We start from the raw sequence: 57671 nt of genomic DNA on the forward strand, positions 1-57671 counted from the left end.
CGCTTGGGGTGTGCGCCTGGGGGTGCGCGGGCGGCGCGGCGCCGCCCTGGGCGGCGGCGCCCACCCTGTGCGGCGGGGCGCGGCGCGTGCGGGTCCGGCCCCCCCCCCCCGCTCTCGGGGCGACGCTGGGGAAGGGGGAGGGGTGTACGCCGCCACCGAGGGTCCGGGTGGATCAGCGGCAGGCACGTCCGTCATTGATGCAGCCCACCGCGCGCCTCATCAGGCCGTCCGACATCACGTTGATGAAGTCGCCGTGGTCGGTCGCCGGCTTGTGCAACTGCTCGGGGAAGCTGTCCACGGCGATGCGCTGACCGGGCTGCACGCCGTAGACGATGCGCTGCACCAGCTGCGGAATGGCCTTGAAGCCGGGCTTGCAGGAGCCGTCTTTCTTCGCGAAGTCCACGTGGGTGCGGTGGTTGGCGCTGTCGATGTTCTTCCCGTCCCAGCAGCTCTGGAAGGTGAACGTACGGACCACGTCACTGCCCTTGGGGCACACCGGGTACTTGTCCTTCAGCTGGCGGTTCTCGAAGCCGGTGCAGCTCCACGAGGCGTTGGCGTTGCCGTTGCCGTTGGTGAGGGCCTTGGCGTCGCCCGTGATGATCCGCATGAAGCGGGGCATGGCCTCGACCTTGGAGACGGGGCTGCCCTTGAATTCGATCGTGACCTGCTTGGGCTTCAGGATGGTGCCGACGTTCAGGTCCTGGCCGCCGCCGGGCGCCTTGGCGTCGCGTTCGGCCCGGCCGTCCTGCACTCGCAGCACCGGCCAGTAGTAGGAGGACTGGTCGCCGTTGGTGCAGGTGGTCCCGGAGGCCGCGAGACTGTTGTTGGTGGAGAAGGCGTCGGTGGTCAGGTTGCCCACGTAGTCGTGCATGTGGTGGGCGCCGTTGCTGACGCCCGGGGCGACGATGACGTTGTCGGGGTTGAAGTGGCCGTTCTCGTTGCGGCCGCAGTTCACCGAGAAGGACCCCCGGGACGCGGCCGAACGGGCCGCCGGCTTGTTGACGTTCGGCTTGACCGAGCCGATGGAGACGAAGTCGCTGCGGGCCGGGCCGCCCTTGGCCTGCTGGGCACCACCGCCCTGCGCGGCGGCCCCCTGGGCGCCGCCGCCCTGCGCGTCCTTCGGGTCGGCGCCCGCCGTCTTCTGCATCTGGCAGCCGCTGAGGCCCTCCAGCCCCTGCTGACGGGCGCCGGCCTTGCCGAGCGTGTCGCCGATGGCGGAAATGGTCTTGCTGCGCTGCTGCTTCAGCCCGCTGAGCAGGGCATCGCCCTTGGCCTGGCCGGTGGAGAGCTTGGCGTACGCCTCGGCGACCTGGTTGTCGAGCTGCGCGAGGTTCTTGTCGACCTCGCCCCGGGCCTGCTGGGGAACGTTGTTGAGCTTGTCCCCCACGTCGGGGCAGTCGATGGTGGCCGTCGCCGGTGCCGCGCGGCCGTCCTGTCCGGCGAAGGCGCCTTGCGACACGAACAGGACCCCGCCGCCGCCCATGACCAGGGCGGACATCGTGACGAGGACCTTGTGCGACGTCCGCAGACGGCGTTTGTGGCCCTTTTGACTCATGCGATCACTTCACTTCGTCGGTCGGGAAAGGGTGGAGGAGGCGGGGAGGGGTACGGGGACGACGCCCGAGCCCGAGCCCGAGCCCGAGCCCGAGCCCGAACCCGAGCCCGAGCCCGAACCCGAGCCCGAACCCGGGCCCGAGGCGGGGCGGGACCCCGCGGGCGGGGTGTCCGCGAGCCCGTCGAAGTCGACGAGTCCGGTGGCCTCCAGCACGGAGATGTGGTCCAGGACGGTGGTGTTGGCGTCGTTGGCCAGCGCCCTCACCATCGAGTTGCGGGTCTGCGCGCGCACTTGGGCCACCACCGCGAACACCTTCCCGTGCGCCCGGCGCAGCAGCTGCGCGAACAGCTGCTCGTACTGGGTGCCCTGGGCGGCGGCCAGCTGGGCCAGCCACTCCTGCTGCTGGGCGCTGGGCTCGTTGGGGAGTTCCATGCCGAGGGCCTGGCCCACTTCCAGGACGCGGCGGTCCAGTTCGGTGTGTCCCTCGATGAGGTGCTCGCCGGCGGTGCGGACCGTCGGACGCTTGCCGCGCTGGAGTGCCTCCTTTCCTGCGGGCAGTTCCCACAGTCCGGCGAGCCGCACCTTGCGGACGAAGTCCCGGTCCTGGGCGGTCAGCGGCCCGAAGGCCGTGCTCAGGGTGCCGAGGCCGTCGTCGTCGCCTGCGGCGGGTGTGGTCGCCGCAGCGGATCGGCCGCCGAAGCTCTGCACCGGGATCAGCAACGCGATCAGCGTGAAGGCCAGGGCGCCGATGACGGCGGCCGTGCCCAGCACGTGTTTCGAAGCGACCGACAAGCTGCCGACGGCCGACCGGCGGAATGACAGCACAATGCCTCCTTGCTGCGAGGGGCCGGGTGGGGCGGCAGGGGCGGTAGGCCGCGGCAGTCATGCCGTCGTGCACCCGCGCTCCCCGGGTGCCACGGGACGCTAGTGCCAGTTGTGGTGTCCGTTTGGAAGGACCATCACGAATGGACAAACATCCGGGCAACACCCCGAACGGCTGGTACTGTGCCCCGGCGCGGCCTTCCCTGCGCGCCGTCCGCGCACCCGCCGCGCGTGCCGTCTCTAGAGCGGCCGGGCCCGGGCGATGAGCAGGGCGACGTCGTCGCGGTCGTCCGGCCGGCGCAGCCTGCCCAGCAGCAGGTCGCAGGTCTCCTCCAGGGGGCGCTGCGGATCGTCCAGGAGCGCGGTGAGGGCCTGCAGCCGGGTGTCGATGTCCTGGTCCCGGGTCTCGACGAGCCCGTCGGTGTACAGGACCAGTTCGTCACCCACTCCCAGGTCGAGGGCGGTCGCCTCGAAGGGCACGCCGCCGACCCCGAGGGGTGCGCCCGTCGGCAGGTCGAGGAGCTCGGGCGGACGGCCCGGCCCCGTCCGTACGGGCGGCAGGTGGCCGGCGGTGGCGATGCGGCACGTGCCGCGGTGCGGGTCGTACACGGCGATGACGCAGGTGGCCATGGTGTGGCCGACGCCGGTGGCGGTGTGGTCCAGGCGGGTCAGGACGGCGGCCGGGTCGAGGTCGAGCTCGGCCAGCGTGCGGGCGGCGGTCCGCAACTGCCCCATTGCGGCAGCGGCGTTGATGCCGCTGCCCATGACGTCGCCGACGACGAGGGCGGTCTTGTCGTCGGGCAGCGGGACGACGTCGAACCAGTCCCCGCCGACCTCGGCCGAGCTCCCGGCGGGTTGGTAGCGGTAGGCGATCTCCAGACCCGGCGTGGGCGTCGGGTGGTGCGGCAGCAGGTGGCGCTGGAGCGTCAGGGCGGTGTGGCGCTGCTTCTGGTACCAGCGGGCGTTGTCGATGCAGACGGCCGCGCGGGCCGCCAGTTCGCCGGCGAGCAGGATGTCGTCGTCGTCGAACGGCAGCGGATTGGAGGTGCGCTGGAGGCCGAGGGCGCCGATGACCTCGCCGCGGGCGATGAGCGGCACGGCGAGGTAGGAGTGCAGCCCGGCCTCGGCGAGCAGCTCGGCGGCTTCGGCGTCGCGTGCGATGCGGCCGAGGTCCTGCTTCGACGCGTGCGCCACCAGGGCCGGCCGTCCGGTGCGTACGCACTGGGTGACCAGCCGGGTGGCGTCGTAGCGTGCGAGCGAGCCCACCGGGTCCGCGGCCCGGGTGGCGGGGGTGGGCCGGTCCGCCTTGACGGCCAGGGCACGGAACTGCACGGGCCCGCCCGACGCCGCGACGCCGGGCGGGTGGTCGCCGCTGAGGACCTCGTCGATGACGTCGACCGTGGCCACGTCGGCGAGTTGCGGCACGGCGATGTCGCCCAGCTCGCGGGCGGTGACGCCGAGGTCGAGGGTGGTGCCGATGCGCACGGAGGCGTCGGCGATCAGGGCGAGCCGCTGCCGGGCCTGGGCCACGGCCTGGGAGGTCTTGTACTGCTCGGTGACGTCGACGATGGAGGCGGCGATCCCGATGGGCCGGCCGCCCGGGTCGTCGAGCCGGTAGAAGGAGACCGACCAGGCATGGTCCTGGTCGGGGTCGGCGGGGGTGCGTCCGGTGGTGAACTGGTCCAGTACGGGCACGCCGCTGCGCAGCACCTCGGCCATGGCCGCCTCGATGGCCTCGGAGTCGATGTGGGGCAGGGCCTCGTGGATCGTGAGGCCCAGGTGCTGCGCGGCCGGCAGGCCGTTGATCCGTTCGAGTGCCGGGTTGACCAGGACGTAGCGCAGGTCCGCGTCCAGGACGGCAAAACCGATCGGGGACTGGGCGACGAGCCGCATCGACAGGGCGAGGTCCCGCTCCAGGCGGCGCAGGGTGGCCTGGTCGGAGGCGATCCCGAGGGCGTAGAGCCGGCCGTCCTGGTCTTCCAGGCGCATGTTGCGGAACTCGGCCAGGCGGGTGCTGCCGTCCTTGCGCAGGACGGGGAACACCCCGGCCCAGGGCTTCCCGCTCCCCATGACCTTCTCGAAGAGGGCAAGGACCAGGCCCAGGTGCTCCTGGTCGACGAGCAGGCGGGCCGCGGGTCGCCCCAGGGCCTCCTGGGCGGTGTAGCCGAACAGGTCCTCGGCCTGCGGGCTCCACAGGGTGATCCGCCCCTGCTCGTCGAGGACCACCGCCGCGACGCCGAGCACGTCCAGCAGACCCCGCCCGCTGGAGGGGCCGACGGGCTCGGGGGCGGCGCCGGAGTCGGAGCCGCGGTCGGATGCACGGTCGGATACGCGGTCGGATGCGCGGTCGGAGCCGGTTCCCGCCCGGGACCCGGGGTCGGCCGGGGGGTCGTTCGCCGTGTTCATGCCGACCACTCCTTCCCGTCCGCCGCCGAGGGAGCGGTGCGCCGGCCCGCTCGTGGTGCTCCGGGCTCCGACCCCCGGGTGCCTCCATCCTCCCCCCGCCGTCCCCGCCCGGCAGCCGCAGCCGCGCGCGGATTCGGCCGTACGAGACCCCGCGGCGGCCAGGTGCCGGGTGCGGGCGGGGAGCGGGGGGCCGTACGGGTGAGGGGCGCGCCCGCCGGTGCACCGGGGAGCTCCGGCTGTACCGCGGGGACGGACGCGTCCCGCCCGCGCTACTGCGCCCGCCGGCGGCCGCCGCTGCTGCCCTCCTCCCCAAGTCGTACGCCCGCCGACCCACCCCTCGGTTGCCGGTCGGACCCGCGCTGACCGGCCCTGATGCCCCGCGCCTCGCGCGGTTGCGGGCCGGTCGCCGCTGTCCGGGAGCAACACCGGTGGCGTGTCGGCCAGTTGTCCGGATATCCAGTCATTCGCGAGAAGCATACGAGCCGCACCTTCGGACGGATTCCGCCCGGCCGCGGCGTGCAACAGGGTGGTGACGCAAGCGACTTCACGGGAAGGGAACCGCTCTACGTGAACATCACACGCCTCGGGCCGACGCTCGCCGCCGCAGGTCTCCTCGCCACCACCATCCCCCTGCTGTCCGCCACGCAGGCCTCGGCCGCCCCGGCAGCGGAGTTCACCCCGCAGAAGCCGGCGTGGGCACGGTGCAGCGCCGACCTGCCGGCCTCGTACGAGTGCGCCACCCTCAAGGTGCCGCTCGACTACCGGCGGCCCCAGGGGCGCACCATCGACGTCGCCATATCCCGGATCAAGAGCGAGAACCCGGCCAAGCGGCGCGGCGCGCTGCTCTTCAACCCGGGCGGTCCGGGCGGCACCGGGCTCGACATGCCGCTGATGGCCCAGGAGTTGATACCGAAGGAGGTCCGCGACCAGTACGACCTGATCGGCTTCGACCCGCGCGGCACCGGCGCCAGCAGCCCGATCACCTGCGGAATGACGGACGAGGAGCAGAACATCGTCCGGCCGTACCGGGAGGAGACCTTCCCCTCGGACGTGGAGTGGGCGCGCAGGGTCGCCGACAAGTGCCGTGAGAAGTCCGGGGCGGTGCTGCCGTTCATCACCACCCGCAACACCGCCCGCGACATGGACGCGATCCGCGTGGCCCTCGGCGAGAAGAAGATCAGCTACGTGGGTTACTCGTACGGGACCTACCTCGGCGCGGTCTACACGCAGATGTTCCCGAACCGCACCGACCGCTTCGTCCTCGACAGCGGCGTCGACCCGCAGCGGATCTGGCGCGGCATGATCCAGGTGTGGGCGACCGAGGCGGAGCCCGCCTTCAAGCGGTGGACGCAGTGGACGGCCGAGCGCAACGCCGAGTTCGGGCTGGGCGCCACCCCGGACGCGGTGTCGAAGACCTTCTGGGACCTGGTCGCCCGGGCGGACCGGGAGCCGATCGAGATCGAGGGGCAGAAGTACTCGGGCGATGACATCCGCGCCGGGCGGGCCATGTTCTTCTACCCGGCGCAGGCGGCACCGGCCGTCAAGGCCCTGAAGGACGCGGCCGAGGGCAGGCCCGCCCCGCTCCCCGCGGAGCAGCGCAGGCTGTTGAAGCCGGCGGCGGAGCCCTCCTCCGACACGGGCACGGCCGTGTTCTGGTCCGTGGTGTGCGGGGACGTGGAATGGCCGCGCTACCCGGAGCAGTACGCGAAGGAGGCCGCGGCGGACAAGGCGAAGTACCCGCTGTACGGGGACTTCGCGTCCAACATCAAGCCGTGCGCGTACTGGCAGCGGCCCGTCGAGCCGCCGACGAAGATGAACACCAGGGCGAACGTGCTGACGGTGCAGAACGAGTGGGACTCCCAGACCCCGCTCACCAGCGGCGAGGGACTGCACCGGGCGCTGAAGGGCTCGCGGATGCTCCTGGTCCGCGGCGGTGAGGGCCACGGCGTGTACCTCACCGATCCCACGTCGTGCGCGGACGCCGCGGTCAACGCGTACCTCGGCACCGGCAAGCTGCCGGCCGAGAACGTGACCTGCGAGGCCACCCCGGCAGGCAACGAGCGCCGGGCCGAGCTCGTGCCGTCGTCGCCGCAGCGCTTCCCGGGCGCCGCACCCAACAGGTTCTGATCCGGGACGACCGGACCGGTCCTCCGCCCGCTGCCGCCCGGCCCCCGGGCGGAGGACCGGTCCGGTCAGCGGCGCTGGTGCGCGCGGGCCGACGGCTCGGACACGGCCCGGCCGGGCGCGGTCCGGCCGCCGCCCCGCAGCGGGGTCAGCAGCCCCGCGACGACGATGAGCAGGCAGAACGCGCCGGCGGACACGCTGACGGCGGGGACCCCGTGCCGGGCGGCCAGGACGGTCAGCACGGCCGCGCCCACCGGGCCCGAGGCGTTGTGGACGGTCCAGAAGGCCGAGGTGACCCGGCCGAGCAGCCGGTCCGGGGTGACCTCCTGACGGAGCGTCATGGAGACGACCCCGCCGAGGGTCGTCCCGAACATGAACACGGCCGCCAGGACGGCGACCACGGGTACGCTCCGGCTGAGGCCGGCCCCCGCCACGGCCAGCCCGATCAACGCGACCGAGCCGAGCCAGCAGGCGCCGACGCCGAAGACCCGGCGCAGGGTGCCGGCGGCCAGTGCCGCGGCGACCACGCCGATCCCGCTGACGGCGATCACATAGCCGAGGGTGGCCGCGTCCTGGCCGAGGTCGTGCCTGATCCGGTAGATCAGCAGGTCGGTGGCGCCCGTCGTGACGAACGTCAGCAGGGTGAGCAGCACGGTCAGCGGGCGCAGCAGCGGATGCGCCCACAGGAAGCGGAAGCCGACGACGAACATCTCGCGCATCCGCCCGCCGCCGGAACCCGAGCCCGAGCCCGAGCCGGAACGGGAGTCCGCATCCCCATCCGCATCCGAACCGGAGCCCGACGCGCTGGCCATCGCGGCGGGGCCGGCCCCGTCGGCGCCCCCGTACCGGTCGAAGGAGACCCAGCGCAGGCTGAGGGCGGAGACCAGGAAGGTCGCTCCGTCCACCCCGAGGGCCCAGTCGGCGCCCACCGCGGCCGCGATGAACCCGGCCGCCACCGGCCCGCACAGGGTCCCGACGGCGAAGGTGCCCATGAGCCGTGCGTTGGCGGTGGTCAAGTCGCGCGGGGGCACCAGGTTCGGGACGGAGCTCACGTACGCCACGTCGAACAGCGTCTTCAGGGCGGTGACGAGGGCCGTCAGCAGGTACAGCAGCCAGATGCGCGGCCCGGCCAGCCAGACGGCCGGGACCGCGCCCAGCAGGACGGCCCGCGCGAGATCGCACGCGATCATCAGGCGGCGGCGGTCCGTCCGGTCCACCACGTGGCCGGCGAACAGGCCCGTCACGATGCCGGAGACCCCGGAGATCACCGTGATGACGCCCATCTGGACGAGGGACCCGGTCGCGTCGAGGACGAGCAGCGGCAGGGCGAGCAGGGAGATCGAACCGCCGAGGACGGACAGCGCCTGGCCGAGCCAGAAGACGTTGAAGTCCCGGTTCCGCCACAGGGGTAAGGGGTCCGCCACCCCGCTCAGCCCAGCAGGGCGTACACGGTGGAGGCGGTCGCGGCCGGCTCCTGGGCCCCGTCCGGGGTCATGGTGATGTCGGCGAAGGCCATCCGCTTGCCGAGCTTGGTGACCCGTACCTCGATCAGCACGTCCGTGCCGGTCACGGGCCGCTGGAAGCTCGTCGACTGCTGGACGGTGGTCATCGGCCCGTACCCGCCGCGCGCGGCGCTGATCGCGATGACGGTGGCGGTGTCGGCGGCCGCCATCAGGGCCTGCCCGGACAGGCCGCCGCCGTCCCGGGCCAGGGCGCCGGACCAGGGCAGCCGGAGCACGGCGTGCCGGTCCCCGGTCTCCTCGACGGTCAGTCCCAGGTCGAGGACCCAGGGGGCGAAGTTGTCCTTGAGGACCTTGTCTGCGTCTGCCGGTGTCAGGGTCACCCGGAGATTGTGGCGGCCCGGCGGGGCCGCCACAACACCCTTGATCCCTCTGTGACGTGCCGGCGCGCGGGTCAGAGCGCGGCGGCCAGCTCGGTGCCCTGGCGGATCGCCCGCTTGGCGTCCAGCTCGGCGGCGACGTCGGCGCCGCCGATCAGGTGCGCCTCGATACCGGCCGCGCGCAGCGCCTCGTGCAGGTCGCGCCGCGGTTCCTGGCCGGTGCACAGGACGACCGTGTCGGCCGGGACGAGCCGCTGCTCGCCGTCGACGGTGACGTGCAGGCCCTCGTCGTCGATCCGGTCGTACGCGGCGCCCGCGACGGAGACGACGCCGCGGTGCTTGAGCTCGGCGCGGTGGATCCAGCCGGTGGTGGTGCCGAGGCCCGCGCCGACCTTGGTGGTCTTGCGCTGCAGGAGGTGGACCTGGCGGGGGGAGGCCGGCCGCTCGGGGGCGGTGAGACCGCCCGGGCCCTCGTACGCGGTGTCGACGCCCCAGTGGCGGAAGTAGACGGCGGGGTCCTGGGAGGCGCCCTCGCCGCTGTCGGTGAGGTACTCGGCGACGTCGAAGCCGATGCCGCCGGCGCCGACGACGGCGACGCGCTCGCCGACCGGGGCTCCGTCGCGCAGCACGTCGAGGTAGGTGACGACGCTGGCGTGGTCGACGCCCTCGATGTCGGGGGTGCGCGGGGTGACGCCGGTGGCGACGACGACCTCGTCGAAGCCGCGGAGGGTGTCGGTGTCCGCGGCCGTGTCCAGCCGGAGCTCGACGCCGACCTCGGCGAGGCGGTTGCCGAAGTAGCGGATGGTCTCCTCGAACTCCTCCTTGCCCGGGATGCGGCGGGCGATGTCGAGCTGTCCGCCGATGTGGCCGGAGGCCTCGAAGAGGGTGACCCGGTGGCCGCGCTCGGCGGCGGTGACGGCGCAGGCGAGGCCGGCGGGGCCGGCGCCGACGACGGCGACGCTCTTGGCGAGGCGCGTGGGCGACAGGACGAGCTCGGTCTCGTGGCAGGCGCGCGGGTTGACCAGGCAGCTGGTGATCTTGCCGCTGAAGGTGTGGTCGAGGCAGGCCTGGTTGCAGCCGATGCAGGTGTTGATGGACTCGGGGCGGCCGGCGGCGGCCTTGGCGACGAAGTCGGCGTCGGCGAGGAACGGGCGGGCCAGGGAGACCAGGTCGGCGCGGCCCCCGGCAAGGATCTCCTCGGCCTTCTCGGGGGTGTTGATGCGGTTGCTGGTGACGAGGGGGACGGAGACCGCGCCCATCAGCCGCTGGGTGACCCAGGTGTAGGCGCCGCGCGGGACGGAGGTGGCGATGGTGGGGATGCGTGCCTCGTGCCAGCCGATGCCGGTGTTGATGATGGTGGCGCCGGCCGCCTCGATCTCCTTGGCGAGGTGGACGACCTCGTCGAGGGTGGAGCCGCCGGGGACCAGGTCGAGCATGGACAGGCGGTAGATCAGGATGAAGTCGGGGCCCACGGCCTCGCGGGTGCGCCGGACGATCTCCAGGGGGAAGCGGACGCGGTTCTCGTACGGGCCTCCCCAGCGGTCCTCGCGGTGGTTGGTGGCGGCGGCGATGAACTCGTTGATGAGGTAGCCCTCGGAGCCCATGATCTCGACGCCGTCGTAGCCGGCGAGCTTCGCGAGGCGGGCGGCGCGGACGAAGTCCTCGACGGTCTGCTCGACCTCGGCGTCGCTGAGCTCGTTCGGGACGAAGGGACTGATGGGGGCCTGGAGGGCGCTGGGGGCGACGAGGTCCTTGTGGTACGCGTAGCGGCCGAAGTGGAGGATCTGCATGGCGATCTTCCCTCCCTCGGCGTGCACGGCCTCGGTGATCACGCGGTGCTCGGCGGCCTCCTCCTCGGTGGTGAGGCGGGAGCCCCCCTCGAAGGGGCGGCCGGCGTCGTTGGGGGCGATGCCGCCGGTGACGATGAGGCCGGCGCCGCCGCGGGCTCGCTCGGCGTAGAAGGCGGCCAGGCGCTCGAAGCCGCGCTCGTGCTCCTCGAGGCCGGTGTGCATCGAGCCCATGATCACGCGGTTCGGCAGGGTGGTGAAGCCGAGGTCCAGCGGGCTCAGCAGGTGCGGGTACCGGCTCTGGGAACTCATGGGGGGCGCCTTCCTCGCGCGGGTGGGACCACCCTGTTGTAGCGAGGCGCACCACCTTTTGCAACTAGGTGCATAACCGCGAGCCGGTGGCCCGGACCCCGCGGTGCCGGGAGTACGGGCCCGGCCCGGTGGGGCCGGGCCCCGGCTGTGGCACAGTTCACGCGGCGAGGGCCCGGCGGAGGCGGACCGTGACGATCTGGAAGGGGCGCAGCACCAGCGGGACCGAGTTCCCCGCGGCGACGGGCCCGACCGCGGTGCCCCGCAGGGGCCGCTCCAGCAGGTCGGTCTCCACGGCGGCCGCCAGCGGGAAGCCCGCCGTGAGGGTCGCCCTCGCACGGCCGCCCCGGGACTCGTACAGCCGGACGACCACGTCGCCGCTGCGGTCCTCGGCCAGCTTGACCGCCTCGATCACCACCGCATCGCCCCCGTCGGCGGCCACGCCCCCGTCCGCGGCCCCGCACCCGCCACCACCGGCGGCCGGCCCCGCCACCGACACCAGCGGGGCGACCGGGCCCGCGCCGGGCACCACCCGCTCGGGCAGGTTCAGCGCGTGCCCCTCGCGGACCGCGTCGGCGATCCGCGCACCCGGCGCCAGCGCGTACCGCAGGGTGTGCGTGCCCTGGTCGGTCTCCGGGTCGGGGTAGCGGGGGGCCCGCAGCAGGGAGAGGCGGATCGTGGTGGTCTGGCCGCTGTCGGGCCGCACGGCGCGGGTGACGTCGTGCCCGTACGTGGAGTCGTTGAGGACGGCCGCGCCCCAGCCCGGCTCCTCCGCGTGGATCCAGCGGTGGGCGCAGATCTCGAACTTGGCCGCCTCCCAGGAGGTGTTGGTGTGGGTGGCGCGGTGCACGTGCCCGAACTGGGTCTCGGAGGCGGTCCGCTCGGCCTTGATGTCGAGGGGGAAGGCGGCCTTCAGCAGCTTCTCCGTCTCGTGCCAGTCGACCTCGGTGACGATGTCCACCATCGCGGCGTCCGCCCGCAGGGTGATCCACTGGGTGGCCTTCGACCGGCCGAAGGACCGGGTGACCCGGACCGCCGCCGCGTCCGGGCCGGCCTGCGCGGCTTCCAGGGCGTCCGCGTCGACGAGGTCGGTGACGTTGTTCCGGTAGAACGCGTCGATGTCCCACGCGTCCCACATGTTCGGGAAGTCCGGGTGGATCTGGAGCAGGTTGGCGGCCTGCCCCGGCGCCACCGCCTCGCGGCCGGCCTCGATGTCGTACGCAGAGACGATCAGACCGCGTCCGTCGACCTCCACCCGCAGCCGCCCGTTCGCCAGGATCCATCCACCACCGGGCCGCTCCCGGAGGTCCGCCGGCCCCGAGGGCGCCTGCGGTACGCCGGCGCCGCCGGCCGGGACGCCGCGCCGGGCGTGCGGGGCGCAGTTGAAGACCAGCTCGGCGGTGCCCTCCCCGGCGAGCGCGACCTGCGCGGCGAGGGTGATCGCGCGCAGTTCGTCGGCCACCCGGGCGTACGTCGCGCGGGCCTCGCGGTGCACCCAGGCGATGGACGACCCCGGCAGGATGTCGTGGAACTGGTGCAGCAGCACGGTCTTCCAGATCCGCTCCAGCTCCTCGTACGGGTACGCGTAGCCGGGTACCCGTACCGCCGCCGTCGCCGCCCACAGCTCGGCCTCGCGCAGCAGGGACTCGCTGCGCCGGTTGCCCTGCTTGGTCTTGGCCTGGGAGGTGTAGGTGCCGCGGTGCAGCTCCAGGTACAGCTCGCCGGCCCAGACCGGCGCGTCCGGGTACTCGGCGCGGGCCTTGTCGAAGAACGCGTCGGGCGGCTCGACCTCGACCCGCGGGGAGCCTTCGAGGTCCCGCTGCCGCCGGGCCCGGGCGAGGTGCTCGCGGGTGGGGCCGCCTCCGCCGTCCCCCCAGCCGAAGGGCACGAGGGAGCGCGAGCCCCGGCCCTTCTCCCGGTAGTTGCGGGCGGCGTGGGCCAGCTGTGCACCGCCGAGGTCGCCGTTGTAGGTGTCGACGGGCGGGAAGTGGGTGAAGACGCGGGTGCCGTCGATGCCCTCCCACCAGAAGGTGTGGTGGGGGAAGGCGTTCACCTGCGACCAGGAGATCTTCTGCGTCAGGAACCACCGGGAGCCGGAGAGCCGGACGATCTGCGGCATCGCAGCCGTGTAGCCGAAGGAGTCGGGCAGCCAGGCGCCGCGGGTCTCGATGCCGAACTCGTCGAGGAAGAACTTCTTGCCGTACAGGAACTGGCGGACCATGGCCTCGCCGCCGACCATGTTGGTGTCGGACTCCACCCACATGCCGCCGACCGGTACGAACTGGCCCGCCGCGACCTTCTTCTTGATCCGCTCGAACAGCTCGGGCCGGTGGGTCTTGATCCAGTCCAGCTGCTGGGCCTGCGACATGGCGAAGACGAACTCCGGGTGCTCGTCCATCAGGCCGAGCACGTTGGACGTGGTCCGCGCGACCTTGCGGACGGTTTCGCGCAGCGGCCACAGCCAGGCCGAGTCGATGTGGGCGTGGCCGACCGCGCTGATGCGGTGGGCGGAGGCGTGGGCGGGCGCGGCGAGGACCGGCGCGAGGCGGGCGCGGGCGGCGGCCGCGGTACCGGGCACGTCGGCCAGGTCCACCGCGTCCAGGGCGGCGTCGACGGCGCGCAGGATCCCGTACCGGCGGGCGTCGGCCGCGTCGAGTTCCAGCATCAGGTCGTGGAGGACTTCGAGGTCCTGGACGAGCTCCCAGACCTCGGTCTCGAAGACGGCGAGGTCCGTCCGGGCGAGCCGGTAGAGGGGCCCGTCGCCGCTGGTCTGCCGGTCGCCCTCGTACGTGGGGCCGTGCTCGACGAGGACGGGGTTCGAGGCGGCCTCGACGTACCACTCGATCCGCTCGCCGCCCGCCGCCGCGTCGGCGACGCGCACCCAGTCGTTGTACGGGTTGAGCGCCTTGACCTCGCTGCCGTCGGCGCGGTGGACCAGGCCCTCGCACTGGAAGCCGGGCATCATCCGGTCGAAGCCCAGGTCGAGGACGGCCTCGACGGTGCGGCCCGCCCAGTCGGCCGGGACGCTGCCGGTGACCCGGAACCAGGTGGTGCCCCAGGCCGGACCCCACTGCGCGCCGACCGCGCAGGGCTCGTACGGGGCCGCGAGGCCCTCGGCGACGGACACGGGCTCGCCCGGGGCCTGCCACCGCTCGACGGTGAGCGGGACCGGGCGGGAGTGGACGGCCGGCTTGATGCGCTCCTTGAGGACGCGGCGCAGGCGGTGTTCGGTGATGCTGCGGTCGTCGTGCATGACGGCGGCTCCAGGGGTGGAGGGGGCGGTCGTGGCGCGGACGGGGCGGGCGGGGAGGGGGGCCGGGGCGGCGTGCGCCTCAGGTCTTGACGGCTCCCTCGCCCACCCCCTTGAAGAAGTAACGCTGGAGGGCGAGGAAGAGGAGCACCATCGGCAGCAGTGCCGTCATGGCGCCGGCGGCGATGATCCGCTGGTCGTTCGTGGTGGTGGCACCGGCCAGGGTCTTCAGACCGAGCTGGAGGGTGTAGTGCTCGCTGTCGGTGAGGACGAGCAGCGGCCAGAGGAAGTCGTCCCAGGCGCCCATGAAGCTGGTGAGGCAGACGACGGCCAGGGAACCCTTCGCGGCGGGCAGGAAGACCCGGGTGAAGCGGGTCCACTCCCCCGCCCCGTCGAGGACCGCGGCCTCCTCGATCTCCCGGGGCACGGCGAGGAAGGCCGAGCGCATGATCATGATGTTGAGGACGGAGACCGCTCCCGGCAGCCAGACGCCGACGAGGGTGTCGACCAGGCCCATGCCGCGGACCGTGAGGAACATCGAGATCATCACGGACTCGAAGGGGAACATCAGGGTGGCGACGAGCACGGTGAAGACGGTCCTGCGGCCCTTCCAGCCGGCCCGGGACAGGGCGTAGCCGCCCATGGCGGAGAACAGCAGGTTCGACGTGACGGCGAGGACGGCGACGACGAGTGTGTTCCCCACGTACTGGAGCAGCGGAAAGGACTCGGCGACCCGGGCGTAGTTGTCGAGGGTGGGCCGTGCGGGCAGCACCCCGTCGTACACGTTCTCGGTGCGGCCGCGGATCGAGGTGAGGAACTGCCAGGCGATCGGCCCGATCAGCACCACGAGCATCAGGAGCAGTACGGCGTACCGGGCGGCCCGGCCGGCCAGGCGGCAGCCGCGTCCACCGCCGCGCGTCGGGGAGGCGGTCGTGCTCATGTCTCGTCCCCCTGCGCCAGGCGGCGGCCCAGCAGGCTGAAGCCGAGGGTGAGCAGGAACAGCAGGAGGGAGAGGGCGGAGGCGTAGCCGGTCTCGCCGGCGAAGCCGAGGCCGACCTGCCGGATGAGGAAGGGCAGGGTGCGGGCCCCGCCGCCGGGACCGCCGCTCTCGCCGCCGAGGATGTAGATCTCGGTGAAGACGCGCAGTGCGGAGATCGCGGAGAGGGTTCCGACGAGCAGCATCATCGGCTTCACCTGCGGGACGGTGACGCTGACGAAGCGGCGGACGGGGCCGGCGCCGTCGAGGGCGGCCGCTTCGTGGAGGGAGGCGGGGACGTTCCCGAGGGCCGCGAGGTAGAACACCATGTAGTAGCCGAGGCCCTTCCAGACGGTCACGATCATCGCGGAGACGAGCAGCATGGTGCTGTCGGTCAGGAACGGGACCGGCTCGGAGACGATCCGCAGCCGCAGGAAGAGCGTGTTGACGAGCCCGTCGCTGCGCAGCACCCACTGCCACATCAGGCCGACGACCACGGCCGAGGCGATCACCGGTGTGTAGAAGGCGGAGCGGAAGAACCCGATGCCCGGGATCCGCGTCCGCACCAGGACGGCGAGGGCCAGCGGCAGCAGGACCAGGCACGGGACGACGACCAGCAGGTACAGCACGCTGTTGCCGGCGGCGGTCCAGAAGTCCGGATCGGCCAGGGCGCGCCGGTAGTTGGCGAGGCCGGTGAAGCTTCCGCCGCGCAGGATCCGGGCGTCGGTGAGGGACAGGACGACGGTGTTGACGAACGGCCAGAGGCTGAACAGCGCCACCGTCACCAGGCCGGGGGCGAGGAAGAGGTACGGGGTCCACCACCGGCGGTGGCTCAGCCCCGGCTCCGCCTCCACGGCCCGCAGGGCCGCCCTGCCTGCGCGGGTCACTTCCAGGCCGTGTCGGCGAGCAGCTTGTTGGCCTCCTCCTGGGCCTTGCGCACGGCCGTGGGCGCGTCCTGCTCGCCCTTGATGGCCTTCTGCACCTCGCGTACGACCGCGTCGCCGACCTGGTTGGTCCACTGGACCGGGGTGTTGGCGTCGAGTGCGGCGGACTTCAGCTGTTCGGCGCCGACCGCGCGGGCGACGGTGTCGGCGTCCTTGCCGTCGCCCCGGTCGGAGAAGCGGGGGTCGGCGAGGCCCTGGGCGTTGGAGGGGTAGATGGTCGCGTTCTTGGAGAACTCGACCTGGTTGGGGCCGTTGGTGACCCATCGGGCGAACTCGATGGCCGCGTCGGGGTGCCGGGTGTCCTTCCTGATGCCGAGGGACTGGGCGTAGATGCCGATGTGGCCGAGCGTGCCGGTGACGGCCCCGGCGACCCGGGTCTGGGCGTAGACCTGCGGGGCGTTCTGCTTGATGTCCTTGACGAAGCCCGGGGAACCGGGGCCGAAGACGAGTTTGCCGCTGCCGTAGAGCTGGTTGATGTCGTCGGCCTTGAGGAGGGACTCCTTGGGCATGGCGCCCTTGGCGTAGAGGGACTTCATCCGCTCGACCCACGTGACGGCCTGGGGGGTGTCGAAGACGAAGCGGTCCCGCCGGTCGTTGAGGAGGGGGACGCCCATCTTCTGCCAGTCCCCGGGGAGCCTGCCCTTGGGGTCGGCCATGAAGGCGGAGTACTGGCCGCCGGAGCGGGCGGCGATCTGCTCGGCGTAGTCGAAGAACTGCTCGACGCTGGTCGGCGGTGCGGCGGGGTCCAGACCGGCCTTGCGGAAGAGCTCCTCGTTGTAGGTGAGGATCTCCGGGGTGACGTACCAGGGGTACGCGAACACGCCGTCGCCCTTGCCGGGGAGCTTGAACTGCTCCCAGGCGCCGGGGACGTACTCCTTGGCGGAGTCGCCGTCGAGTCTGGCGACGTCGGCGAGGAGTCCGCGGTCGCCGAGGAGCTGGAAGGAGTCGGTGGAGAGGTTGACGACGTCGGGGAGGGTGCCGGCCTGGGCGTCGGCGACGAGCTTCTCGTTGTAGCCGTCGCCGGGGACGTCCTCCCACCTGACCTTCGCCCCCGGGTGTTTCCTTTCGAACGCGTCGATGACGCCCTGGACGTACGCGGTGTACTTGGGCTTGAGCTGGAGGGTGCGGAACGTGATCTCGCCGGTCACCTCACCGGTCCGCTGTGCTTCCTGCGCGTCCGCGGGGCCGCCGCCCAGGCCGCACGCGGAGGCGGAGAGGAGGGTGCCGGCCACGAGCGTGGCGAGGGCTGTACGGGGCAGGTGCAAACGGTTCATCGTCGGCCGCCTCGGGGGTAGTTCCGGCCTCGCTGCCGGATCGCGGTGCCCACGCTGGGCCCGGCGGCGGGGTGCGTCAATGCGGCCCCGGCGGCGCATGGCCGGTATTCCGCTAATGCGCTTTACCTCGCCCTGCCGCAAAACCGCTTTAGCGGCCCGTGTGCGGTGCTCCGGGCAGGAATGTCCGGGCGGTGCAAGGAGGCCGAAAAGCTGTTCCGGGCCGCCGGTCCCACGGGACACACTCGTTCCATGACCGCTCGTGACCACGGGGAGCCCCCGCAGCCCGACGTCCCCCCGCGCGCGCCGGGTTTCGGTCCGGCGCCGGAGCCGTACGCGTCCGCGCCCGCCCCGGCGGGAGCCGGTCGGTTCGGGCGCGAGTCCGCCGTGGTCGCCGGGGCGCTGGCCGCGGTAGTCCTGGCCGTCTCCGGGTTCGCGTACGTCGTGTGGGGCCGCGGTGACGGCGGCGGGAACGGGCCGGCCGCCGGGAGCGGAACGGCCGCCGCCGCGACGCCCTCCGCGTCCGTGGACAAGGGAGACGGCAAGGGCACCGGGAACGGGCCGGACACCGTCGACCCCAACGCCGGGATCAAGCCGGGCGAGGTGCCGATCTGGTTGCGGGAGAACCGGACCGAGGTGGCGGGCTCGGGAGCCCGGCAGTTCGGCCCGTGGCGCGTGGGCGAGGTCGTGGTCCGCGCGATGGACAAGGAGGTCACCGCCTACGCCGTGGCCGACGGCCAGGAGAAGTGGAAGGTGGAGCTTCAGACTCCGCTGTGCGCGGCGCCGCAGTCCCCGGCCGCGGGCGGGCAGCTGGTCGTCGGCGTCCGGGAGAGCGACAGCGCCACGGCCAAGTGCACCGCCCTCCAGCAGGTCGACCTCGCCGCGGGCAAGGCGGGCTGGAAGGTCCCGGTGCCGCAGGAGAACAAGTACGACACCACGAACGAGTTCCAGTTGGCCGTCTCCGGCGACACGGTGGCCGTCGCCCGGTCCGCCGTCATGAGCGCCTTCTCGGCCACCGACGGCCGGAAGCTCTTCGGGACGTCGAAGCCGAACGGCTGCTATCCGGTGGCCGTCGGCGGCGGGCCCCGGCTGATCGCCGTACGCTCCTGCCCCGACCCGAAGGACCCGGCCGGCGGCCTGGCGATGATCGAGGAGCTGGATCCGGCCACGGGCGGGGCCCGGTGGAGCCACCGGTACGAGAAGGGCTGGAACTTCGGCCGGATCCTGTCCTCGGAGCCGCTGGTCGTCGCCGCCTACCACTCCGACCGGAAGGCCTGGAGCCTCACCGCCTTCACCGCGGACGGGAAGGTCCGCTCGCACGGCGAGCCGTCGTTCGGGGTCGACCAGCGGTGCAACGGGTGGGGCGACGGCAGCAGCCGCCTGCACGAGTGCAACGCCGCCGTGGCCGACGCCGACACCCTCTACCTGGCCCGCGGCAAGGTGGGCGAGACCCTCGCCACCGAGCTCACCGACGAGGTCGTCGCGGTGGACCTCGCCACCGGCACGGAGAAGTGGCACGCCAAGGCCCCGAAGAACCGCAGGATCTGGCCGCTGGCCATCGAGGACGGCAAGGTCCTCGCCTATGTGGCGCCGGGCGAGGGCGAAGCCGCAGCGGTGGTCGCGCTCGCCCCGGCCGACGGCGCCCTGACCGTGGTCCTGCAGAGTCCGGCGGCAGCCGCCGGCGCCCAAGGGGTGTTCTCTTCCCACAACGTGCGGGCCGCCTGGGCCGGCGGGCGGTTGTTCCTGCTCAACGGGACGGTGAAGAGCCCCGAGAAGGGGAACGTCACCCATGCGCTGCTCTCGTTCGGCAGGTAGGACCGCAGGCCCGCCCTGGGACTCCTACTTCATGCGGTAGGCGACCTTCTCGGCGAGTTTGCCGTCCTTGAAGCAAAAGCGGTACACGGTCTCCTCGCCCACGGCGCTGTCGCCGGCCGCCATGTACCAGGAGCAGACGCTCTCGGCGGGCTGGGCCGGACCGCCCTCCTTCAGGGCCTCCTTGAGGAACGATTCGCCCGAGGGCAGCTTCGCGCGGACGGCGTCTTCGGGGTCGCCCGCCTTCACGGAGGCGTACACCTCGGGCTCGATCATGGTCTTGCCGGCGGCGTCGACCACCTTCCCGATGCCGAACGCCAGCGCCACGGCTATCGCGATCCCGACGACCAGCGCCACTCCGCAGCCGATCAGACAACCCTTGCGCTGCGCCATGCCCGTTCCTCCGTGCGTGTTCGATCCGTCGAATTCCTTTGTGACACGCAGACCTTCGCAGATGGGCAGGGGGGTGCACTGTCCCCGAAAGTCGCAAGGGGGCGCAACGATCGTCGTCCGTCCGACACGTGACACCCGCGTGCTCCGGTCGAGGGCGGCGCAGCGGGCGCCCGGTGGCCTCGGCCGCCGAATGCCTCCCCGATCGTGTGACACGACCTGCACCCATATTGCTGGTCATCACGGGACAAGGATCGATTTATGTTGACAGCGGGTAGTCGCACCGCTGCACTGGGCGCACCACAGCGCCGTCAAGCCTCCGCCCGCTCCCCCACCGCAAGGAGTCTCCGTGCCGCCTCGCCTGCGTGCGTCGCTCCCCTGCCTGACCGCGGCCGCCCTGCTCGCCCTGTGCCTGGCCCCCGCCCCGGCGGCCGCCGAGCCGACCGCGACCTCGGACACCCCGCTCGCCCTCACCCCGCCCATGGGCTGGAACAACTGGGCGCACTACATGTGCGACATCGACGAGGCCAAGGTGGTCGCCAACGCCGACGCGCTGGTCTCCAGCGGCCTCGCGGCCAAGGGCTACGACACGGTGACCGTCGACGACTGCTGGATGACCAAGAGCCGTGACGCGCAGGGCGCTCTGGTCGTGGACGCGCAGAAGTTCCCGCACGGCATGGCCTGGCTGGGCGAGTACCTGCACGCCAAGGGCCTGAAGTTCGGCATCTACCAGGACGCCGGATCGCTGACCTGCGAGAAGTACCCGGGCAGCGGCTCCCCGGAGGGCGGCGGCCCGGACCACTACGCCCAGGACGCGCGGCAGTTCGCGTCCTGGAAGGTCGACTACGTGAAGATGGACGGCTGCAACCTGTGGGTGCCGCCGGGCAAAACCAAGGAGCAGGCGTACCGCGACGCGTACGCCGCCGTGGCCGACGCGCTGCGGGCCAGCGGCCGCAGCATGGTGCTGTCGGCCTCGGCTCCCGCCTACTTCCAGCAGGGCGAATGGGGCGGCTCCGACTGGCACAGGGTGCTCGGCTGGGTCGGCTCGACCGGCCAACTGTGGCGCGAGGGCAAGGACATCAAGGTCTACAGCCCGGCCGCGCCGGCGACCTCCCGCTGGAGCTCCGTCCTCGGCAACTACGGCTACAACCGCTGGCTCGGCCGGTACGCGGGCCCGGGCAACTGGAACGACCCCGACTTCCTGATCGCGGGCGCCCCGGGCCTCACCGACGCGGAGAGCCGCAGCCAGGTCGGCCTGTGGGCGATGATGGCGGCCCCCTTCATCCTGTCCTCCGACGTCTCCGCGCTCACGCCGGGCGGGCTCGCCGCCCTCGGCAACACCGACCTGATCGCCCTGGACCAGGACCCGATGGGCCGCCAGGGCGCGGTGGTCTCCGCCAACGCCACCTTCGAGGTGCTGGCCCGGCCGCTGGCAAACGGCGACCGCGCCGTCGCCGTCCTCAACCGGTCCGGCAGCACCCGTGACATCTCGGTCCCGCTCGCCGACATCGGCCTGTACGACTGCACGGTCGACGCCAAGGACCTGTGGACCGGCCGGCGCACCCAGGTGTCCGACTCCCTCACCGGGCGGCTCGCCGCGCACGACACGGCGGTGTGGCGGCTCACCCCGCGCGCCGGCTGCGGCTGGGCCGTGCCGACCGGGCAGATCACCGGTGACGGCGTGAAGTGCATGGACGGCGCCAACACCACCGGGGTCGGCGCGGTCGTCCTCTCGGCGTGCACCGCGGCCTCCGACCAGCGGTGGGTCCTCGGCGGCGGGGGGAGCCTGCGGCTGGACGGCACGTGCCTGACGGCGAGCGGGGGCGAGGTGGTGGAGCTGGCCCGCTGCGTGCCCTGGAAGGCGCGGCAGAGCTGGACCCACCAGCGGGGCGGGGCCCTGGTCGAGAAGGTGAGCGGGCTGTGCCTGACGGCGCCCCCCGCGCCCGCGACGGCCGACACCCCGGCCGGCCGGCTGCGGCTGGCCGAGTGTGGGGACCACCGCGTGGACCAGGCCTGGTCCCTGCCGGTCTGACGGGCACCCGGATGACGAACCTCCGCACCGCGGGCCGGCGCTGCCGGCCCGCCCGTTCCCTGCGGCCCGCCGCACTCGCCGCCCTGCTGGCCCTGCTGTGCGCGGGCTCCCCCGCCCTCGCCGGCGTACGGGCCCACCCGCCGACAGCGGCGCCGGGCTCCCCAGGGGCACCGGGCGTGCCGGATGCGCCGGACGCGTCGGACGGGCCGGCGCCGGGCGGGCCCGGCGGGGCCGCGCCGCCCGGGGCGGCCGCCTTCGACGTCGGCCCGGCGCGGGCCGCGCTGAAGCGGCTGCTGCCGCGCCACGCCGGTCAGTTCACGCTCGTACCGGACGCGCCTGCCGGAACCGCCGCGACCGCTGGGGCCGCTGGGGCCGCTGGGGCCGACAGCTTCACCGTGTCCGGGCGGGCGGGTGCGATCACGGTCCGCGGATCGACCGGCGCCACCCTGTTGACCGGCGTCGGCTGGTACCTCCAGCACGTCGCCGGGGTCGACATCGGCTGGCCCGGCGACAGCATCGGGATGCTGCCCGAGCGCCTCCCCGCAGTGCCCGCCCCGGTCACCCGCAGCGCGCTGGTCCCGCACCGGTACGCCCTCAACGACACCGACGACGGCTACTCGGGCCCGTACCGCACCTTCGCGCAGCACCAGCGACAGATCGACCTGCTGGCTCTGCACGGCATCAACGAGGTGTTCGTGCAGGTCGGCGCCGAGTACCCGTACTACCGTGCGCTCCAGGGCTTCGGCTACTCCGCCGCGGAGCTGCGGGAGTGGATCCCCGCGCCCGGCCACCAGAGCTGGTGGCTGCTGCAGAACCTGAGCGGGTTCGGCGGCCCGGTCTCCGAACGCCTGATGCGCGAGCGCGCCGAGCTGGGCGGCCGGATCGCGGAGCAGCTGCGCGGGCTCGGCATGACCCCGGTCCTGCCCGGCTACTTCGGCACCGTTCCGCCCGGCTTCGCCGACCGCAACCCGGGCGCGCTGACGGTGCCGCAGGGGGACTGGGCGGGCTTCGAGCGGCCCGACTGGCTGGACCCGTCGTCGGCCGCGTTCCCGAAGGTGGCGGCCGCGTACTACGCGGAGCAGCGCGCCGTCTTCGGGGACAGCACCATGTACCGGATGAGCCCACTCCACGAGGGCGGGACGGTGGGTACGGTCGACGTCCAGGCGGCCGCCGGAGCCGTCCAGTCGGCCCTGCACACGGCGCACCCGGGGGCGCTGTGGGCGGTGCTGGGTTGGCAGGACAGCCCGCGCAAGGAGCTGCTGGCCGGGGTGGACACCTCGAAGGTGCTGATCCTCGACGGGCTGTCCGACCGGTACAACCGGCTGGACCGGGAGACCCGCTGGGGCGGGGTGCCGTACGCGCTGGGCACGATCTACAACTTCGGCGGGCACACCACCGTCGGGGCCAACACCTCCGTGTGGATCGACCGGTTCGGCGCCTGGCGGGCCAAGGGGAACAGCGCGCTGAGCGGCATCGCCTACCTGCCGGAGGCCACCGGGACCAATCCGGCCGCGTTCGACCTGTTCACCGATCTGGCGTGGGAGCCGGGCCCGATCGACCAGAAGGCGTGGTTCGCGGAGTTCGCGGCGCGCCGGTACGGGCGGCCGGACACGGAGGCGGCGGCCGCCTGGGAGGAGTTGCGCAAGGGACCGTACAGCACCTCGTCCGGGCTGTGGTCGGAGTCGCAGGACAGCCTGTTCACGGCCCGGCCGAGCCTGACCGCGGCGGGGGCCGCGTACTGGAGCCCCCGGTCGATGCGCTACCCGGCGGATTCCGTCCGCCGGGCCCTGGACCACCTCCTCGACGTGGACCCGCGGCTGCGCGGCTCCAGCGCCTACCGCTTCGACCTGGTGGACACCGCGCGGCAGGCGCTGGCCAACCATTCGCGGGTGCTGCTGCCGAGGATCAGGGCCGCCTACGAGGCGAAGGACCTGGCGCGGTTCCGGGAGCTGACCGCCGCCTGGCAGGACGCGGAGCGGCGGCTGGACGCCCTGACCGGCTCCGATCCGAACTTCCGGCTGGGCGACTGGCTGGCCGCGGCCCGCGCCGCGGGCGCCGACCGGGCGGAGCAGGACCGGTACGAGTACGACGCCCGCTCGATCCTCAGCGTGTGGGGCGCGCGCAGCACCAGCGAGGGCGGCTTCCTGCACGACTACGCGAACCGGGAGTGGCACGGCCTGGTCCGGGAACTGTACGCGCCCCGCTGGGCGACGTACTTCGCGGCGCTGGACGAGGCGCTGGTGAAGGGGACCGCGCCGGCGGAGACCGACTGGCACGCCTTCGAGGAGGCGTGGGCCCGTAGGACCACCCGGCACCCGGGCGGTGCGAACGGCCCGAGCGGGGACCCGCACGCGCTGGCCACGGCGGTCGCGGAGCTGCTGGAGGCGACCGGTTAGGCGTGGGTGCACCGGGCGGCCGGGACCGCGGCCGCCGGTCATCCGCCTCCCGCCGTGTACACGACCCGACGGACGGATGATCGGATCGCATGGGGGCGGTCACCCCTTCGGGGGATTCTCGGTACCCCTGTGGGGGAGAACCACGCCCGCGGACCGCTGCTGCGGGCGATCAGTCGTTTCACTGGCCCGGAAGCGATCGGGGGCGACGCCGAATCGATACGGCATCCGCCCCGTCCGACGCCGTGACGGCCCGACGCGAGCAGGAGTGCACCGAGCATGTCCCAGACCGGATACGAGCGGCCCGGCCGGCCCGGGCAGGACGTCCCCGCACCGGACGTCCCCGCCCAGGGGGCGCTGACCGCCGGGAGCCCGGACGCTCCGGCCGCCCGGCCGGCTCCGGAGGTGCCCGCCGCCGGCGCGGGCACCGCGGACCCCGACCGTTTACCGGGCGCGACCGGGTCCGTGCCCTGGCCCACGGATCCTGGTGAGCGCCTCACCGAGGGGGTGGTGGAGCTGCGCAAGCGCGGCGGGCCGGCCGCGCGCCCGCCCGACGGGGAGGCGGCACACCCCCTGGAGGCGGTGGCCCGGCAGGCGGCCGAACGGGTCGCCGCCGAGGGCCGCCCACGCGGCTGACCGGTGCACGACCCTGCCGTGCCACGTCACACTGGACACGGTGGGCGGGACCGGACCGGCAGACGGTGAGGTGGCGCATGGCCCCTGAGCAGGCGGAGCCCGCACGCCCGCGCCGCACCCACACCGCCGGTGCCGCCTGCGGGCTGGTCGCGGCCTGTGCGGGCCTGGCCGTGGCCCAGCTGGCCGCCGCGTGGGTCCGGCCCGACGCCGCGCCCGTCACCGCGGTCGGCGGGGCCGTGGTCGACCGGACGCCCGTCGGGCTCAGGGAATGGGCGGTGGCCCAGTTCGGGACCGCCGACAAACTGGTCCTGACCCTCGGCATCATCGCCGTACTGGGCCTGCTCGCCGCCGCGGCCGGGATCCTCGCCGTACGCCACCTGCCCGCCGGGGAGGCCGTGGTCGGCGCGGTCGGGCTGCTCGGGGCGCTGGCCGCGGTCAGCCGCCCCCAGGCGTCCTGGCAGGACGCCCTGCCGTCGGCGGTGGGCGCCCTCACCACGGCCGGGGTGCTGTACCTGCTGGTCCGCGCGTTGCGTACGCCCCGGCCGGCGGGTGCGCCGCCGGGCGGCGCCTGGGCGGTGGACCGACGCGGCTTCGGCAGGCTCGTCGCGGCCGCGCTCGTCGCGGCGGCCGGGATCGGCTACGCGGGGCGCCGGCTCGGGGCCCACGGCTCGGCCGGGGCGACCGCCTCCCGGGCCCGGTTCGCCCTCCCCCCGCCGGACGTGCCCGCCGCGCCCGTCCCGCCCGGGGCGCACCCGCCGGTGCCCGGCATCTCGCCGTTCCTCACCCCGAACCGGGACTTCTACCGGGTGGACACCGCCCTGGTCGTCCCGCGGGTGGACGCCGGTACCTGGCGGCTGCGCATCCACGGCGAGGGAGTCGCCCGCCCCCTCGAACTGGACCTGCCCGCGTTGCTGTCCCGCCCGTTGGTCGAGCACGACATCACGCTCACCTGCGTGTCGAACCCGGTCGGCGGCCCGTACGCGGGCAACGCCCGCTGGCTCGGCGTGCGCCTGGCGGACCTGCTGCGCGAGGCGGGGGTACGGCCGCCCTCGCAGGGAGGTCCGGCCGACCAGCTCGTGGCCCGCTCCGTCGACGGGATGACCATCGGCACGCCCGTCGAGACCGTCATGGACGGCCGGGAGGCGCTGCTGGCCGTCGGCATGAACGGCGAGCCGCTGCCCTTCGCGCACGGGTTCCCCGTACGGATGGTCGTACCGGGGCTGTACGGGTACGTCTCGGCCTGCAAGTGGCTGCGCGAGCTGCGGCTGACGACGTTCGCGGCGTACGACGCGTACTGGGTGCGCCGGTCCTGGGCCCAGCAGGCACCGGTCAAGACGCAGTCCCGCATCGACACCCCGCGAGCCGGCGCCGCACCCCCGGCCGGCCGGGTGGCGGTGGCCGGCGTGGCCTGGGCGCAGCACCGGGGGATCGCCCGGGTGGAGGTACGCGTCGACGGGGGCCCGTGGCACGAGGTCCGGCTGGCCGACGCGGACGGCGTCGACACCTGGCGGCTGTGGACGTGGCCGTGGGAGGCGACGCCGGGGCGGCACACGCTCCAGGTCCGGGCCACCGACGGGACGGGCGCGGTGCAGACGGAGCGGAGCACGCCGACCGTTCCCGACGGGGCGACCGGACTGCACACCGTGACCGTGCAGGTCCGCTCGGGCCGGACCGCGCGCGAGAGTTGACGGCTGCCCGGTTTCCCGCCGCCGCGGCGGGATAATCCCACCCGTCCCGCGCCTCACCGCCGCACCCCCGCCCGACTGCACATCAGGAGCCGGCCGCCGTGGAGCTCACCAGTACGCCGCTGCTCGTCACGCTGATCTCCGTCACCGTCCTCGCCGTGCTCGCCGCGCTGCTGCTGTGGAACCGGATTCCCGGGCCCGGCTGGGTGCGCTGGCCCTCCCGGGTGGTGATGCTCGCGCTGTGCCAGATCACCGCCATCGCCGCCACCGCCGCCTGGATCAACGGCAGCTACGGGCTCTACACCTCCTGGGACGACCTGCTCGGCACCGGCAGCGCCCGGGACGCCTCGGTGCTGACCGGGCCGGCGCCGGGCCGGGCCACGTTCACCCGGGCCGCCGACGGCACCCGCAGCACCTGGTTCCGCGGTTCCCGTTCGAAGCTCGCCGGGCAGGTGATCGTGTGGACGCCCCCGGAGTACGCGGCCCCGGGCGCGAAGCGGACCCGGTTCCCGGTGGTGGTGCTGCACGGCTCCCCGGGCTCGCCCCGCACCTGGCTCGACCTGGGGGACATGCCGGGGGCGGCCGAGGAGCTGATTCGGCTGGGCGCGGCCCATCCGTTCATCCTCGTCATCCCGGAGATCTCCCCGGGCGGGGTGAACACCGACTGCAGCAACGTCCCCGGGCGCCAGGTGGCCGACTGGCTGGCGGCGGACGTACCGGAGGTCGTCGCCAGGAACTTCCGCACCCTGCGCGGGCCCGGTGGCTGGGGCCTGCTGGGCGTCTCCACCGGGGGCTTCTGCGCGGCCAAACTGCCGCTGCAGTACCCGAAGGCGTTCCGGGCGGGCGCGGCCCTGGACCCGGATCCCCTCTCCGGGGACCCGGAGGTGCTGCCCGACCCGGTGCTGCGGGAGCGGAACAGCCCGCAGTCGCTGGTCCGGCAGGCGAAGGGGGCCGATGTCGGGCTGTTCCTGGCCACCTCCGCGCAGGACCGGTCCAGCCCTCCGGGGCAGTTGGAGGCGTTCCGCCGGGCCGCGGCAGGCAGCGGGGTCCGGGTCAAGACCCTGGTCCGCCCGGCCGGCGGCCACAACTTCCAGGCGTGGAGCGGAATGTACGCGGATGCCCTGGGCTGGCTGAGCACAGAGCTCTCCCCACCCACCGCCGGCCACTGACCACCGGCGGGGTACCCGGGCACGACGCAGTAGCCGACCTCGACCTCTCGCTGAGCTCTGCGAAGCGGACGCGTTTCGGGGCGGAGAGGGTCTCGCTGTCCCCTGCATTACGGCCTCGGCGGCCGGGTACCGGTGTGTTCAGCCGCGTTCCCAGTAGGCGCAGCCGTGCGGGGTGCCCGGGGGTCCTCCCGTCGGACTGGGACAGGGATGAGGCGGATCGCTCGGCGGGGAGACGCGTTCCCACCGGTTCGGAGCCGACGGCGGCCCGCCCACGTCGTCCAGGTACAGCGTGAAGGCTCCGCTCGCCGACACCAGGGCCAGCCACCCCGCCCCCACCCACCGCCAGGCCTGCCGCGACATCGGCCCCCCTCGCTGTCGATCACCGTCCTGCGGTCACGCACGCTACCCGGCGTGTCCGCCGCGCGGGTGCGTCCCGGCCACGGTCCGGTCGCGTCCGGCTGATGCCCCGTCACCCGGTCCGGCGTCCGGTCGGGCGGACTGTCGGACGGACGGGCAGGGCTTCGACGCTGTTGCCGATGAAGCTGCGCTGGCGGGGCAGTTCGGCCTCGGGAACGGCGAGGTCGAGGTCCGGGAAGCGGGTGAACAGCCCCTCCAGGGCGATCACGGCCTCCAGCCGGGCCAGCGGGGCGCCCACGCAGTAGTGCACGCCGTGCCCGAAGGAGAGGTGGCGGGCCGCGCCGGGGCGGGTGAGGTCGAAGCGGGCGGCGTCCGGGCCGTGGAAGGCCTCGTCGCGGCCCGCCGCGGTGTAGCCGGCGAGGACCGGAGTGCCCCGCGGGATGAGGTGTCCCCCGAGGTCGAGGTCGCGGGTCGGGTAGCGGAACGGGAACCAGCTGACCGGGCCGTCCCATCGCAGGGTCTCGTCCACCACGTCCGACCAGCTCGCCTTGCCGTCCCGCACGAGCGCGAGCTGGTCCCGGTGGGTGCACAGCGCACGGACGGCGTTGCTGATCAGGTTGAGGGTGGTCTCGTGGCCGGCGACCAGCATCAGGCGCATGGTGCCGATGAGTTCGGCCTCGCTGAGCCGGTCGCCGTCGTCGTCGCGGGCGGCCATGAGGGCGCTGGTCAGGTCGTCGCCGGGGGCGGCCCGGCGGGCGGCCGCGATGGTGCCCATCAGTTCGATCAGCTCGCGGGCGGCGGCCATTTTCTCGGCGGGACCGGTGCCGGTGTCGATGATCACCGTGGAGGAGAGGTGGTGCAGCCGCTCGCGGTGCTCGGGTTCCACGCCGAGGAGTTCGCAGATCACGTTCATCGGCAGCGGGAGCGCGAGGTGGGTGCGCAGGTCGGCGACGCCGTCCGGGGCGGCGGCGGCCGCCCGGCCGAGGTCGTCCAGCAGTTCGGCGGTCAGCTCCTCGATGCGCGGGCGCAGCCGCTCCACCTGGCGGGCGGTGAAGGCGTTGCCGACGAGGGAGCGCAGCCGGCGGTGGTCGGCCCCGTCGGCGGTGTGCATGCCCTGCGCGTTGGCGAAGACCCGCAGCGGCCAGTCCGGGGGGACGGTGCCGTCGTACAGGGCCGGGCAGTGCCGGGAGTCCTTGGCCACGTCGGGGTGGGCGAGGAACTCCTTGAGCGCGTCGTGGCCGAGGACGACCGCGCCGGGCACCCCGCCGGGCAGGACCACGTCCGCGACGGGTCCCCGGGCGCGCAGGGAGGCGTTGAGGGCGTGCGGGCAGCCGCCGGACGGGTCGATGGCGTACGGGGGCGCGGGCCGCTCGACCCCCGGTGCGGGGGCGGGGGTGCGGGCCGGGGTCTCGGGTGACAAGCGGGCTCTCCTGACCGTATGGACGATTCCCGGCCAACAGTGCGATGCGGAGGGCGGGTTGGGCAAGAGCGGGTCACCGGGCCCTGGTCCCGGTGGTGGCCGGACGGGCCAGGTGCAGCCGGGTGTGGAACCAGCCCGCGGCCTCCTTCCCGGCCGGGTCCTCGCCGAGGGCGGTGACGGCCCGCACCGCCCGCCGCTGCTCCTCGGGGTCGGTGAAGCGCCGCTGCGGGCTGATGCCCTCGGCCCGTTCGACGATGAGCCCGTACGACTCCAGGCAGCCGGCGATCGCCCGGTAGTCGTGGGTGCGCAGGACGAACGCGGCCACCGGTACGGGCTGTCCGACGGCGGTGAGCAGCCGGCCGAAGGTGCGCTCGGTGAGGAAGCTGGTGCCTCCGGTGATGGTGATCAGGCCGACTCCGCGGGCCGAGCTCCGCAGCCGCTCCCCCGGTTCGGCGGTCTCCAGGTCCTCGGCGTGGCCCTCGTCGAGGAGTCCGGCCGCGACCGCGTACTCGACGGCGGGCCCCGAGGCGTCGATGCCGAGGGCGGGGACGGCGTCGGGGCGGCGGCGGGCGGCGTAGAAGTCCCTGTCCCTGGCGATGAGGGCGGCCGTGGTGAGCCGGGCCGCCGCCGGGGCGGTGTAGTGCGCGTACAGCTCGTCGAGCGTGACGTCGTGGTTGACGAGGGCGGCGTTGATCCCGTACGAGCAGCACAGGTCGAGCATCGCGGGCCGGTCGGGCCGGAGTTCGGCGGCGAGGGCCCGGAAGACGGGCTGGGCGTGGGCGGGGGTCTGGTACGCGTACGGTCGGAGGCGGGTGAAGTACCCGCGGGGGTCGGGGAGGGTGTAGACCTCGTCGAAGCTGGTCATGGCCGTAGGGCTCATCGGGCGGTTCTCCTCGGAGGGCGGGAGGGGGCCGTTCGGTGGGGGGCGGGGGCGCGGTCCAGTCGTATCCGGGCACGGGCGCCGCCGGAAGACGGCCGATCCGGCCACCGCGACGGGCCGCCGGACACGCCCGGGGGTACGCCCGGGGATACGGACGGGGACGCAGCCCGGGACACGGTCGCAGCGCCGCTCGCGGTGCGGCCGGGCGGCATAGGGTCGGGGGATGACGCAGACATTGCGGACTCTCGAAGGCAAGGTCGCCCTGGTGGCGGGGGCGACGCGGGGCGCGGGCCGGGGCATCGCGGTCCAACTGGGAGCGCAGGGCGCGACAGTGTACGTGAGCGGGCGCAGCACGCGCGGCCGCCGTTCGGAGTACGACCGGCCGGAGACGATCGAGGAGACGGCGGACCTGGTCACGGCGGCGGGCGGGCGCGGGATCCCCGTGGTCGCGGACCACCTGGTGGCGGAGCAGGTCGAGGCGCTGGTCGGGCGGATCGATGCCGAGCAGGGCCGCCTCGACGTGCTGGTGAACGACATCTGGGGCGGGGAGAAGCTGTTCGAGTGGGACAGCACGGTGTGGGAGCACGACCTCGACAAGGGGCTGCGGCTGCTCCGGCTCGCCGTGGACACCCATGCGATCACCAGCCATTTCGCAGTGCCGCTGCTGCTGCGGGAGCCTGGCGGTCTGGTGGTGGAGATGACGGACGGCACCGCCGACTACAACACCGGCCACTACCGGGTGTCGTTCTTCTACGACCTCGCCAAGGCGGCCGTGCTGCGGATGGCGTTCGCGCTCGGGCACGAGCTGGGGCCGCGCGGGGCGACCGCGGTGGCCCTGACGCCGGGCTGGCTGCGCTCGGAGATGATGCTGGACGCCTTCGGGGTGACGGAGGCGAACTGGCGCGACGCGCTGGGGAAGGTCCCGCACTTCGCGATCTCCGAGACCCCGTCGTACGTCGGCCGGGCGGTGGCGGCGCTGGCCGCGGACCAGGAGGTGGCCCGCTGGAACGGGCAGTCGTTGTCCAGCGGGCAGCTCGCCCGGGAGTACGGCTTCACCGACCTGGACGGCAGCCGGCCGGACGCCTGGCGGTACCTGGTCGAGGTCCAGGACCCGGACCGCCCGGCCGACACCACGGGCTACCGGTGAGCCGACGGTCCGGGCAGTTCCAGTTCGCGGCCGGGGCCGAGCGGGGCGAAGAACCGGGCCACGTCCTCGTCGGTGACGTCGCGCAAGGTGGACGGCGACCAGCGCGGGGTGCGGTCCTTGTCGACGACCTGGGCCCGGATGCCCTCCACCAGGTCGGGTGAGCGCAGCGCGTTGCAGGAGATCCGGTACTCCTGGGCGAGGACCCGCTCCAAGGTGCCGAGGCCCCGGGCCCGGCGGACGGCGGCGTGGGTGACCTTGAGCGCGGTCGGGGACTTGGCCAGGATCGTCCCGGCGGTCTCCTTGGCGGCGGTGTCGCCCTCGGCGAGGAGCCGCTCGACGAGCTCCTCGACGGTGTCGGCGGCGTAGCAGCGGTCGATCCAGTCCCGGCGGGCGGCCAGCTCGCCGGGGGCCGGGGCGGCGGCGTACTGCGGGAGCACCTCGTGGGCGGGGGCGTCGGCGAGGGCGGCGGTCAGCTCGGGGAGCCGGGCGGCGGGGACGAAGTGGTCGGCGAGGCCGCAGAGGATCGCGTCGGCGGCGCCCACGGCCGCACCGGTGAGCGCGAGGTGGGTGCCGAGCAGGCCGGGGGCCCGGCCGAGGAGGTGGGTTCCGCCGATGTCCGGGACGAAGCCGATGCCGGTTTCGGGCATGGCGACGCGGGAGCGCTCGGTGACGACGCGGATGCTGCCGTGGGCGGAGACGCCGACGCCGCCGCCCATGACGATGCCGTCCATGAGGGCGACGTACGGCTTGGGGTAGTGGGCGATCAGGGCGTTGAGCCGGTACTCGTCGCGCCAGAAGGCGGCGGAGGCGGAGGTGCCGGCCTTCGCGTCGTCGTGGATGGCGCGGATGTCCCCGCCGGCGCACAGGCCGCGCTCGCCGGCGCCGCGGATGATCACCTGGGCGACGGCCCGGTCCTGCGCCCAGGCGCGCAGGGCCTCCTCGATCCGCAGCACCATGGGGTGGGTGAGGGCGTTGAGGGCCCGGGGGCGGTTGAGGGTGATCACCCCCGTTCGCCCTTCGGAGTGGAACAGGACGGGGTCGTCTGCGGCGTCTTCGCTCTTCACGGCAGCCAGTATGTGCGACGTCCTCGCTGTCGGTCCGACCGCGTTCGCGGTGCTGACCGCCGCGTGGGTGTCCCGGTCCAGGAAACGACGGCCTCGGGTTGACCCGACACCGGGCCGGTGACCCCTGCACGGGGAGTGGGCCCAGGTAGGGTAGCGGCCGCGCGAAAGACGCCGGGCCCGTGGCGGAGTTCGCGGCCATCTGGCGGGACAAGCCCAAGTACGTGTACGCGCGCACCCTCCGCCAGGAGGACCTCGCCTGGAACTCCACCGTGGTGCGGGACGTCGTCCCGGAGGAGGTGGCCGCGCTCAAGGCGGCCCCGGGCGGGGACCTGGCGCTGGGCGGGGCCGACCTGGCCGCCTCGTTCCTGCGCCAGGACCTGGTGGACGCGTACCGGATCTACGTGCACCCGGTGCGGATCGGCCGCGGCAAGCCGCTGTTCCCGCCCGTGGAGGGGCGGGTGCCGCTGCGGCTGGAGGGCACACGCACCTTCGGCCACGGGGTGGTGCTGCTGTCGTACGCGCCCCCCTAGGGGTGGCGAGCGGCGCTGCGGGGCGTGCGGGAATCAGCTGCGGGGCCGGGCCCGGTGGGCCTGCCAGGCGGCGAGGGCCTCGGCGCGGGTGCCGTCCGGGTGGCGGACGTGCCACTCGCGCAGGAACCGGTTGAACTCGAACTGGGCTCCGACCTCGCGGGGCTCGGCGGCCTCCGCGCGTGTCGCGTGCCAGTGGGCGACGGCATCGGCGAGGGTGCGGCCGGCGCCGCCGGCGATGTAGTCCCGCATGAAGGCGTCGAAGTGGAAGCCGGGCCCGATCTCCCGGACGAAGAACTCCCGGAGCACCTGGCTGCACCGCTGGCCCTCCGGGATCACCGCGTCCCCGTCGACGGGTGCGGCGAGCTGGCGGCCCGCCCGCCGGCGCACCGGGACGGGAGCCGGGGCCGGGCGGCCGTCGAGCGCGGCGGCCAGGCGGGCGGTCAGCGCGGCTTTGCCGCCTCCCGTGGGCAGCCCCGTCGCGCGGGCCAGGGAGGTCAGTTCGGCGAGGGTCCAGTACCAGCGCCGCAGCTCCGCCCCGGACAGTCCCGCATTCAGTGCGGGCCGGGATTCCTCGATATTCGTACTCACGTTCCCATTTTAGGCGCCACGCCCTCCGCCGGCCACCTGCGGGCAGGGCGCCACCGCCGCGAGATCGCCGCCTGCCCGGAAACCCGAACAGGGTAACGATCCGGGCAACTTGCGGCCGGTAATGGGAAATTGGCCAGTACAACGAGCTCTGACGTGCCATCAAATGGCCGGAATTGTAGCCGTTTCAGCTGTGGCTATGCTCATCACTTGAGTGACCGAGGACTTTTATCGATCACTTATGGGCAGAGTGGGGCGGCCGAGAAACACCCCCACAGGACCGCAGGACCGGAGAACCCGATGGACAGCAACCTCGTCATCCAGACCCCCCGGGGTGGCAAGGCGTTCGACGAAAGCCAAGTGCCGCTCTACTACACCCGCAAGACGGCCGACATCCTCCACAAGTACGGCCCCGGCCCCCGAGTGCACTTCCACATGGGCATGTTCGCCCCCGGTGCCACCCCCAACACCACGGTCACCCAGCGCGTGCTCAAGCGCCGCATCGTGGAGTCCCAGGAGGCCATCGTCGAGCACGCCGCCCGGTCGTGGGGCGCGTACGCCAACCCGCCCGGCCGGCTCCTCGACATCGGCTGCGGGGTCGGCGGCGGCTCCCTCTACTGGGCGCAGGAGCACGGTGCGCAGGTCACGGGCCTGACGGTCACGGCCGACCACATACCCGTGGTGCAGGACTTCGCCCGCCAGGCCGGGGTGGCCGACCGGGTCACCCCGCTCCTCGCCGACGTGCACGACTACACCGCCGGCCGCGAGTACGACGCCGCGTACGCCAACGAGAGCTCCGGCTACATGGACCGCGAGCGGCTCTTCCAGGTCGTCGCCGGCTGCCTGAAACCGGGCGGCTGGTTCGGCATCCAGGAGCACTTCGTCTGCCGGCCCGAGTGGACCGACTTCATCGACCGCTACTACAAGACCCGCCTGGGCACGCTCACCGAGTACCTGCGCGCCGCCGAGGCGGCCGGGTTCGAACTGGAGCAGGACGAGGACGTCACCGACCGGGTCGCCGAGTTCTGGGTGCAGTCCATGGCCTGGAACACCGCCGAACTGGACCGCGTGGAGCTCCACGACGCCCGCTCCACCTGGTCCCGCGAGCGGCTCCAGGAGTCCACCATCACGCACGGCAAGCTGTTCCGCATCTGGCGCGACCACGCGCTGGAGACCCGGCTGCTGCTGTTCCGCCTGGCGGGGAGGAACTGACGCCATGCCGCCCTCGTACGCGAAGGACTCCACCCCCTCCCGCATCGGCTGGCAACTGCCAGCCCTCTACTGCCCGTTCGAACGGGACCTGATCCATCCGAAGGCCGCCGAACTGGAAGAGCGCGCCGTGGCGTGGCTCGACGGACACCGTCTGTACGCCGACGCCACCGAACGCGCCTGGGGCCTCGCCACGCGCAGCGCGGAGTTCACCGCCCGGATCATCCCGTACGGCGACGTGGAGACGATGCTGCTGTTCGCGCAGTGGAACTACTGGGCGTTCGCCATCGACGACTGGCAGGACTCCGGCTCCCCTTCCGGGCTGTCCCGCACGGCCGTCGTGGCCGACCACGGCGCGCGGCTCATACGTTCCGTCAAAGCTCCGGGGTCCCGTCTGCTGCCCCCCGGGCCGTTCACGGCGGCCCTGGAGGACCTGGCCGTCCGCACCCACGAAATGCTCACCCCGGCCCAGCTGCACAGGTTCCTCCAGGGGATGCAGGACTGGGTGTTCGGCTCGACCTGGCAGACCGGATACGGGGAGCGGGGTCTCATGCCCGGGCTGAACGAGTTCACCGCCATGCGCATGGCGGTGAACGGCACCCGCTTCACCCTCACATGGTGCGATGCCGCCAACGGGATCGACGTGCCGCCGGAAGTCCTGTACTCGGCACCGGTGCAGGCCTTGACCGACGCAGCCGGCTTCATCGTCGGTTGCGACAACGACTTCTTCTCGTACAACAAGGACGACCACCAGGAACCCCTGGAGGAAAACCTGGTCAATGTCCTCGCCCAGGAGCGCGGCTGTACTCCGGCGCAGGCGCTCGCGGAGGCGGTGGCCCTCAGGGACCGCGTGGTGGGGCTGTTCCTCAGGCTCCGCGACCACGTGGCCCGCGGTGCGGATGCCGAGCTCCTGAGATACCTGCGGTCGCTTGAGCACTGGATCGCCGGCGACGCCGAATACCACAACCGGGCCCCCCGGTACGCGAGCCCCCGCAACCGGAACGTCCTGCCGGTCGAGGGGGCTTCGTACGACGTCGTCTACGGGGACACGCCATCGGACCCGAGCATCGAGCCGCTGCCGGTACCGACTCTCGCCGGGTGGTGGCAGCAGCTCGACAGATAACGGGGGAAGGGCGGCTCAGCCCCGCCGGAACAGCCTGGACCACCAGGAGGCCCGGCGCGGCGGCCGCTCGGCCCGCTCGGGCACGGCGACGCGTACCGGCGCCGGAGCAGGCACGCGCGTGGGGACCGGGGTGGAGCCGGTGACCACGGCCCCGTGCGGGGAAAAGGCGACGGGTAGCTCCACCAGGTGGCGCGACATCAGCGAGGACTTCCACTGCAACTCGCCCTCGAATACGGCCAGCTCCATGTCCGGCAGGCGCGTGAGGAGGGTGTCGATGCCGGTGTCTGCGATGGCGCGGCCGATGTCCTGCCCCGGGCACTCGTGCGGCCCGCTACTGAAGGCCAGGTGCGAGCGGTTGCCGTGAACGGGCTCCGCAAGGTCGGGCCGGATCTCGGGGTCCACATTGCCCGGGGCAAGGCCCAGCAGCAGCATGTCACCTGCCTTGATCGGCGTTCCGCCGAGCTCGGTGTCCCCGGTGGCCCAACGCCCCAGGATCGTCATGAAGGGCGGATCGTCCCACAGGACCTGCTCCAGGGCGTCCGGCAGGGTCATGTGGCCTCCGGACAGGCTCGCCCGAAAACGGCCGTCGGTCAGGACCACGCGCAGCGTGTTCGCGATCAGGTTGGCCGTCGACTCGAAGGCGGCGATCAGCACCAGCCGCAGGTGCTCGACGATCTCCGCGTCGGTGAGCTGCGTGCGGTGCTCCAGCAGCCAGGAGGTGAAGTCCCGGCCCGGGACGACCCGTTTGCGGTCGACCAGTTGCTCAAGGGTCTCGGTGACGTACTTGTTGCTCGCGACAGCGGTCTCGGTGCCCTTGATCATGTCGCGGGCGGCCTCCACGAGGCGCGGACCATAAGAGTCCGGCATCCCGACGAGCTGCGTCATCACCAGCATCGGCAGCGGTTCGGCGAAGTCCGAGACCAGGTCGGCCCGGCCCGTCTGCACGAACGAGTCGATGAGCTGGTTCGCGAAGCGCGTCACGTAGCGGCGGACGCCGCGCCGGTCGAAGCGCTCCAGCGATTCGGTGACCGCGCCGCGCAGCCGCTCGTGCTCGGGCCCCTCGACGAGGTGGCACACCGGCTGCCAAGCGGTCATCGGGGTCAGCGGGTGGTCCGGCGGGACGTTGCCGTCCTGCATGTCCCGCCAGCGGCGCGGGTCGCGGGAGAAGCGGGTGGGGGTGCGGGCCACGTCGAGGTTCTCACGGTGACCGAGGACGAGCCAGGCGGGCAGGTCGCCCTGGACCAGCACGGGGGCCACGGAGCCGTACTCGGCGCGCAGCTTCTCGTACAGGGCCATCGGGTCCGCTTCCGCCTCGGGGCCGTAGAGCCGGTGCGCCGGGCAGCCCGGCGGCGGGACGGCGGGGTCGGACGAGGGGGTTCTCACAAGGCCTCCGGGGTCACGGCGAGGGAGTGCAGGTAGCGCATGAGCGTCATGAGGACGTCACGGCTGGAGTCGCGGCGCCGGGCGTCGCAGACGACCAGCGGTACGGACTCGGGCAGGTCGAGGGCGGCCCGCACGTCCGGGAGGGGGTGCTCGGGCGCGTCGGGGAAGGAGTTGACGGCGACGACGAAGGGCACGCCGCGCTCTTCGAGCCGGCCGATCACGTCGAAGCTGACCTCCAGCCTGCGGGTGTCGACCAGGACCACCGCACCGAGGGCGCCCTCGAACAGGCCCCGCCACAGGAACCAGAAGCGCTCCTGTCCGGGGGTGCCGAAGAGGTAGAGCACCAGCTCCTCGTTGATGCTGATCCGGCCGAAGTCCATGGCCACGGTGGTGGAGGTCTTGCGTTCCACGCCGGCCGTGTCGTCGACGCCGACCCCGGCCTGGGTCATCGTCTCCTCGGTGGTCAGCGGCCGGATCTCGCTCACGGACCCGACCAGGGTCGTCTTGCCGACCCCGAATCCGCCCACGATCACCACCTTGACCGCGGCGGCGGCCGTGGCCGGCAGCGCGTCCTCGCGCCGCGGGCCGGCCCGGAGGTGTCCGTGGTGGGATGCCGCGGACGGCTCAGAGCTTTCGAAGTCCATCGATGACTGCCTCTATCAGTGCCAGGTCGGGGAGTTTGGCGGGGGCGACGGGCGGGCGGGACAGCACGTGCCCGTCGGTGATCAGGTCGCCGAGGAGCACGGTGACCACGCTCACCGGCAGGCCGAGGTAGGCGGACACCTCGGCCACCGAGAGCGGCGACTGGCACAGCCGAATGATCGCCGTGTGCTCCGGCTGCATCCCGGGTTTGGGCCCCGACTTGGCGATGATCAGCGTGACCAGGTCCAGCGGGGCGGTGGAGTCCGCCCCGCTGCGCCCGCCCGTGATCACGTACAGCCGCTCGGGAGTGCCGTCTTCCCAGTCCCGGCCCGGGTTGCTCACGCGGGCTGTCCGTCGCGCCGCGGCGGGCTGCTGAGGTGCTCTCCGATCCGGGCGACGAGGTCGCGCATGCGCTGGCCCATCAGTCCGGCGTCGACGCCCTCGTCCGCGAGGACGGCGAGGTAGGCGCCGGCACCGGCCGCCATGAGGTAGAAGAACCCGCCGTCCATCTCGATGACGACGAGCCGCATCCGGCCGCTGCTGTGCGGCAGTTCGGTGGCGACGGCGCCGGCGAGGCTCTGCAGTCCGGCGCAGGCGGCGGCGAGCCGGTCGGCGGTGTCGGTCTCCGCGCCGTACTGCGCCATGCGCAGGCCGTCGGCGGACAGGACGATGACGTGCCGGGTCTGCGGAACGCTCTCGGCCAGGTCCTTGAGCATCCAGTCCATGTTGCTCTGCTGCTGACTCACGGCTGTTCCCCCTTGCTCGCCGGGCTCGGCGAGGCGTCTGTGTTCTGGCTTGCTGCGCCGCTGCGGCTCGCGACGGTCTTGCTGCTGGTCTCTCCGGTCAGGCCGCCCTGGAAGGCGGCCAGCCACATGCCGGGCTGTACTTCGGGCTCCGGCGCGGGCGCCGGTGCGGCCCCGACCCCGGCGCGGGCGGCGGCGGCCGCCGCCGCGTCGATGACCGGGTCGGTGCCGGTGCCGCTGCCGGAGTGGGTGCCGGGCAGGTCGGTCCCGGTCATCCTGGTCCGGCGGCGGCGCTGCGGGAGACCGGTGGCGGTCCGCTCCGTCACCACGGGTACCTCGTCGATCTCCAGCGGTTGCCGCGGGCCGGTGACCGGCCGGGGGCGTGCGGAGAGTTCGGCGGGCGCGCCCGCCGCGGCCGGTGCGCCGGCCGGCCCGGACCCCTGCGGCAGGGCCGCCCGGGGGCCGGAGGAGGTGCCGATGCCGTGCGCGACGCCGGTCGCGGACGCGGCCGCGGTGATCAGCGCCTGCGGGATGACGAGGACGGCGCGGACGCCGCCGTACGCCGACGCGCGCAGGGAGACCTGGAAGTCGTACGCCTGCGACAGCCGGCCGACGACCGCGAGGCCGAGGCGGGGCGTCTCGCCGAGGTCCGTGAGGTCGATGCCCTGCTGTGCCTGGCGGAGCATGCGCTCGGCCCGCCTGCGGGCCTCCTCGCTCATGCTCACGCCGCCGTCCTCGATCTCGACGGCGATGCCCGAGTTCACGTCCACCGCGGTCAGGTGGACCTTGGTCTGCGGCGGCGAGTAGCGGGTGGCGTTGTCGAGGAGCTCGGCCAGGGCGTGGATGAGCGGTTCGACGGCCGGGCCGACGACGGCGACCTGGGAGACCGAGTGGAGCTCGACGCGCTGGTAGTCGATGATCCGCGACATGGCGCCGCGGAGCACGCTGTACAGCGGGACGGCCTTGGACCACTGGCGGCCGGGGCGGGCGCCGCCGAGGACGGCGATGGAGTCGGCGAGGCGCCCGATGAGGGCGGTGCCGTGGTCCAGGCGCAACAGGTCGCCGAAGACGTCGGGGCTGCGGCCGTGCCGGTCCTCCATCTCGCGGAGCTCCTGGGCCTGCTGGTGCACAATGGCCTGAACTCGTCGGGCGATGTTGACGAAGGCGCGCTGCGCGGAGTCGCGCAGGTCCTCCTCGGCGACCACGGCGTCGAGGACGGAGCGCAGCACGGCCTGGTGAGCGGCCCTGAACTCGGGGGTCAGGCCGGGCCCGTGCGTGCCGGGCTCCTCCAGGGAGGCGAGCACCTCCTCGGGGAACTCGCCCCTGCGCAGCCGCTCGACGACGTCGGGCAGCAGCTCCTGGGCCAGCCGAACGGTCTCCGCCTGCTGCCGGGCGAGCGCCGCCTCCTGAGCGGCGGCCACGGCCCTCAGGGCGGCCACCGCCTTGCCCCGGCGGGCGGCCTCGGCGCAGGCCAGGGCGACCGCGACACAGGCGACGGCACCGATCCAGGCCACGGGCGTGCGGGCGGCTGCCGGCGCCAGAACCAGGGCCACGACCGTGGCTGCGGCGATTGCCAGGGCGGGAAGCGCCCATGCGGCGGGTGAGGTGGGCCCTGGACTTCCGGGCGACGATCCCACGCGAACCATCAGAACCCTCAAACGATCGAAAGCGAATGATCATATGACAACGGCCCGGAATCTTAGCGTCTTTGAACACGGCCCTTGACAGCAGGTCACGTTCTGGACACAGCAAGCACGTTGGAGGATCCGGTTCTGGCCGAAACCCGTTTGTGAGCCGGTCAGAAGGGGTTCGCACGTCCGTCCGGTTCGCAGTCCCACCCAGTGCGGAACAAATCCTTCCCCGCATGGACAATGGCCCTCGACCGGGCAAGATCATCCCCAGCCCGGCAGCCCATTCGGGTTCGAATCACGGAATAACGGAACAGGAGCGCACGCGTTGAACCGTCAGGCGCGCGAACACGCCCAGAACTTCCTGCACCAGGGCGAGCGGCTGATCGCCGCATGCGGCTACGAGCTCGGCCCCGGCGTGCCGACGCCGCCCGAAGACCTGGTTCCCCCGGCGGAGCCCGCGGCGCTCAACCGGCGCATCGAGGAGCGGATACCGGGCCCGCTGCGCCGGCTGATCGCCGCTCAGCTGGACCCCCGGCACTCCCGGCCGGCAGCCGCCGCGAACGCCGTCGACCGGATGCCGAACGCCGTCGACGACCTCGGCTCCCGGATGATGCACGGCACGAGCATGGAGGGCGGCTGGCAGAGCGCGGCCGGACGCTTCCTCATCGGGCGGGCCGGCGCCCGCGGTTCGGTCGAGGGGGTCCTCGCCGTGACCGACCGGCGGTGGATCGCACTGACCGACGTCTCGCCGCTGTGGCGGTCGACGCCCACGATGAAGCAGTACTGGGAGGCGCCGCGGGCGGCGGTGTCCGCGCTGCGCGCCAACCCGAAGGGCATGCTCCAGAAGGGCCGGGTGGACATCGAGTTCACCGACGGCTCGTGGGTCGCGGTCCTGACCTCGCCCGCCGCGCATGCGGCGCCCTTCGCGGCGGCCGCCGCGTACCACCGCTGAGCCGACCGGCCCCTCCCGCACTCAGCGGTCGGCACGCTCGGCGCGGTCCAGTTCCTCGTCAAGGGCGAGTGCCGCGGCGATGAGTGCCAGATGGGTGAACGCCTGCGGGAAGTTGCCCAGTTGCTCCCCGGTCGGGCCGATCTCCTCGGCGAACAGCCCGACGTGGTTGGCGTACGTCAGCATCTTGTCGAAGGCGTAGCGGGCCATGTCGAGCCGCCCGGCCCGGGCGAGGGCACCGACGTACAGGAAGGTGCACAGGGAGAACGTGCCCTCGTCACCGGCGAGTCCGTCCGGGGACAGCGCTGGGTCGTAGCGGTGCACCAGGCTGTCGGAGACCAGGTCCGCCTCGATGGCGTCCAGGGTCGACAGCCATCGGCGGTCCTTCGGGGACAGGAAGCCGACGGTCGGCATCAGCAGCAGCGAGGCGTCCAGCACGTCGCCGTCGAGGTGCTGGACGAACGCCTGCCGGGCGGTGCTGTAGCCGCGGTCGATGATCTGCTGGAACACCGCGTCCCGCGCCGCGGTCCAGCCGGCCACGTCGGCCGGTCGGGCCAGTTCGCCGGCCAGCCGGACGCCCCGGTCGAAGGCCGTCCAGCACATCAGCCGGCTGTAGGTGAAGTCGCGGCGGCCGCCACGGGTCTCCCAGATGCCCTCGTCGGGCCGGTCCCAGTGGCCGGCCAGCCAGTCGAGGAGCCTGCTGAGGTTCAGCCAGCCGTCGTACCCGGCCAGTTGGGCCGGGTCGGTGGCGTGGCTGAGGGCGTAGACGGCCTCGCCGTAGATGTCGAGCTGCAACTGCCCGGCCGCGCCGTTGCCGACCCGCACCGGGAACGACCCCCGGTACCCCTCGAAGTGGTCGAGGACCTCCTCGTCGAGGTGCGGGTCGCCGTCCACGCGGTACATGATCTGCAGCGGCTCGCCGGTCACCGTTCGGCCGTGCTGCACGCGCGCGCCGAGCCAGCGCCGGAACGCCTCCGCCTCCTCCTCCAACCCCAGGTCGACCAGCGCCTTCACGGACAGGGACGCGTCCCGTACCCAGGTGTAGCGGTAGTCCCAGTTCCGCTCCCCGCCGACCCGCTCCGGCAGCCCCGCGGTGACCGCGGCCACGGGCGCGCCCGTCGGCGCGTACGTCATGAGCTTCAGCGTGATCGCGGACCGGTTGACCATCTGCTGCCAGCGGCCCCGGTAGCGGCTGCGCCGCACCCAGCGGTGCCAGTGGTCGTACGTGGCGAGGAACGCCCGGCGCAGCCCCGCGGGGGTCTGCGGTTCCGGTGCTCCGGCCCCCGGGTCGTGGCACACCGTCAGGACGGCCGCGGTGGTGTCGCCCGCCCGGAGGACCGCCTCCCCCCGTACGCCCGCCCCGTCCGCGGTGAGCCGCACCGCGCCTCCGGTCTGGAGGAAGGCGGTGAGGTCCGGGGTGGTGAAGTGGGCGGTGCCCGCGGTCAGGGCGAGGCCGTGCTCCTCGCGCCCGTAGTCGAAGGCGGGCCGGCAGTCGAGCCGGAAGCGGACGGTGCCGCGGGTGACCCGCATGATCCGGATGATCAGGTGCCGGTCGGCGGGGGCCTCGGCCTCGCCCAGCGGCATGAAGTCGATGACCTCGCCGACGCCCTCCTCGGTCATGAACCGGGTGACGAGGATGGCGGTGTCCGCCAGGTAGAGCTGGCGGGTGACGGCCCCCGGGGCGTCGGCGACGACGGCGAAGTGCCCGCCGCGGTCGTGGTCCAGGAGGGACGCGAACATGCTGGGCGAGTCGAAGCGCGGGGCGCAGAACCAGTCGAGGACCCCGTCGGAGGAGACCAGGGCGGCCGTCCGTAGGTCTCCGATCAGCCCGTGGTCCCCGATCGGCGGATAGCGGCGCATACGAGTCCCTTCGCCGTGGCGGCCCGTCCTCCCTCCCCGCGTCAACGCTAAGGCTGCGGGCGGCACCGGGCACGCGGTGCCGGTGCCCCGGCCCGCGTGTCGTGCGGGCAGGGGTCAGGGGGACGGGGGTCCGGGCCCGGCCTCAGGTCCGGACGTGCAGGGTGGGGAGCCGGGGGGCGGTGCCGGGGACGACCGTACGCCGCAGGCTTCCGGGGCCGTCGGCGAGGCGGAGGCCGGGGTGGCGGGTGAGCAGGGTGCGCAGGGCGATCTCGCACTGGAGGCGGGAGAGGGTGGCGCCGACGCAGTAGTGGATGCCGTGGCCGAAGCCGATGTGCCCCTCGGTGCCGTCCTGCGGCTGCCGGGTGACGTCGAAGCGGTCGGGGTCGTCGAACCGGCGCGGGTCGCGGTTGGCGGACACCAGGACGAACTGGACGCAGTCGCCCTTGCGGATGCGGGTGCCGCGGAAGTCGGTGTCCTCGGCGGCGAAGCGCATCCGCACCATGACGTCGGGGCCGCACCAGCGGACGGCCTCGTTGACGGCTCCCGTCAGCAGCTCCGGCCGCTCGCACAGCAGCCGCAGCTGGTCCGGGTGGGTGAGGAGGGCGGCGAGGCTGTTGATGATCAGCTGGGCGGTGTTGTCGTACCCGGCCATGACCACGTTGAGGACCATGGCCACGGCCTCCTCCTCGGACAGCCGGAAGCCGGCGTCCGCACGGGCGGCGGCGAGGGTGCTGAGCAGGTCGTCGCCGGGTGCCCGGCGCCGCTCGTCCAGCAGCCGCAGCACGGTGTCGACCACGGCGGGCGAGGACGTCCGCAGCCGGTCGGCCTCCGCGGTGAGGATGTCGTCGCCCCACCGGCGGAACACCGCACGGTCCGGCCCGGGTACGCCGGTCAGCTCGCACACGACGGCGACGGCGAGCGGGTAGGCGAACCCGTCGGCGAGTTCGAGGACGCCGTCGGGGCTGCCGTCCCGCAACCCGTCGAGGATCTCCGCGGTGAGCTGCTCGACGCGCGGGTGCAGGACCCGCATGCGGCGGGCGGTGAAGGCGCGGGCGACGGCCCCGCGCAGCCGGGTGTGGTCCGGCGGGTCGATGTCCAGCGCGGAGACCAGGAAGTACTTCTGCACCTCCTCCGGCAGGTTCAGCATGTCCACCAGGATCCGCCGGGGGTCCTCGCCGGTGTGGCCCTCGACGGAGGCGGGGCTGCCGACGAAGCGGCCGTCGCGCAGGCCCTCGCGGACGTCGTCGTAGCGGGTGACCAGCCACACCGGCTGGGTGTCGGTCAGCCACGCGCGGACGACGGGCCCCTGCTCCCGGACCCTGCCGTAGCCGCCGGCGGGATCGGCCAGCAGGTCGGGGTCCAGGAGGTGCAGTTCGCCCGCGGGGCGGAGGGTCGGCTCCTCGATCATGTTCAGCATGTGGGGGGGGTCGGCTTCCTCGGGCGTAGGGGGTGCCGGGGGGCGGAGCGGTGTCAGCGGAGGCGGGCGGCGATGTCCGCGACCAGGGGGGCCTCGTGCGGGACGAGGTAGAAGTGGTCGCCCGGGAAGGAGCGCAGGTCGAAGCGGCCGGGGCCGGTCAGTTCCGCCCAGCAGCGGACGGCCTCCTCGGGGCAGGTGGCGTCGTCGCGGCCGGTGTACGCGGTGATGGGGGTGCGTACGGGTACGGGGGCGTCGGGGCGGTAGGACTCGATGAGGCGGTAGTCGGCGCGCAGGGCGGGCAGCAGGAGCTCCCTCAGTTCGGGGATGAGGTAGACCTCGGACTGGTAGTCGCCGAGCCCGCGCACGGTGGCGATCAGCGCTGCGTCGTCCCCGTCGGCCACCCCGGTCGGGCGGGCCCGGTGCGGTGCGACCCGCCCGGACGCCAGGAGCCGCTCGGGGCGCAGGCCGCGGGCCTCCAGGCGGCGGGTGACCTCGTAGGCGACGGCGGAGCCCATGCTGTGGCCGAACAGGGCGATTGGGAGGTCCAGGTGGGGGGCGAGGGCCTCGGTGACGGCGTCGGCCATCGCGTCCATGGTGTCGATGCACGGCTCCGCGAGGCGGTCCTGGCGGCCCGGGTAGCGCACGGCGAGGAGCTCCACGCCGTCGGGCAGGTGGGCGGGCCAGCCGTGGAAGAGCTGGGCGGTACCGCCGGCGTGCGGGAAGCACACCAGGCGCAGGGTGGCCCGGGCCCGGGCGCGGTGCACCCGGAACCATCGGTCCGCGGTGCGGCGCGGGTCCGCGGGAAGGGCGGGCGGCGGGGCCGTCGTCGAACGGTGGAGGGTCATGGTGGGGGTTCTCCTCGGGGGGCCGGCCCGGGCCGGCCTGCCCCGCTAGCGGGTCGTCGCGCTGAACTGCTGCGAGTTCAGCCGGGAGGGGACGTACGGGAGCACGTCCACGGCCCGCTCGGGCACGTGGCGGCGGCGCCGTCGTTCCGCCCGTGTCGGGCGCGGGCGGCGTGGCCGGGGGTGCCGGGCACGCCGCCCGCCGGTGGCGGTGGTCAGGAGACGGCCGGCTCCCCGCCCGTGCCGTCCATGGCCTCGACGAGGCTCCTGGGCCGCATGTCGGTCCAGGTCCGCTCGATGTACTCCAGGCAGGCGGCCCGGCCGTCCTCCGGGTGGGCGACGGTCCAGCCGGCGGGCACGTCGGCGAAGGAGGGCCACAGGGAGTACTGGGCCTCGTCGTTGACGAGCACCAGGTAGGTGGCGTCCTCGTCCTCGAAGGGGTTGTTCATGACGGGTTCTCCTCGTGGTCGGGGCTGGTCGGGTGGTGGTGGCCGGGGGCCGGGAGGCGCCGCTCGGTCTCGGTGATGCGGGCGGCGAGCACGGGGCCGATCTGGGCGAGCGATCCCGGCTGGGTCATGCGGTCGTGGCGGGCGGTGATGTCGTGCGAGTCGATGCCGCCGGTGACGTACGGGCGCCAGGCGTCGGCGCCCGGGGAGTCCTGCTCCCGGTCGATGGTGGAGTTGAACAGGAGCACGTCCCCGTGGAACACGGCCGGCCGGTGGGCGAGGGACAGCCGCGCGTTGTTGATCATGATGGTGACGATGGCCTCGATGTGCCGCTGGTCCAGGCTCGCCAGGGCGCTGCCACGGCGGCGCAGGATCTCGGTCACCTCGCCGGGGGTCAGGGGCGCGTCGCCGATCTCCTCCGGGGCGCAGTCGAGCATGCCGGCCAGGACGTCGCGTTCGGTGGGGACGGGCGCCTCGTCGAAGGTGAGGTCGACGACCGGGTAGGCGTCGAGGATCGCGAGCAGGGCGGTGTGCTGTCCCTGCCGCTGGAGTTCGGTGGCGACGGCGTGCGCGACGAGCCCGCCGGCCGACCAGCCGAGCAGCAGGTACGGGCCTTCGGGGCGGATCCTGCGGATCTGCTCGACGTAGTCGGCGGCCATCTCCTCGTAGGAGGCGGGCAGGGGCTCGTCCCGGCCGAGGCCGCGGGCCTGGATCGCGTACACCGGGTGTTCGGGGCCGAGGTGGCCGAGCAGTCCGCTGTAGCACCAGCTGATGCCGCCGCCGGGGTGGATGCAGAACAGCGGGGTGGCCGGGCCGGTGGGCCGCAGCGGCAGGACGACGCCGAGGGAGTCGTCGGCGTCGCCCGGGGCGAGCCGGTCGGCGAGTCCGGCGACGGTCGGGGTCTGGAAGAGGGTGCGCAGGCCGAGGTCGACGCCGAGGGTCTCGCGGACGCGGGCGACGAGGCGGGCGGCCAGCAGCGAGTGCCCGCCGAGGTCGAAGAAGCCGTCGTCGATGCCGACGCCGGGGTGTCCGAGGACCTCGGCGAACAGGTCGCACAGGACCTGTTCCTGCGGGCTGCGCGGGCCGCGTCCGGTGCTTTCGACGCCGTCGCCGTACTCGGGCGCGGGCAGCGCGGCCCGGTCGATCTTGCCGTTGGCGGTCAGCGGCAGCTCGTCGAGCGGGGTGAAGTGGGCCGGGACCATGAACGCCGGCAGGTCGCGGCGGATCCGCTCCGCGAGGTCCCGCACCTGTACGTCGGCCCCGGCTTCGGGCACGAGGTAGGCGACGAGCCGCTTGTCGCCGGGCCGGTCCTCGCGGGCGACGACGGCGGCCTGGGCCACGCCGGGGCAGCGGACCAGGGCGGCCTCGACCTCGGCGGGCTCGATGCGGAAGCCCCGCAGTTTGATCTGGTCGTCGGCGCGTCCCGCGAACTCGAACGTGCCGTCGGGGAGCCGACGGGCCAGGTCGCCGGTGCGGTACATGCGCTGCCCGGGCGGGCCGTAGGGGTCGGCGGCGAACCGTTCGGCGGTCGCGGCGGGGCGGCCCGCGTAGCCGCGGGCGACTCCGGTGCCGGCGAGGTACAGCTCCCCGGTCACCCCGGCGGGGACGGGGCGCAGGCGCTCGTCGAGCACGTACGCCCGCATGCCGGGCAGGGGGCGGCCGATGGGCACGGTGCGGGTGGTGTCGGGAGCGGTGGTCATGCGGTGGTGCGTGGCGAAGGTGGTGGTCTCGGTCGGGCCGTAGCCGTCGGTGACCCGGATGCCCGGGCAGGCGTCCATCACGCGGGCCACCGCGGCCGCGGACACGACGTCGCCGCCCGTCCACACCTCGTCGACCCCCTTGAGCCCGCCCGGCTCCTCCTCGGCGAGCAGCCGGAACAGGCCCGCGGTCAGCCACAGTCCGGTCACGCCGTGCTCGGCGACGGCGGCGCACAGGTCGCGCACGTCGAGCCGGCCGGGCGGGGCGACGGCGATCCGGCCGCCGCCCAGCAGCGGCACCCACAGTTCGTAGGTGGAGGCGTCGAAGGCCGTCGGCGAGTGCATCAGCACCCGCTCGTGGGCGCCGCCGGACCAGCAGTCGGCGAGGGCCAGTCCGGCCACGTCGGCGTGGGTGACGGCGACTCCCTTGGGGTGCCCCGTCGAGCCGGAGGTGTACATGACGTACGCCAGTTGCCCGGGCCGGCAGACGGTGCCGGGTGCGCCGGTGCGGACCTCGGAGGCCATCAGGGCGGTGAACACGTCCTCGGTGAGGACGAGCGCGGCGCCGGTCTCCCGGACGACGAGGTCGACACGGGCGGGCGGGAAGCCGGGGTCGAGGGGCACGTACGCGCCGCCGGCCTTGACGATGCCGAGCAGCGCGACGACCAGGTCCGCGGAGCGTTCCATGAGCACGGCGACCGGGGTCTCCGGGCCGACGCCCTGCCCGGCGAGGGCGTGGGCGAGGCGGTTTGCGCGGGCGTCGAGGGCGGCGTACGTGAGGGTGCCGGCGGCGTCCGCCACGGCGACCGCGTCGGGGGTGGCCCGGACCCGGTCGGCGAAGAGCTCGGGAAGGGACCGGCCAGCGCCCGGTACGGCGCCGGTCTCCCGGTCGAAGGCGAGGAGGCGGCGGCGTTCCTCGGCCGACAGCAGGTCGATGCGGCTGACCGGCAGGCCGGGGTCGGCCGTGGCGGCTTCCAGCAGCCGGACGAAGCGGGCGACGAGGGCGACCACCGTCGGGGCGTCGAACAGGTCGGTGGCGTACTCCACCGCGCCGGTGAGCCCCTCGGGGGTGCCGTCGTCGGCGTACTGCTCGGCGAGGCTGAAGGTAAGGTCGCAGCGGGCGGTGCCGGTCGGCACGGCCAGCGGGGCCGTGTCGAGGCCGGGCAGGGTGAACGCGCCCGCCGGCGTGTTCTGGAGGGCCAGCATCACCTGGAAGAGGGGGTGGTGGGCCAGGGAGCGGGTCGGGTTGAGGACCTCCACGAGGTGCTCGAAGGGCACGTCCTGGTGGGCGTAGGCGGCCAGGGCCCGTTCCCGTACGCGGCCGAGGAGCTCGGCGAAGCCCGGGTCACCGGAGGTGTCGGTGCGTAGGACGAGCGTGTTGACGAAGAACCCGACGAGCTCGTCCAGGGCCTGGTCGGTGCGGCCGGCGACGGGCGAGCCGACCGGGATGTCGGTGCCCGCGCCGAGCCGGCTCAGCAGGGCCGCGAGCCCGGCCTGCAGGGCCATGAACAGGCTGGTGCCGTGCCCGGCGGCGACGTCGCGCAGCCTGCGGTGCAGTGCGGCGTCGATCCGCAGCGGCAGGATCCCGCCGCGCTGGGAGGCGGTGGCCGGGCGGGGCCGGTCGGCGGGCAGCCGGATCTGCTCGGGCAGCCCTGCCAGGGTCTGCTGCCAGTAGGCCAACTGGGCGGCCAGGCGGCTGCCGCCGTCGGAGGCCTCGCCCAGCAGGTCGTGCTGCCACAGGGTGTAGTCGGCGTACTGCACGGGCAGCGGCGCCCACGCGGGCTCCTCGCCCTGCCGGCGGGCCGCGTACGCGGTGGCCAGGTCCCGGGACAGCGGGCCCATGGACTGGCCGTCGCCGGCGATGTGGTGCAGGACGACGAGCAGGACGTGGTCACCGGGTGCGAGGGCGAACAGCTCGGCCCGCAGTGGCGGTTCGGTGGCCAGGTCGAAACCCCGGCGGGCGGCCGCGGCGAGCAGCCCGGGCAGGGCCGCCGCGTCGGTGCCGGTGACGGGCAGCCCGGGCCGGGCCTCGTCGGCGGCGCGGACGTGCTGGTGGGGCACGCCGCCCGCGGCGGGGAACACGGTGCGCAGGCTCTCGTGCCGGGCGACGACGTCGGCGAGGGCGTCCCGCAGGGCGGCCCGGTCGAGGGCGCCGGTCAGGCGCAGGGCCAGGGGCATGTTGTAGGTGGCGGCGGGGCCCTCCATGCGGTGCAGGAACCACAGGCGGCGCTGGGCGTACGACAGGGGTACGCGCTCGGGGCGGGCGGGCCGGGCCGTGAGCGGGGGTCGGGCCGCGCCGGCCGTGTCGAGCCGGGTGGCGAGCAGGGCGGGCGTGGGTGCCTCGAACAGGGCGCGTACGTCGAGTTCGACGCCGAGGGCGGCACGGACGCGGGAGACGAGGCGGGTGGCGAGGAGCGAGTGGCCGCCGAGGTCGAAGAAGCTGTCGTCGACGCCGGCCCGGCCGACCTGGAGGACCTCCGCGAACAGTCCGGCCAGCAGCTCCTCCTGCGGGGTGCGCGGTGCGCGGCCCGCGGCGGTGCGGGTGAACTCCGGATCCGGCAGGGCGGCCCGGTCGAGCTTGCCGCTGCCGGTGAGGGGCAGGGCGTCCAGGACGACGAAGGCGTCCGGGACGAGGTGGGCGGGGAGCTGTTCGCGGGCGAGGTCGCCGAGGCCGCGGACGAGGGAGCCGGGCGCCCGGCCGCCGCCGGGGACGTTGGTGAGCGTGCCGAGCGGGCGTCCGGCGGGCGGGGTGTGCCGGTACGGCGCGACGCAGTGACCGGCCGGCAGCCGGTCCGGGTCGGTGAACACCACGTCGACGGCGTCCGGGGCGGTCGCGGACCAGGTGACGTGCACGCCGCGGCCGCAGGCGGCGCCGAGGGCGTACCAGTCCTCCGGGTCGGTGCCGGCGTCGTGTGCGGGGCGGAGCCGGGCCCGCAGTTCCTCCGCGGTGGCCTCGCCCTCGCGCAGGGCGCGGTCGAGGGCGACCTCGGCGGTGACGCGGGCGTTCGGCACGCCGGTGATCCGCAGGAGCGGTGCCTCGGTCGCGCCGAGGAGGTTGCGGGCCTCTTCCAGGCTTCCGACGGCCCGTCCCCAGGCGGCTTCGACGGCGCCGTCGGGGGACCCCGCCCCGGCGGGCTGCTTGTGCAGGGTGACGTCGTAGCGGTGGCGGGTGAGTTCGTTGTGGTGGCGGCCGCGCCGGAGTTCGATCCCGATGGGGCCGAGGCCGTCGACGTGGCCGGGCAGGGCGGTGAAGAAGTCGGGGTCGACGAGGAGTTCCTCCTCCCCGCGCACCGCCTGCTCGACGGCCCGCCGCAGCTGCGCCGCGTCCTCTCCGGGGTCGGCGGGCCGGTGCAGCCGGACCGCCGTGGCCAGGGCGCGGTGCAGCCGCAGGTTGCGTACGTCGCCGAGGAACAGGGTGCCGCCGGGGGCGAGCAGGTCCATCAGCTTCCGGATCACGTCGAGCAGGTAGTCGGCGCTCGGGAAGTACTGGACGACCGAGTTGAGCACGACGGTGTCGAAGGTGCCCGCGGGCAGTCCCTGCGTGTCGTGCGCGGGCCGGGTGTGCAGGACGACCCGCCCGGACAGGTGGGGATCGCGCCGCACGTGCTCGGCGAGGGCGTCGACGGCCGTGGCGGAGAAGTCGGTGGCCCGGTACTCCTCGCAGTCGGGGGCGAGGTGGGCGAGCAGGAGTCCGGTGCCGACGCCGACCTCCAGGACGCGGCGGGGCCGCAGCGCCCTGATCCGGGCGACGGTGGCGTCGCGCCACTCCCGCATCTCCTCCTCGGGGAGCGGGCGGGCGTCGTAGCTGCTGTTCCAGCCGGTGAAGTCGTCCCCGAGCCGGGCGGTGGCGGACTTCAGCGGCAGCGCGTCGTAGATCTCCCGCCATCCGTCGATGTGGTCCTGCTCCCGGCCGCGGTCGCGGGCGTCGCCGCGTCCGGGGGCCGGGACGACGTAGCCGACGAGGCGGTCGTCGCGGACGGCGACCGCGGCCCGCGCGACGGCCGGGTGGGACGCGAGCACGGCCTCGACCTCACCGGGCTCGATGCGGAAGCCGCGGACCTTGACCTGCTCGTCCGCCCTCCCCACGAACTCCAGCTCACCGTCGGCCCGCCACCGCACCACGTCCCCGGTCCGGTACATCCGCGACCCCGCCGGACCGAACGGATCCGCCACGAACCGGCCCGCCGTCAGCCCACCGCGTCCCAGATACCCGCGCGCCAGACCCGCACCGGCCACGTACAACTCCCCCGCCACACCCGGCGGAACCAGCCGCAGACCGCAATCCAGCACGTACACCCGCGCGTTCGCGATCGGACGCCCGATCGGCGGCACCCCGCCCGACGGCACCAACGGCGCGCTCATCGTCGCGCACACCGTCGTCTCCGTCGGACCGTACGCATTCACCATCCGCCGACCCGGCGCCCACCGCGCCACCAACTCCGCACCACACGCCTCACCCGCCACCACGAGCGTCGACACACCCAGCGCACCCTCACCCAACGACGCCAACACCGAAGGCGGCAGCGTGACGTGCGTGACGGCGCAGGCGCGGTCGGTGAGGGCCGACAAGGGGGATCCGGGCGGCGGCAGGACGAGGGTGGCGCCGGTCAGCAGCGCGGTGTACATCTCGGAGACGGAGGCGTCGAAGCTGGGCGAGGCGAACTGGAGCACCCGGCTGCTCGCGTCGATCGCGAACCGCTCGACCTGGGCGGCCACGAGGTGCGCGATGCCGGCGTGGCTGACGACGACGCCCTTGGGCCGGCCGGTCGAACCGGAGGTGTAGATGACGTAGGCGGCCTGGCGGACATCCACCGCGACACCGGGATCCGTGTCCGCGAAGCCGTCCGTGTCCGTCACCAGAGCCGCATCGTCGACCACCAGCGCCGGCCGCGCGTCGTCCAGCATCAGCGCGATCCGCGCCTGCGGGTACTCCGGATCCACCGGCAGATAGGCGGCCCCCGCCTTCATCACCCCCAGCACCCCCACCACCAGCTCCACCGAACGCGGCAACACCAACGCCACCACGTCCTCCGCCCCCACACCCCGCCCGATCAGCGCCCGCGCGAACCGGTTCGCCCGCGCGTTCAACTCCCCGTACGTGAGCGTCACGTCCCCGGCGACGACGGCGACGGCATCGGCGCCGGTCCGCGCCCGGTGGGCGAAGGCGTCCGGCAGTGCGACGGGCTCGACGGGTACGGCGGTGGCGTTGACCTCCTCCAGCAGCCGGTGCCGTTCGTCGTCGGACAGGACCTCGATCTGCCCGAGGGGTCGGTCGGGGTCCGCGGCAGCGGTGCGGAGCAGCCGCGTCCACCGGTCGACGAGGGTCTCCACGGTGGCCCGGTCGTACAGGTCGGTGGCGTATTCGACCGCTCCCGCGATGCCGGCGGGGCTTCCGTCGGCGCCGTGGCGTTCGTACAGGTTGAAGCCCAGGTCGAACTTGGCGGTGCCGGTGGCGACGACGAGTGGCGTCACGTGCAGGCCGGGCAGTTCGAAGGCGCCCATGGGCGCGTTCTGCAGGGCGAACATCACCTGGAACAGCGGGTGGTGGGAGAGCGAACGGGCCGGGTTGAGGGCCTCGACCAGGTGCTCGAAGGGCACGTCCTGGTGGGCGTACGCGGCCAGGGCCTGCTCCCGGACCCGGCGCACGAGCTCCCCGAACGACGGGTCCCCGGAGGTGTCGGTGCGCAGCACGAGCGTGTTGACGAAGAACCCGACGACGTCGTCCAAGGCCTGGTCGGTGCGTCCGGCGATGGGGCTGCCGACGCAGAGGTCGGTGCCGGCGCCGAGCCGGGTGAGCAGGGCGGCGAGGCCGGCCCGCAGCACCATGAACAGGCTCGCTCCCGAGGCGCGGGCGAGGCCGGCCAGGGCGGCGTGGAGTTCGGCGTCCAGCTCCAGGAGGACGTGTTCGCCCCGGTAGGAGGCGACGGCGGGGCGGGGCCGGTCGGCGGGCAGCCGGATTCCCTCCGGGCTTTCGGCCAGCTGCTCCTTCCAATAGGTGAGTTGTCGTGCGAAAAGGCTGTCGGGGTCGGTCGGGTCGCCGAGCAGGTCCTGCTGCCAGAGGGTGTAGTCGGCGTACTGGGCGGGCAGCGGCTCCCATGCGGGCTTGCCGCCGGCACGGCGTGCCGCGTAGGCGGCGGCGAGGTCGCGGGAGAGGGGTCCGGTGGACCAGCCGTCGCCGGCGATGTGGTGCACGACGACCAGCAGTACGTGCTCCCCGGGGGCGAGCACGAACAGTTCGGCGCGCAGCGGCGTTTCGGCGGCCAGGTCGAAGGGGCGGCGGGCGGCCTCGGCGAGGGCCTGCGGCAGCCCGCTCTCGCCGGTGTGGGTGACGCGGATGCGGGGACGTGCGCCGTCGGGGTCGAGCACCTTCTGGTACGGGACCCCCTGCTCCTCGGGGAAGACGGTGCGCAGTGTCTCGTGCCGGGCGGTGACGTCGGCGAGCGCTTCGGCCAGTGCCCGTTCGTCGAGCTGCCCGGACAGCCGCAGTGCGAACGGGACGTTGTAGGTCGCGGCCGGGCCTTCCATCTGCTGGAGGAACCACAGGCGGCGCTGCGCGAACGACAGCGGCACCCGCTCGGGCCGGTCGGTGACGGTCAGCGCGGGCCGGGCGTGCCCGGCGCGGCCGAGGGCCACGGCGACGCCGGCGACGGTCGGGCTCTCGAACAGGGTGCGCAGGGCGAGTTCGGCCCCCAGCACGGAACGGACGCGCGAGACCAGGCGGGTGGCGAGCAACGAGTGGCCGCCGAGGTCGAAGAAGCTGTCGTCGACGCCGACGCGGTCGACGCCGAGCACCTCGGCGAACAGCCGGGCCATCACGTGCTCCTGCGGGGTGCGCGGTTCTCGGCCGGGGGCGTCAGAGGTGAGGTCGGGCGCGGGCAGGGCTGCCCTGTCGAGCTTGCCGTTCGGGGTCAGCGGAAGCGCATCGAGGACGAGGAACCCGCTCGGCACCATGTGGCCGGGGAGCCGGTCCCGCAGGTACGCCCGCAGTGCGCCGGGGCGGGGTACGGCACCGCTGTCGGGGACGACGTAGCCGACGAGGCGGTCGTCGCGGACGGCGACCGCGGCCCGCGCGACGGCCGGGTGCGACACGAGCACGGCCTCGACCTCACCGGGCTCGATGCGGAAGCCGCGGACCTTGACCTGCTCGTCCGCCCTCCCCACGAACTCCAGCTCACCGTCGGCCCGCCACCGCACCACGTCCCCGGTCCGGTACATCCGCGACCCCGCCGGACCGAACGGATCCGCCACGAACCGGCCCGCCGTCAGCCCACCACACCCCAGATACCCGCGCGCCAGACCCGCACCGGCCACGTACAACTCCCCCGCCACACCCGGCGGAACCAGCCGCAACCCCTCGTCCAACACGTACACCCGCGCGTTCGCGATCGGACGCCCGATCGGCGGCACCCCACCCGACGGCACCAACGGCGCGCTCATCGTCGTGCACACCGTCGCCTCCGTCGGACCGTACGCGTTCACCATCCGCCGACCCGGCGCCCACCGCGCCACCAACTCCGCACCACACGCCTCACCCCCGACCACGAGCGTCGACACACCCAGCGCACCCTCACCCAACGAGGCCAACACCGAAGGCGGCAGGAGCACATGGGTGGCCTCCGGGGCGTCTTCGGCGAAGGCTGCCATCGGTGTGTCACCGGGGGCGAGCACCAGGCAGGCGCCGGTCAGCAGAGCCCCGCACAGGTCCCAGAAGGAGGCGTCGAAGCCGACGGAGGTGAACTGGAGCACGCGGCTGCCGGGGGCGACGGCGAGGCGCTCGGCCTGGGCGGCGACCATGCTGGGCACTCCGGCGTGGCTGACGACGACGCCCTTGGGCCGGCCGGTCGAGCCCGAGGTGTAGATGACGTAGGCGGCCTGGCGGACATCCACCGCGACACCCGGATCCGTGTCCGCGAAGCCGTCCGTGTCCGTCACCAGAGCCGCATCGTCGACCACCAGCGCCGGCCGCGCGTCGTCCAGCATCAGCGCGATCCGCGCCCGCGGGTACTCCGGATCCACCGGCAGATAGGCGGCCCCCGCCTTCATCACCCCCAGCACCCCCACCACCAGCTCCACCGAACGCGGCAACACCAACGCCACCACGTCCTCCGCCCCCACACCCCGCCCGACCAGCGCCCGCGCGAACCGGTTCGCCCGCGCGTTCAACTCCCCGTACGTGAGCGTCACGTCCCCGGCGACGACGGCGGGGGCGTTCGGGCGCAGCGCGGCCTGTTGTTCGAACAACTGCGGAACGGCGAGGTCGGGAACCGGCCGCGCGGTGGCGTTGCGCTCGTGCAGCAGCAGGTGCCGTTCGTCGGCGTCGAGGATTTCCAGGCCGCCGATCGGCCGGTCGGGTTCCGCGGCGGCGGCCGCGAGGAGCCGCGTCCACCGGTCGAACAGGGTCCGGACGGTGGTCTCGTCGAAGAGGTCGGCGCTGTACTCGACGACCGCCTCCAGCCCGTCGGGGGCTCCGTCCGGCCGGCGTCGTTCGGTGATCCCGATGGCCAGGTCGAGCCGTGCGGTGCCGGTGGCGACGGGCACGGGGGAGGTGTCCAGGCCGTCGAGGGCGAAGTCGCCCTCGGGCGCGTTCTGCAGGGCGAACATCACCTGGAACAGCGGGTGGTGGGAGAGCGAACGGGCCGGGTTGAGGGCCTCGACCAGGTGCTCGAAGGGCACGTCCTGGTGGGCGTACGCGGCCAGGGCCTGCTCCCGGACCCGGCGCACGAGCTCCCCGAACGACGGGTCCCCGGAGGTGTCGGTGCGCAGCACGAGCGTGTTGACGAAGAACCCGACGACGTCGTCCAGTGCCTGGTCGGTACGGCCCGCCACCGGACTGCCGACGGGGATGTCGGTGCCCGCCCCGAGCCGGGTGAACAGGGCGGCGAGGCCGGCCTGGAGGGCCATGAACAGGCTCGCCCCGTTGCGGCGGGCCAGCGTGGTGAGCGCGCGGTGCAGTCCGGCGTCGATGCGGGCGGCGAGGAGGCCGCCGCGGTGGGTGGTGCCGGCCGGGCGGGGCCGGTCGGCGGGCAGCCTCACCTGCTCGGGCAGCCCGGCGAGGGCGTCGGTCCAGTGGGCGAGCTGGCGGGCGTAGACGCTGTGCGCGTCGGATTCGTCGCCGAGGAGGTCACGCTGCCAGAGGGTGTAGTCGGCGTACTGCACCGACAGCGCCGGCCGTGCGGGCTGCTCGCCCCGGCGGCGGGCCGCGTACGCGGCCGCCAGGTCCCGGGAGAGGGGCCGCAGCGACCAGCCGTCGGCGGCGATGTGGTGCAGCGTCAGCAGCAGGACGTGCTCGTCCTCCGCCAGCTCGAACAGGGCTGCTCGGAGCGGGAGTTCGGCGGCGAGGTCGAAGGCGGTGCGGGCTGCGGCGGTGAGCAGCGCGGGGAGCCCGGCCTCATCGGTCGCGGTGACGGTCAGGGACGGGCGTACGGAGTCCGCGGCCAGGATCTGCTGCCGGGGTACGCCGCCGTCCTGCGGGAAGACGGTGCGCAGCGCCTCGTGCCGGGCCACGACATCGGTGAGTGCGGCCTGCAGTGCCGTACGGTCCAGGGCGCCGCGCAACCGCAGGGCGAGCGGCATGTGGTAGGCGGCGCCCGCGCCCTCCATCTGGTGCAGGAACCACAGGCGACGCTGCGCGAACGACAGCGGCAGCCGCTCCGGCCGCTCGACGGCGGCGAGCGCGGGCCGGGCCGCCCGGTCGGCGTCGCCGAGTCGACGGGCGAGGCCTGCGGGGGTGGGGGCCTCGAAGAGGCTGCGCAGGGGCAGTTCGACGCCGAGCGTGGCGCGGATCCGGGAGACCAGGCGGGTGGCGAGCAGGGAGTGGCCGCCGAGCTCGAAGAAGTCGTCGCCGGCGCCGGCCCGGGGCAGGCCGAGCACCTCGGCGAACAGGTCGCACAGGATCTGCTCCTGCGGGGTGCGCGGGGTGCCGGCGGGGCGGCTGTCGGGGGCCGGGGCCGGTAGCGCAGCGCGGTCCAGCTTGCCGTTGGGCGTCAGCGGCAGGGCGTCGAGGGCCACGAGGGCTGAGGGCACCATGTGGTCGGGCAGCAGCTCGCGCAGGTGGTCCAGGAGCAGGTCCGGGGCCGCGGCGGCGCCGGCGGCCGGGACGGCGTAGGCGACGAGCCGGGTGTGGCCGGGCCGGTCCTCGCGGGCCACGACGGCGGCCCGGGCCACGTCCGGGTGGGCGGTCAGCGCGGCCTCGATCTCGCCGGGCTCGATGCGGAACCCGCGGACCTTCACCTGGTGGTCGGCGCGGCCGAGGAACTCCAGCTCCCCGTCCGCACGCCACCGCGCCAGGTCGCCCGAGCGGTACATGCGGGTGCCGGGCGGCCCGTACGGGTCGGCGACGAAGCGT

General features: G+C 73.8%; 36 protein-coding genes and 1 pseudogene (1 of these 37 running past the window's edge). 12 read left to right on the forward strand and 25 right to left on the reverse strand.

The genetic code is table 11. The features are described from left to right. Positions 1-172: 172 nt before the first annotated feature. The 3 genes from ACFVGY_RS02520 to ACFVGY_RS02530 form a co-directional block, all read right to left on the reverse strand. The gene (locus ACFVGY_RS02520; RefSeq protein WP_385669717.1) at positions 173-1555 is read right to left on the reverse strand and encodes a DUF1996 domain-containing protein; all 1383 of its coding nucleotides are present in this window, start codon (positions 1553-1555) and stop codon (positions 173-175) included. A gap of 9 nt (positions 1556-1564) precedes the next feature. Then, positions 1565-2380, reverse strand: a complete 816-nt coding sequence (locus tag ACFVGY_RS02525) for a DUF4142 domain-containing protein (protein WP_385669720.1) — start codon at positions 2378-2380, stop codon at positions 1565-1567. 237 nt (positions 2381-2617) lie between these two features. Beyond that, a complete protein-coding gene (locus ACFVGY_RS02530) occupies positions 2618-4783 on the reverse strand; it encodes a SpoIIE family protein phosphatase (RefSeq protein WP_385669723.1) in 2166 nt (721 codons plus the stop codon). A 567-nt stretch (positions 4784-5350) separates the two neighbouring features. Between ACFVGY_RS02530 and ACFVGY_RS02535 the strand changes: the two genes are divergently transcribed. Next, positions 5351-6910 (forward strand): alpha/beta hydrolase, encoded by a 1560-nt coding sequence (locus ACFVGY_RS02535; RefSeq protein WP_385669725.1) that lies wholly within the window; start codon positions 5351-5353, stop codon positions 6908-6910. Between the two features lie 65 nt (positions 6911-6975). On the opposite strand, the gene ACFVGY_RS02540 is transcribed toward ACFVGY_RS02535, so the two are convergent. From ACFVGY_RS02540 to ACFVGY_RS02570, 7 genes are all read right to left on the reverse strand, one after another. Next, complete coding sequence (locus tag ACFVGY_RS02540; RefSeq protein WP_385669728.1) at positions 6976-8331, reverse strand: MFS transporter; 1356 nt, start codon at positions 8329-8331, stop codon at positions 6976-6978. A gap of 5 nt (positions 8332-8336) precedes the next feature. Next, positions 8337-8750: a PaaI family thioesterase gene (locus tag ACFVGY_RS02545; protein WP_385669731.1), complete on the reverse strand. Its 414-nt coding sequence runs from the start codon at positions 8748-8750 to the stop codon at positions 8337-8339. A 71-nt stretch (positions 8751-8821) separates the two neighbouring features. Next, positions 8822-10846 carry an FAD-dependent oxidoreductase gene (locus ACFVGY_RS02550; RefSeq protein ID WP_385669734.1) on the reverse strand — a complete coding sequence of 675 codons (2025 nt, stop codon included), beginning with the start codon at positions 10844-10846 and terminating at the stop codon, positions 8822-8824. A 157-nt stretch (positions 10847-11003) separates the two neighbouring features. Beyond that, the gene (locus ACFVGY_RS02555) at positions 11004-14096 is read right to left on the reverse strand and encodes an alpha-mannosidase (protein ID WP_385669737.1); all 3093 of its coding nucleotides are present in this window, start codon (positions 14094-14096) and stop codon (positions 11004-11006) included. Positions 14097-14175: 79 nt separating this feature from the next. Beyond that, on the reverse strand, positions 14176-15033 hold the full coding sequence (locus ACFVGY_RS02560; RefSeq protein WP_385669739.1) for a carbohydrate ABC transporter permease: 858 nt from the start codon (positions 15031-15033) through the stop codon (positions 14176-14178). After that, entirely contained in the window at positions 15030-15956 is a 927-nt protein-coding gene (locus ACFVGY_RS02565; protein ID WP_385669742.1) for a carbohydrate ABC transporter permease, read from the reverse strand. Before ACFVGY_RS02565 ends, ACFVGY_RS02560 begins: the two co-directional genes overlap by 4 nt. Beyond that, positions 15953-17287 (reverse strand): ABC transporter substrate-binding protein, encoded by a 1335-nt coding sequence (locus ACFVGY_RS02570; protein WP_385669744.1) that lies wholly within the window; start codon positions 17285-17287, stop codon positions 15953-15955. Before ACFVGY_RS02570 ends, ACFVGY_RS02565 begins: the two co-directional genes overlap by 4 nt. 249 nt (positions 17288-17536) lie before the next feature. Between ACFVGY_RS02570 and ACFVGY_RS02575 the strand changes: the two genes are divergently transcribed. Further along, positions 17537-19099 carry a PQQ-binding-like beta-propeller repeat protein gene (locus ACFVGY_RS02575; RefSeq protein ID WP_385669747.1) on the forward strand — a complete coding sequence of 521 codons (1563 nt, stop codon included), beginning with the start codon at positions 17537-17539 and terminating at the stop codon, positions 19097-19099. A 24-nt stretch (positions 19100-19123) separates the two neighbouring features. Here the strand turns inward: ACFVGY_RS02575 and ACFVGY_RS02580 are convergent, their stop codons facing one another. After that, the gene (locus ACFVGY_RS02580; RefSeq protein ID WP_385669750.1) at positions 19124-19489 is read right to left on the reverse strand and encodes a hypothetical protein; all 366 of its coding nucleotides are present in this window, start codon (positions 19487-19489) and stop codon (positions 19124-19126) included. A 346-nt stretch (positions 19490-19835) separates the two neighbouring features. Between ACFVGY_RS02580 and ACFVGY_RS02585 the strand changes: the two genes are divergently transcribed. The 5 genes from ACFVGY_RS02585 to ACFVGY_RS02605 all read left to right on the forward strand — a co-directional run bounded on the left by ACFVGY_RS02585 (position 19836) and on the right by ACFVGY_RS02605 (position 27401). Then, positions 19836-21518, forward strand: a complete 1683-nt coding sequence (locus ACFVGY_RS02585; protein WP_385669753.1) for a ricin-type beta-trefoil lectin domain protein — start codon at positions 19836-19838, stop codon at positions 21516-21518. Positions 21519-21529: 11 nt separating this feature from the next. Then, positions 21530-23914 (forward strand): alpha-N-acetylglucosaminidase, encoded by a 2385-nt coding sequence (locus ACFVGY_RS02590; protein WP_385669755.1) that lies wholly within the window; start codon positions 21530-21532, stop codon positions 23912-23914. A 276-nt stretch (positions 23915-24190) separates the two neighbouring features. Then, positions 24191-24547, forward strand: a complete 357-nt coding sequence (locus ACFVGY_RS02595) for a hypothetical protein (protein ID WP_385669758.1) — start codon at positions 24191-24193, stop codon at positions 24545-24547. Between the two features lie 77 nt (positions 24548-24624). Next, positions 24625-26235: a molybdopterin-dependent oxidoreductase gene (locus ACFVGY_RS02600; RefSeq protein ID WP_385669761.1), complete on the forward strand. Its 1611-nt coding sequence runs from the start codon at positions 24625-24627 to the stop codon at positions 26233-26235. 98 nt (positions 26236-26333) lie between these two features. Next, on the forward strand, positions 26334-27401 hold the full coding sequence (locus tag ACFVGY_RS02605) for an alpha/beta hydrolase (protein ID WP_385669763.1): 1068 nt from the start codon (positions 26334-26336) through the stop codon (positions 27399-27401). Positions 27402-27870: 469 nt separating this feature from the next. Here ACFVGY_RS02605 and ACFVGY_RS02610 read toward each other — a convergent pair whose 3' ends face one another. Together ACFVGY_RS02610 and ACFVGY_RS02615 are read right to left on the reverse strand one after the other, a co-directional pair. Continuing rightward, on the reverse strand, positions 27871-29106 hold the full coding sequence (locus ACFVGY_RS02610; protein ID WP_385669857.1) for a cytochrome P450: 1236 nt from the start codon (positions 29104-29106) through the stop codon (positions 27871-27873). Between the two features lie 145 nt (positions 29107-29251). Beyond that, a complete protein-coding gene (locus ACFVGY_RS02615) occupies positions 29252-30058 on the reverse strand; it encodes a hypothetical protein (RefSeq protein WP_385669766.1) in 807 nt (268 codons plus the stop codon). A gap of 223 nt (positions 30059-30281) precedes the next feature. On the opposite strand from ACFVGY_RS02615, the gene ACFVGY_RS02620 reads away from it, so the two are divergent. After that, positions 30282-31205, forward strand: a complete 924-nt coding sequence (locus ACFVGY_RS02620; protein WP_385669769.1) for an SDR family oxidoreductase — start codon at positions 30282-30284, stop codon at positions 31203-31205. Here the strand turns inward: ACFVGY_RS02620 and ACFVGY_RS02625 are convergent. Continuing rightward, positions 31196-32278, reverse strand: coding sequence for an enoyl-CoA hydratase/isomerase family protein (locus ACFVGY_RS02625; protein WP_385669860.1), 1083 nt, complete (start codon positions 32276-32278; stop codon positions 31196-31198). The genes ACFVGY_RS02620 and ACFVGY_RS02625 overlap by 10 nt on opposite strands. A gap of 164 nt (positions 32279-32442) precedes the next feature. Here ACFVGY_RS02625 and ACFVGY_RS02630 point away from each other — a divergent pair. Beyond that, positions 32443-32799 (forward strand): annotated as a pseudogene (locus ACFVGY_RS02630) (dihydrofolate reductase family protein); the annotation flags it as partial. 33 nt (positions 32800-32832) lie between these two features. Here ACFVGY_RS02630 and ACFVGY_RS02635 read toward each other — a convergent pair. Then, positions 32833-33387: a DUF6434 domain-containing protein gene (locus tag ACFVGY_RS02635; RefSeq protein WP_385669772.1), complete on the reverse strand. Its 555-nt coding sequence runs from the start codon at positions 33385-33387 to the stop codon at positions 32833-32835. Positions 33388-33684: 297 nt separating this feature from the next. Here ACFVGY_RS02635 and ACFVGY_RS02640 point away from each other — a divergent pair, with 297 nt between their 5' ends. Both ACFVGY_RS02640 and ACFVGY_RS02645 read left to right on the forward strand, forming a co-directional pair. Next, positions 33685-34596 carry an SAM-dependent methyltransferase gene (locus tag ACFVGY_RS02640; protein WP_385669775.1) on the forward strand — a complete coding sequence of 304 codons (912 nt, stop codon included), beginning with the start codon at positions 33685-33687 and terminating at the stop codon, positions 34594-34596. A 4-nt stretch (positions 34597-34600) separates the two neighbouring features. Continuing rightward, positions 34601-35716: a hypothetical protein gene (locus ACFVGY_RS02645; protein ID WP_385669778.1), complete on the forward strand. Its 1116-nt coding sequence runs from the start codon at positions 34601-34603 to the stop codon at positions 35714-35716. Between the two features lie 15 nt (positions 35717-35731). Here ACFVGY_RS02645 and ACFVGY_RS02650 read toward each other — a convergent pair whose 3' ends face one another. The 5 genes from ACFVGY_RS02650 to ACFVGY_RS02670 are packed head-to-tail and all read right to left on the reverse strand — an operon-like array spanning position 35732 to position 40130. Beyond that, entirely contained in the window at positions 35732-37099 is a 1368-nt protein-coding gene (locus ACFVGY_RS02650) for a cytochrome P450 (RefSeq protein ID WP_385669781.1), read from the reverse strand. Next, on the reverse strand, positions 37096-37743 hold the full coding sequence (locus ACFVGY_RS02655) for an ATP/GTP-binding protein (protein ID WP_385669784.1): 648 nt from the start codon (positions 37741-37743) through the stop codon (positions 37096-37098). Before ACFVGY_RS02655 ends, ACFVGY_RS02650 begins: the two co-directional genes overlap by 4 nt. After that, the gene (locus tag ACFVGY_RS02660) at positions 37724-38083 is read right to left on the reverse strand and encodes a DUF742 domain-containing protein (protein WP_385669787.1); all 360 of its coding nucleotides are present in this window, start codon (positions 38081-38083) and stop codon (positions 37724-37726) included. Before ACFVGY_RS02660 ends, ACFVGY_RS02655 begins: the two co-directional genes overlap by 20 nt. After that, on the reverse strand, positions 38080-38466 hold the full coding sequence (locus tag ACFVGY_RS02665; protein ID WP_360623255.1) for a roadblock/LC7 domain-containing protein: 387 nt from the start codon (positions 38464-38466) through the stop codon (positions 38080-38082). The genes ACFVGY_RS02660 and ACFVGY_RS02665 overlap by 4 nt, the downstream gene beginning before the upstream one ends. Positions 38467-38483: 17 nt before the next feature. Continuing rightward, entirely contained in the window at positions 38484-40130 is a 1647-nt protein-coding gene (locus ACFVGY_RS02670; protein WP_385669790.1) for a sensor histidine kinase, read from the reverse strand. Positions 40131-40440: 310 nt separating this feature from the next. Here ACFVGY_RS02670 and ACFVGY_RS02675 point away from each other — a divergent pair, with 310 nt between their 5' ends. Next, a complete protein-coding gene (locus tag ACFVGY_RS02675) occupies positions 40441-41067 on the forward strand; it encodes a hypothetical protein (RefSeq protein WP_385669793.1) in 627 nt (208 codons plus the stop codon). 21 nt (positions 41068-41088) lie between these two features. Here ACFVGY_RS02675 and ACFVGY_RS02680 read toward each other — a convergent pair whose 3' ends face one another. The 5 genes from ACFVGY_RS02680 to ACFVGY_RS02700 all read right to left on the reverse strand — a co-directional run. After that, the gene (locus ACFVGY_RS02680; RefSeq protein WP_385669796.1) at positions 41089-42924 is read right to left on the reverse strand and encodes a glycoside hydrolase family 15 protein; all 1836 of its coding nucleotides are present in this window, start codon (positions 42922-42924) and stop codon (positions 41089-41091) included. 142 nt (positions 42925-43066) lie between these two features. After that, on the reverse strand, positions 43067-44341 hold the full coding sequence (locus tag ACFVGY_RS02685) for a cytochrome P450 (RefSeq protein ID WP_385669799.1): 1275 nt from the start codon (positions 44339-44341) through the stop codon (positions 43067-43069). Positions 44342-44394: 53 nt separating this feature from the next. Next, a complete protein-coding gene (locus ACFVGY_RS02690) occupies positions 44395-45186 on the reverse strand; it encodes a thioesterase II family protein (RefSeq protein ID WP_385669802.1) in 792 nt (263 codons plus the stop codon). 212 nt (positions 45187-45398) lie between these two features. Beyond that, positions 45399-45632, reverse strand: coding sequence for an MbtH family protein (locus tag ACFVGY_RS02695; protein ID WP_385669805.1), 234 nt, complete (start codon positions 45630-45632; stop codon positions 45399-45401). Beyond that, the coding region annotated (locus ACFVGY_RS02700) for a non-ribosomal peptide synthase/polyketide synthase (protein ID WP_385669808.1) crosses the window boundary (this coding region is incomplete at its 5' end): on the reverse strand, positions 45629-57671 show 12043 of its 15636 nt. Its footprint extends 3593 nt past the window's final position. The genes ACFVGY_RS02695 and ACFVGY_RS02700, both read right to left, overlap by 4 nt.

The sequence above is a fragment of the Streptomyces sp. NPDC127106 genome (genome assembly GCF_042677605.1).
In the GTDB taxonomy this organism is placed as follows: domain Bacteria; phylum Actinomycetota; class Actinomycetes; order Streptomycetales; family Streptomycetaceae; genus Streptomyces.

What these genes read in the sequence shown, in the direction of transcription:
- ACFVGY_RS02520 (WP_385669717.1), bottom strand. Translation starts at nt 1,555, where the DNA reads ATGAGTCAAAAGGGCCACAAACGCCGTCTGCGGACGTCGCACAAGGTC.
- ACFVGY_RS02530 (WP_385669723.1), bottom strand. Translation starts at nt 4,783, where the DNA reads ATGAACACGGCGAACGACCCCCCGGCCGACCCCGGGTCCCGGGCGGGA.
- ACFVGY_RS02550 (WP_385669734.1), bottom strand. Translation starts at nt 10,846, where the DNA reads ATGAGTTCCCAGAGCCGGTACCCGCACCTGCTGAGCCCGCTGGACCTC.
- ACFVGY_RS02555 (WP_385669737.1), bottom strand. Translation starts at nt 14,096, where the DNA reads ATGCACGACGACCGCAGCATCACCGAACACCGCCTGCGCCGCGTCCTC.
- ACFVGY_RS02560 (WP_385669739.1), bottom strand. Translation starts at nt 15,033, where the DNA reads ATGAGCACGACCGCCTCCCCGACGCGCGGCGGTGGACGCGGCTGCCGC.
- ACFVGY_RS02570 (WP_385669744.1), bottom strand. Translation starts at nt 17,287, where the DNA reads ATGAACCGTTTGCACCTGCCCCGTACAGCCCTCGCCACGCTCGTGGCC.
- ACFVGY_RS02575 (WP_385669747.1), top strand. Translation starts at nt 17,537, where the DNA reads ATGACCGCTCGTGACCACGGGGAGCCCCCGCAGCCCGACGTCCCCCCG.
- ACFVGY_RS02580 (WP_385669750.1), bottom strand. Translation starts at nt 19,489, where the DNA reads ATGGCGCAGCGCAAGGGTTGTCTGATCGGCTGCGGAGTGGCGCTGGTC.
- ACFVGY_RS02590 (WP_385669755.1), top strand. Translation starts at nt 21,530, where the DNA reads ATGACGAACCTCCGCACCGCGGGCCGGCGCTGCCGGCCCGCCCGTTCC.
- ACFVGY_RS02595 (WP_385669758.1), top strand. Translation starts at nt 24,191, where the DNA reads ATGTCCCAGACCGGATACGAGCGGCCCGGCCGGCCCGGGCAGGACGTC.
- ACFVGY_RS02600 (WP_385669761.1), top strand. Translation starts at nt 24,625, where the DNA reads ATGGCCCCTGAGCAGGCGGAGCCCGCACGCCCGCGCCGCACCCACACC.
- ACFVGY_RS02615 (WP_385669766.1), bottom strand. Translation starts at nt 30,058, where the DNA reads ATGAGCCCTACGGCCATGACCAGCTTCGACGAGGTCTACACCCTCCCC.
- ACFVGY_RS02620 (WP_385669769.1), top strand. Translation starts at nt 30,282, where the DNA reads ATGACGCAGACATTGCGGACTCTCGAAGGCAAGGTCGCCCTGGTGGCG.
- ACFVGY_RS02640 (WP_385669775.1), top strand. Translation starts at nt 33,685, where the DNA reads ATGGACAGCAACCTCGTCATCCAGACCCCCCGGGGTGGCAAGGCGTTC.
- ACFVGY_RS02645 (WP_385669778.1), top strand. Translation starts at nt 34,601, where the DNA reads ATGCCGCCCTCGTACGCGAAGGACTCCACCCCCTCCCGCATCGGCTGG.
- ACFVGY_RS02655 (WP_385669784.1), bottom strand. Translation starts at nt 37,743, where the DNA reads ATGGACTTCGAAAGCTCTGAGCCGTCCGCGGCATCCCACCACGGACAC.
- ACFVGY_RS02665 (WP_360623255.1), bottom strand. Translation starts at nt 38,466, where the DNA reads ATGGACTGGATGCTCAAGGACCTGGCCGAGAGCGTTCCGCAGACCCGG.
- ACFVGY_RS02670 (WP_385669790.1), bottom strand. Translation starts at nt 40,130, where the DNA reads ATGGTTCGCGTGGGATCGTCGCCCGGAAGTCCAGGGCCCACCTCACCC.
- ACFVGY_RS02680 (WP_385669796.1), bottom strand. Translation starts at nt 42,924, where the DNA reads ATGCGCCGCTATCCGCCGATCGGGGACCACGGGCTGATCGGAGACCTA.
- ACFVGY_RS02685 (WP_385669799.1), bottom strand. Translation starts at nt 44,341, where the DNA reads ATGCTGAACATGATCGAGGAGCCGACCCTCCGCCCCGCGGGCGAACTG.
- ACFVGY_RS02690 (WP_385669802.1), bottom strand. Translation starts at nt 45,186, where the DNA reads ATGACCCTCCACCGTTCGACGACGGCCCCGCCGCCCGCCCTTCCCGCG.
- ACFVGY_RS02695 (WP_385669805.1), bottom strand. Translation starts at nt 45,632, where the DNA reads ATGAACAACCCCTTCGAGGACGAGGACGCCACCTACCTGGTGCTCGTC.